Below are 56,476 nucleotides of genomic sequence, written 5' to 3'. Positions count from 1 at the left end.
GGACAGCCTGCGCCGGCAGATCGCCAGCGCGCTGGATTTCATCGTGCAGATCGGGCGCCTGTCCAACGGCAAGCGCCGGGTGTTGTCGGTGACCGAGATCACGGGCATGGGCGACAACGTGATCTCCACGCAAGAGCTCTATCGCCACGAATCCTATGCGGCGCCGGACGGCGAGGAGAAGGACCGCTGGACCTGGCTGGGCATCCACCCCCATACGCCCAAGCTGGCAAAAATGCGCAACGAAGCGCGCGCCAACGACAACCCGCCGGACGACCGCGATGGCGGGGGCGGCGGATTCTGGAGCAGGAGGCGCTGATGCTGGAAGCCCTGGTGCTTGCGATCCTGGCGGCGGTGCTGGCGATCGGCGCGGTGCTGCTGTGGCGCCATGCCGGCCGCAGCGCGCGCCGGGCGGCCAGCTCCGCCTTTTTGGAAAGCCAACTGCAGCGGGGCCGGGACGAGGCCAGCGCCGATGCGCCCTTTGCCGAGAGCTCGCGCGAATTCCGCAGCGGCTTTTCCGGCTGGGACCGCTTGCTGCGCCTGGCCGGACTGCGGCAAAGCGTCGGCCTGTATTTGCGCATCGCGCTTCCTGTCGTTGCTGGCGCAGCGCTGGCCTGGGTTTTGCTGGGTCCGCTGTCGGGAGCGGTGACCTTGCTGCTGCTGGCCGTGTTTGCCTACTTCCTGCTGTGGCTGCGGGCCGACAAACGCCAGCGGCGCATGATCTCGCAGTTGCCCGCGTTCCTGGACAACATCGTGCGCCTGCTCACCATCGGCAACAGCATGGGCGCGGCGTTCCAGACTGCCGCGGCCGCCACCGACGAACCCTTGCGCGAGGTGGTGGAAACGGCGTCCAGCCTGAGCCGCTCCAAGGAGCTGGACGCGGCGCTGGCGCAAGTATCGCGTCTGTACGGGCTGAAGGAGCTGTACATGGTCGCGGCGGTGGTGTCGCTGGCCATGCGCTTCGGCGGCCGCAGCGACCAGGTGCTGGAACGCATGGCGGCCTTCATGCGCGACGTGGCCCAGGCGCGCAACGAATTGACCGCGAGTTCGGCCGAGGTCCGGCTGTCAGCCTGGATCCTGGCCTTGCTGCCCGTGGGCATCGCGGGCTTCATCATCGTTGCGAACAACAACCTGTTCATGGGCCTGTGGCAAGACCCGCAGGGTTTCAGGATGCTGCTGACCGCCGTGTGCCTGCAGGTCGGCGGTTGCTATTGGCTGTATCGCATGGCCAAGGCCATTTGAAGGGAGCGCCGCATGGACACCCTGCAATCCTGGAACGCAACCACCGTGCTGGCGATGGCGCTGATGCTGGTGGCTGCCGGCCTGGTGGTGTTGGGCCTGGGAATGGCGCGGCGCCTGCGCAGCCAGAGCCGCAGCCGCCAGGTGGTGGATCAGGCGCTGGCCGCGCGCGAGGGTGGCGCGGCCTCGGCGCCCCTGCGCGGCGAAGGCGGGCAGGGGCGGCTGGCGGCGGCAACGCGGGCGGCCGACACCTTCGGCAAACGCCTGAGCGAAGGCCGGCTGGCCGACGCGCTGTTGGCTTCCGAGGACCGCAAGCTGGTGGACATGGCGGGCTATGCCAATCCTGGCACCGCGCGTTCGCGTTTCGTGCTGATCCGGGTCGGCCTGGCGATCCTGCTGCCGGTGGCGGCGGTCACGCTGGACTTGAGCAAGCACCTTCCCGACATGCCGATGGGCGCATTGGTCGCGGGTTTTCTCGGCTTCGCGATCGGCTACATGCTGCCCAAATGGATCGTGCAGCGGCGCCTGGCGCGCCGCCGCAGGCAGGCGGCCGACGAGCTGCCCCTGCTGATAGACCTGCTGCGCCTGTTGCAGGGCGTGGGCCTGTCGATCGACCAGAGCCTGCAGGTGCTGGTCAAGGAGTTCGGCCAGGTGCTGCCGGTGCTGGCGTTTGAATTGCGCCTGGCCTCCGAACTGTATGTGCGCGGCCGCACGCGCGAGCAATCGCTGGCCAGGCTGGCCGCGGGCTTCGACAACGACGACCTGTCCGCCATCTGCCGCCTGATCGCGCAGGTCGACCAGCACGGCGGCGCGGTGCAGGAGCCCTTGAACCGCTTCGGCGAACGCCTGCGGGACAAGCGGCGCCTGGAATTGAAGGAGAAGGTGGGCAAGACCACGGTCAAGATGACCGGGGTCATGATCGTGACGCTGCTGCCCGCGCTGTTGATCGTGACGGGCGGGGCGGGGTTTATCGCGGTATTGCGCGGCTTGTCGCGCATGGGGGGCATGTAATGAACGGCGGAACGGAAAGCAGGTCGCGCGCATGGCGTTGCGCGCTGGCGGCCACGGTGCTGGCTGCGGGCGCGGGCTTGAGTGGATGCAAGACCAACAACGCGGAATCCGCCTGGCAGCTGATCCAGCAACAGCAGCAGGAACAGGCCTTGATGCGTCAGAAGGAAGACGAGGCCCAGAGCAAGAGCCGGCCCAAGGAACCAGAGATGATGCTGTCCATGATCGTCGAGGCGCAGCGCCAGGAGCGCTATTACGCGTCGCTCGCGTACATCGATGGCTATCAGCAGAAGTACGGCAACGACGCGCGGGTGGCGGTGCTGCGCGCCGAGGCGCTGCGCCAGACCGGACAGGCGGCGCAGAGTGAGCAGGCCTACCGCGCGCTGACCGCCACCGACCAGGCCGCCGAGGGCTGGCATGGCCTGGGCTTGATCGCCGGTTCGCGCGGGCAGTTCGACCAGGCGGCCGACTACTTTTCGCGCGCGGCCAGGTTGGCGCCCATGGACGCTCGGATCCTGGGCGACCTGGGCTACGCGCGCCTGCGGGCGGGCGATCCGGCGGGCGCGCGCGTGCCCCTGGGGCAGGCGGCTGAATTGACGCCGGAAAGCGGCAAGGTGCTGGCGAACCTGGCGGTGCTGCTGCTGGTCGAGGGCGATCCGCTCAAGGCGCAGCGTCTGATGGAGCGGGCGCAACTGAGCGAGGAAGCGCGCGGCCAGGTGCTGCGACTGGCCGCCGAGATCCGCGGCCAACTGGCCCCGGTGCCGGGCGCGTCCTACGCGCCGGCGACCAGGGTGTCCAGCGGCGGGCAGACGGTCATGCCGATGATGAGCCCTTTGATGGAAGGGCTGGGCAACGGCCCCATCGTGCGCTAACCCTGTCTTGAGGAAGACTGCCATGTCTCATTCGACCCAGCACGCATTGTTCATCCTGGTCTGCGCCCTGGGGGCGCTGGCGCCTTCCGCCGGCCATGCGCAATCCAATGCGCCGCTGACGGGCAGCATGTCGGGCGCTCCGAGCGGCGCGCCCGCGCCGGCGTCTGCGTCTGCGCCTGCGCCCGCATCGACCCCCGCAGCCGCCATGCCCGACCGGCCGGTGGTGCAGCAGATGCAGACTCCGCTGCCGCAAGCGCCGGCCGCCGCGCCCGCGGCGCAGGAGGGTTTCGGCGATGTGACGCGCGGCCTGTTGGCGGCGCAGGCCGACGGCCGGCGCGCCGGTAATGCCTTGCCCGTGCTGGGGCCGGTCTCCACGGCGGCCTGGAACCGCTATCTGGAAAGCTTCAAGCGTCCGATTCCAGAGTGGTTCGACCGGAATGTGGAGATCCCCAACGTCCAGTGAATCCAGGGAACCTGTTTCTCCGCCGCCTGCGGAAACGGAGTCGCAATAGCATGTCTGCCGGCCGTCCACATCCTTCCTCGCCGCCGCGGCAACGCGGCAGCATGACCGTCGCCGTGGTCTTCGCGGTGCTGGTGGGAGTGGTGTTGCTGGGCGTGCTGCAGCTCGCCTACGGCTACTACATGAAGCGCGAGATGCAGAAGGCGGCGGATCTGGCGGCGCTGTCGGCCGTGCAGGTCCTGAACCTGGGCTCCAGCGCGGATTGCGCCCGGGCCGCCGCCGCGGGCAAGGCCTCGGCCCTGGCCAATGTGCCGAACATCCTCGACTTGTTCACGGCCGCGGATTTCACGGTGGAATGCAAGGTGTGGGATCCGACACGGTCCGACGCGTCCGGCATGCATGTCTTCGACGCGGCGGGCGGGCAGGCCTATAACGCGGTGCGGGTTGCGGTGCGCAAGCAGCTGGCCAATCTGATCCCCGGCGTGGGCGGGGTCACGGCGTCGGTCGCGGCGGTGGCCACCAACACGCAGCCGGTGGCCACCTTCACGGTGGGATCGCGGCTGCTGCGGCTGGAGCGGGGCGGCCTGCTGTCGCAATTGCTGGCCACGGCGGGGGCGTCGCCCACGCAACTGGATGTGCTGGACGCCGCCGGCCTGGCCAATGTCGGCATCACCCCGGCCGGCCTGCTGGAAGCGCTGGGCCTGCCGCTGTCGGTGGCGGCCGGCGTGGGCACGCCCGAGCAATTGACGGCGCTAAGCAACCTCACCCTGGGTCAGCTCCTGCGCGCCACGCTGAGCGTCATCGACAAGCAGAGAACCGCAAACGCCGATGTCGGGCTGCTGAGCGGGGCCATTAACACGGTGTTGGACCTGATGCCGCTGAACCTGCCCGTGAAACTGTTCGGCGACGGCGGCGTGCTGAATCTGGACGTGGTGGGCGGCGATCCCAGCGCCGCCTTGCAGGCCAAGGTCAATGCGCTCAACATTCTGGAAACCGGCCTGGCCATTGCCAACGGCAGCAACCTGATCAATCTGGGATTGAGCGTGCCGCTGCTGGGACTGGACGCGCGGGTGCGCATTGTCGAGCCGCCTGCGGTGGCGGTAGGTGGCGTAGGCGTGCAGGCCGTCAGCGCCGGCATTCGCGTGTATCTGCGCGTCAACACCAGCACCATCCCGCTGGTGGGGCCTTTGCTGGCCAACACCCTGAACACCAAAGTGGACCTGCCCATCATCATCGACGTGGCGCAATCCACGGGCACGCTGCGCAAGCTGTGCGAAGCGCCGCTGGCCGAAAACCAGGCGATGATCGACGTGACCTCGGCCGCGGCCAGCGTCTGCCTGGGACGTTTCCCGGGCATGGAGTCCAACACCGACACCAAATCCGCCAATTTCCAGTCGCTCACCAACCGCTGCGAACCCAGCGCATTCGGCTCCGTTGGCCGCTACCAGGTCTTGAACGTGCTGGGCATACTGCCGCTCACTGCCAGGGTTGCGCTGCCGGTGTTCAATTCCTCGGCGCCCGTGCCGGTGACCTTGACCGCGCCGCCGTCGCCCAATTCCACCGCGACCGTCAACGCCACCAACCTGGACCTGTCCAAGCTGGTCGCGAATCTGGCGGACGCGCTGATCGGCGGCATCCTGGGCGACCTCTACAGTACCGGCACGCCGTTGAGCGCAAAGGAACGCAGCGACCTCGCAGCCAAACTGGTGGGCGAAGACCCGAACAACGCGGGCAAGACGGTCTCGAAAGTCGTCAACGACATGCAGTGGTCCAAGACCGCGATGGACCAGTTGGGTACACGCCTGACCACGGGCGGCCTGACAGGGGTGCTGGGCGGCACGCTGCAATTGGTCGGAAATATTCTCAAATCGCTCTTGGCGGCGCCGCTCAGCGACGTAGCCTGCGCCCTGTTCTTTGCGCCGGACAAGATACGCCTGTGCCGCATCGATGCGGTCGGCACGCTGGCCTTGAGCGGCGATGACCAGGTGGGCGGTGTGCTGTCCGTCGTCATGGCTTTGCTGGCCCCTCTGCTGGATTCGCTGTCGGCGGTGCTGCAGCAGTTGCTGAACGCGCTGGGCCTGAGCCTGGGCCAGACCGACGTATCCCTGATCTCCGTGGATTGCGGCAAGCCCCGCCTGGTGTACTGATGACGAAGCTCCTGACCCCTATCCCTTTCCTTCACGCATGGTCCAAGCGATGAGCCAGAATTTCGCGCGCGAAGAATTCGATGTGTACGTCTGGGAGGGCACCTCCGACATCGCCAGCCGCGCCGAACGCTGCCTGGCGGGCATGGACGTGTCGCTGCTGCGGGCGGACGCCGGCACCGCATTTCCGCCGCCGCGCGACCTGACCCGGCCGGCCGTGGCCCTGGTGTCGGTCTCCGTGATGGGCGACAAGCGCTTCAGCGGCTATGACTGGCTGGCGGCGCAGGGCCTGCCTGTCATCTGGGTGGCCGCGGAAGCGCGCGGGCGCGACCCGCGCTATTACCCGCCGGAATACTCCTATACGCTGCCGCTGACGTTCACGACGGCCGACCTGCGCAAGCTGCTGTATGAGCTGCTGGGCACGCTGAATCAGCTCACGCGTTCTGCGCCGCGCCGCGAGCAGCCGCTGATCGCCGTGTCCGCGAGCATGCAGGACCTGCTGGCCGAGGCGGAAATGTATGCCGACTGTCGCAGCAACGTGCTGATCCATGGCGAGACCGGCGTAGGCAAGGAGCGCATTGCCCGCCTGCTGCACGACCATGCCGCCTGGTTCGGCGGCCCCTTTGTGGCGGTCAACTGCGGCGCCATCCCCGAAGGCCTGTTCGAGGCGCATTTCTTCGGCCACGCCAAGGGCGCTTTCACCGGCGCGATAGGCGCGCACAAGGGCTACTTCGAGCAGGCCAGCGGCGGCACGCTGTTCCTCGACGAGATCGGCGATCTGCCGCTGTACCAGCAGGTCAAGCTCTTGCGCGTCCTGGAACAAAGCACGGTGACGCGGCTGGGCTCGACCGTGGAGGTGCCGGTGGACTTCCGCCTGGTCGCCGCCACCAACAAGGATTTGCGGGTGCTGGTGGGGCAGGACGAATTCCGCGCAGACCTGTACTACCGGCTGGCCGTCATCGAACTGCGCATCCCCAACCTGGAGCAGCGCGGGCCGGAAGAAAAGGCGGCGATCTTCCGCGCCTTGCTGCAGGGCCAGGGCGTGGACAGCGAACCGCCCCAATGGCTGCTGGACCGCGTCTCACGCACGCGCTACGAGGGCAATGTGCGCGAGCTGTCCAACGTCGCCGAGCGCGTCGCCATCGTGCGGCGGCAATTCCAGGCCTGGGACCCGCCGCGCATCGAACGCATTTTCGACCAGTTGGCCGAACCGCTGCGCGTGGCAGGCGCGGCGGCCGGCGCGCGGGCCGAGCCCGCCGTCTTCACCGATGCCGAACGCGCGGAGCGCGAGCGTGTGCTGGCGGCGCTGGACGCCAACGGCTGGCGCCGCCAGGACACCGCCCACACGTTGGGCATCAGCCGCAAGGTGTTGTGGGAAAAAATGCGCAAGCTGCAACTGGGCGCAGGCCAGGGCGAACCCGCCGATGGCGTTGCCGAGACCGTATGAACACGCAATAGGGAATGGCCCGTAGGGGGCGACAGTTCCGGGTCCGCCGCATGTAAGCGCGTCTGTCCCGGCCGCAATAAATTGCTATAGTTCCGCAACGATTTTTTTGGGGAAGGCATGAACGTCCAATTTATCCGTGGCGCCGTCCGCATGGCGCTGTTGGGCACGGCCCTGTCCGGCCTGGCCGCTTGCGCCAGCGCGCAATCCGAAGCGCCCCGGCCCACGGTTAAACAGGTCGAGGATACCCAGGCGGCATCCACGCCCGTGACTCCCCCCGCGCCGCCGCCGGCCGCGCGCCCGGCCTCCACGCTGTCGGAGCTGCAAAGCCTGATCCAGAGCCGCCAGGTGTCGGAGTTGCGCACCGCCTACAACGGCACCTACGGCGCCAGCCTGCTGTTCAAGCCGGACGACCTGACCTATTACGTCGCCCTGTTCCAGCAAAAGGATTTCTGGCGCGTGGTGAAGACCAAGTCGGACAAGCAGGCCGAAGCGACTTACCGCGCCTTCGTCGCCCAATCGGCCGACCTGGCCGAGGTGGACATCAAGCGCATCAAGATGCAGGCCGAGTACGCGCATGCCGAGAAGCTGCTGGCCAGCCGCAGCGCCGAACTGAGCACCTTGCAGGCCGACCGCACGCTACGCATGCAGCAGGAAGAGCAGGTGGCGGCGCGCCAGGAGCAATCGCGCCAGGAAGCCACGGCGCTGGCCGATCAGCAGAAGGACGTGCGCCAGCAACTGCGTGATCTGCAACGCCAGATCGACGCCTTGCAGGCGCAGCAGGCGCAGGTGGGGAATCCCTCCGCGCAGAACCGCGCCAAATAAGCCTTCGGGCAGCCGGAAAAGCGGGCCTGCGGGCCCGCTTTGTCCTGGGCAGCCGGGAAAGGCATTGCGCACGCCAGGGACTAGCAGCCCGAGGCGCGCGCTTTCTTGTATTCTGGGAGTTGCACCCCATATAGACGCCATGGCACTTAAAGTTTTCGACCTCCAGTGCGAGCACAGCCACATTTTCGAGGGCTGGTTCAGTTCGCACGAAGACTACGACGCGCAACAGGCGCGCGGCCTCGTCACGTGCCCGGTTTGCGGTTCCGCCAGCATCACCAAGCGGCTGTCCGCGCCGCGCTTGAACGTCGCCCACCTGCACGCGCCGGCAGCCCAGCCGGCCGCGTTGCCGGCCAATGCGTCCGACGCGGAAAAAATGGCCGCATTGCAGGCGGTCGTCATGCGCCAGGTGCGCGCCTTGCTGCGCAACACCGAAAACGTCGGACCGCGCTTCGCCGAGGAGGCGCGCCGCATCCACGAAGGCGATGCCGACGACCGTCCCATCCGCGGCACGGCCACGCCCGAAGAGCGCGAATCGCTGGCTGAGGACGGCATCGACGTCATGGCGGTGCCGGATTTCCTGGACGACGAGCGTCTGCAGTGACCCGCTGCGCCGCCCCTAGCCGATTCGGACAGGGGAACGGGCGTACGGGACGTCAGGTGCTATGCCTGCGTTCGCCGATCTTGGCGGAGAAGCGCAGCAGATAACCATCAGGGTCCTGGACCAGGAACTCGCGCACGCCGATTTCAAAGTCATTGCCCCGATACCACTGCTCTACCGGATTCCGGAACAGAGGCCATTTGGCGTTGGCAAGCGCGGCAAGAAAGGGCTCCACGGAGGACACATCAATTTCGAAATTGATTCCCCTGCCGAGCGGCACGCTCAACGGACCTCCGCTTCCTCAGGATGTCGTCAATGAATGAGCGCGTTTCAGTTGTTAGGCGTGAGCCGGCGGTCGAATAAGGCTTTCTGCGGGGATGCCGAGCTCGGTGTGCAAACGCCAGATCATTGGCAATGTCAAACCGCGCTTGCGGTTCAGCACCTCGTATACACGGTTGCGCTTGCCTATCATAGGCTCCAGATCCTTAGGGGTCAGGCCGCCTTGCTCCATCCGGAATTTAATGGCCTCGACGGGGTCTGGCAGATCGACCGGATAGTGCTTCATTTCATACGCTTGCACCAGGGTGGCCAGCACGTCCAGGCGGTCACCGTCAGGTGTGCCCAGTTCCGGATCAGACACCATCAACCGGGAGATTTCCTTGAGCGCCGACTTGTAATCGGCCTCGGTATGTACGGGGCGGATTTCCATGTTCATTCCATTTCCACGGTTTCGGCGTCAATCTTGTCGTACTCCGCGTGAGTGCCGATGAACTTCACGTAGACGATGCTCAAGTTGAATGCGATTGCCACAATCAGGCGGAAATCATTGCCTTTGATGTTGAACACCACACGCCGATTCTTCAGGATGCTGGCGTGGCGATACTGAGCCTTGATATCCGCAGGCTGCTTCCATTGCGCCTTGCTGGCCTCATCCACCCACGCCTTGAGGGGTTGTTCTGCCGCTGGGTTCCTTTCCCAGAACTGGCGGAGGGTGCTTAAGGCTATGAGTCGCATAGCGCAATGTTAGTCCCAATTTGGGACTGGGGCAAGTCTCATGTGGTCCGGCTATATGCCTTCAAGCAAGGGCCGCAAGATTGGTCAGGCAGACGGCAAAAAAAGGCCAGACCCGAAGGTCTGGCTTTTTCTTGCCTGCTTGCCGGATCAGTTGTTGACGCGGCTGCGGTATTCGTTCGTGCGGGTGTCGATTTCGATCCTGTCGCCGATGGCGCAGAACAGCGGCACGTTCAGTTCGTAGCCGGTGTTGATCTTGGCGGGCTTGGTCACCTTGCCCGAGGTATCGCCACGCACGGCGGGTTCGGTGTAGGTGATTTCGCGCACGATGGTCGTGGGCAGTTCAACCGAAATGGCGCGGCCGTCGTAGAAGACCACTTCCACGGGCATCGCTTCTTCCAGGTAGTTCAGGGCGTCGCCCATGCTTTCGGCTTCGATTTCGTACTGGTTGTACTCTTCGTCCATGAAGACGTACATCGGGTCGCCGAAGTAGGAGTAGGTGCACTCCTTGCGGTCGAGCTGGACGACTTCGAACTTTTCGTCGGCCTTGTAGACCGATTCGCTGGCCGAGGCGGTCAGCAGGTTCTTGAACTTCAGCTTCACAACAGCGGCGTTGCGGCCAGACTTGTTGTATTCGGCCTTCTGGACCACGAGGGGATCCTTGCCGACCATGACCACGTTGCCGACTCGCAATTCCTGAGCGGTTTTCATCGATAAAACTCCGGGGGTGATGGGTGCACTCGCCGTGCTTGCAAAAAGCCGCCGCAGCTATAGCTTCTAGCGGCTTCGTGCACACCCCGGGAGGCGTCATAGTAGAGGCCCGACAAATACAGGGCGCTCGGAAAACTCTCTATTCTAACGTTTCTTGGCCAAGTCTGCGCAAAAATCAGCCAGATTTTCGGCAAGATCCGGCAGCGCCGCCTGGCTCGCGTCCCAGGCCCGCGCGGCGGCGGCCCAGTCCGCCCAGGCGGCTGGCGCCAGGGCGGCCGACAGCGCCGCGGAGGTTGCGCCGGTTTCCGCTTGGTTCCAGGCGCGGATCAGCGCCTGAGCGGTTTCCGGGGCCGGATAGCGGGCCAGCCAGGCCTCCAGCTTTTCCAGGTGCACGTTCTCATCCTGGGGATAGATCTGCCAGACCAGCGGGCGCGCGGCCCAGGCGGCGCGGACGAAGGAATCCTCGCCGCGCACGAAGTTCAGGTCGCAGCACCACAGCAGCCGGTCGAAATCCGGCTGCGCGACGAAGGGCAGCCGGGCGATCAGCGGAGCGCCCGGCGCCGCGCAGGCAGCTTCCAGGCCGGGGGCCACGCCCTCGGGCGCCAGCAGCACGCTGGGGCGCGGGTCGGCGGACAGCGCAGCGGCCAGCGCCGCCACCGGCGCGGCGGGATAGCAAAATAGGGACACGGTGCGTGCGCCGTCGCGGCGGCGCAACAGCAGAGCTTGCTCCACCCCCAGCGATCGCAGGAAGGCCTCCTGATCTAGCGGCGATGCCTGCAGGGCGTCCCGTTCGGCTGACAGGCCGGGCTCGCGCAGCAGCCCGCCGGTGGCGGCGGTGAAACCGGGAAAGTAGAAGTGCTTGACCAGCCCGTCCGGCCGCTGCGAGGGCAGGCCGTGGCAGCTTTCCACCCAGGCCTCGGCGCTCAGGTATTCCAGGTTGATCCAGGCCGGATGCACCCGGCGCATGCTGTCCAGGAACGCCTCGGGAGGATCGCAGGCGAAGGCCTCGATCACCACGTCGCGAGCGCTGAGCGCCGGATCCCGCGTATCTGACCAGTGCACGATGTCGATGCCGGCCAGTTGCTGGCGCGGCAGCCCGGCAACGATGCCGGGCTGGATGCGCGCAAAGCTGGCAAGGTCGTCGACCCACAGGCGAACATCCCAGCCGCGGCCGTGCGCCAGCCGGCGGGCCAGCCGCCAGCAGACGCCGATGTCGCCGTAGTTGTCGACGACCCGGCAGAAGATGTCCGCTTGCATTGCCGCCTAGTGGAACTTGGCCGGGGAGGCTTCCGCGTCCTCGGGCAGTTCGGCGTGCACCAGTTCGCCCAGGGGATTCGGGAAGTAGGGCGCGCCGCAGTCTTCACAGTACTCGGGCGGCAGCGCGCCGGGGATGCGGCGCACTTCGGTCACGCCGTATTCCTTCAGCAGCGCGGCGATCTCGTCGACCACGTCGGGCTGGCCTTCATCGGCCGGCAGGTCTTCTTCGCGGCCATACAGGGGCCAGACGCAGCCGTAGTAGACGTCGTTGCTGCTGCGGGCGGTAAAGCCGATGCGATACTCGTCGATGCGGCTTTCGCCGCAGCCGGCCACCACTGCCCGCAATTGGGAGGCTTCGAGGCTGACCGCGCCTTCGAGCCAGCTGACCGCCGCGCGCAGCGACAGCGGGCGTACCCGCCGGTCGGCTTCGCGGTTGCTGACGTAGTAGGCGTCGGGCAGCAGGGCTTCGAAACCGCAGCCGGGCAGCAGATTGGCCAGGGTGGGCTGGGCCTGCGCCGCCCATTGTTCCTGGCAGGCGTCGCGGCTGGCCTCGGCCTCGCCCAGCTGTTCCTGCCAGCGGAAGATCGGCTCGCCTTCGGGCACCGCGACGGCCGCCACGATGTAGCGCGTGTCGGCCAGCATGTTGGCCGTTTCGGTCTCGGTATTCAGGGCGGGCTTGGTGGTTTCGGCGCCCAGCGCCTGCGTGCCCAGGCGCTGCAGCCATTGCCAGGTTTCGGAGAAGGTGCGCGGCATCTGGTCCACGCTGACCAGCATGGGCATCAGCGTGCTGCGAGCCTTGCTGGACAGGACATGGCCGTGCAGCTGCGCGACCAGCGCCTGTTGCGCGCTGGCCGAAATCGGACCGGTAGGGATGGCGTAGCGGGTCCAGGCGACGATGGGCGCCACGACCAGCAAAATGTCATGGCGGACGCCATTTTTCTCGATCTTCATCGATTCGGACAGGGTTTCGGCCTGTTCGATCAGGATCTCGTAGGCGCCCACATCGCTCTGGGCGAGGTGGTCCAGGGCCGCTTCCAGGGGGGCGTCCTGCCCTGCCTTCAGCAACTTCGGAATCGCTTCGCCAAGCAGGTTCTCCCAGAACACGTCTTCGAGGCGGCTGCCCGAGCGGTTGAGCGCCTGGGCAAGCGTGACCAGTTTGGCGGCGTCACGGGTGAGGCGGGGAGCGGATTGGCTGCGGGATCGGGCCATAACTTCGGGGAGCGTCCAGTAAGTGTGCAACTGCGTAGTTTAACGCCCGGCGCGCACTGCGGCGCGACGGCCCTGCCAGAGCTCGCAGCGATGGGCCTACGAGCTTATTGATGCTTAAGTAGCAATAGTTAATGTCAATTAAGGTTATTTATTGCTGAGATGAAACGGCGGAAAATGCTCACATCGACTCAATATCAGGAGGCATTGCCATGCGCTGGCCTACGCTTTTCGTTTCCCATGGATCCCCCATGCTCGCCGTCGAGCCCGGCCAGACCGGCCCGGCGCTAGCCGCCTGGAGCGCGGCGCAAGGCCGCAAGCCCAAAGGCATCCTGGTGGTGTCGCCGCACTGGATGGGCGAGGGCCTGGCATTGTCCACCCGCGACCGCCAGGTGGCCTGGCACGATTTCGGCGGTTTTCCGCAGGAACTCTATACGCTGCAGTACCCGGCTCCCGGCTCGCCTGAGCTGGCGGCGCGGGTGCAGGGCTTGCTGGCCGAGTCGGGCATCGTCGCCGACCTGGATCCGCGCCGTCCGCTGGACCATGGCGCCTGGGTGCCGCTGCGCTACCTCTATCCGGAAGCGGACGTGCCGGTGGTGCAATTGTCCCTGGACATGGGCCGCGACGCGGCCGGGCAATTGGAACTCGGCCGCGCGCTGGCCCGACTGCGGGACGAGGACATCCTGGTCATCGGCTCGGGCTCGCTAACGCACAACCTGCGCCACGTGCGCATGCCGCAGGACGCGCCCGCGCTGCCCTATGTGCCGGCCTTCCAGCAGTGGTACGCCGACAAGCTTGCCGGGCGCGACCTGCCGGCGCTGCTGGACTGGGAAGCGCAGGCGCCGGACGCGGCGCAGGCCCATCCGCACGACGATCACCTGATGCCGCTGTACGTGGCGTTGGGTGCGGGCGGGGCGGGCTTTCAACGCCTGACCGACGAGGTCTCCTACGGCGCGCTGGCGATGGACGCCTACGAGTTCGCGGACTGATCGGGGCGCGGCCGCCGCACCGCGCAGGCAATGAAAATGCCCCGGCAACCTCGCGGTTGCCGGGGCATTGCTTTGCTGATCAGGCAGGGATCAGGCCGCCAGCAGTTGGCGCAGCACGAAGGGCAGGATGCCGCCGTGTTGGTAGTAGTCCACCTCGATCGGGGTGTCGATGCGCAGCAGCACCGTGACGTCCTGCTTCGAACCATCCTTGCGGGTGATCGTCAGCGTCACGTCCTGCATCGGCTTGATGCCGTTTTCCAGGCCCGAGATGTCATAGGTTTCCTCGCCGGTGATGCCCAGCGACTGCACGCTGTCCGCGCCCTTGAACTGCAGGGGCAGCACGCCCATGCCGACCAGGTTGCTGCGGTGGATGCGTTCGAAGCTGCGGGTGATCACGGCCTTCACGCCCAGCAGCTGGGTACCCTTGGCGGCCCAGTCGCGCGACGAGCCGGTGCCGTACTCTTCGCCGCCGAACACCACGGTGGGCGTGCCGGCGCCGACGTACTTCATGGCCGCGTCATAGATGGACATCTGCTCGCCGCTGGGCTGGAACAGGGTGTCGCCGCCTTCGAAGCGGCTGCCGTCCGGCAGCGCCGGGATCATGAGGTTCTTGATGCGCACGTTGGCGAAGGTGCCGCGCATCATGATCTCGTGGTTGCCGCGGCGCGAACCGTAGCTGTTGAAGTCGGCCTTCATGACGCCGTTTTCCTTCAGCCACTTGCCCGCGGGCGAGGTTTCCTTGATGGAGCCGGCCGGCGAGATGTGGTCGGTGGTGACCGAGTCGCCGAACACGCCCAGCGCGCGCGCGCCCTTGACCGCCGGCATCGCGCCCGGCGTCATGCCGAAGCCGTCGAAGAAGGGCGGCTCGGCGATGTAGGTGGAATCAGGCCAGTTGTAGGTATCGCCGGTGACGCCCTTGATGTTCTCCCAGAGCTTGCCGGGATTGCTCTTGACCTGGCCGTAGTTGGCTTCGAAGGCCTTGGGATCCAGGGCGTACTTCAGCAGCGACTCGACTTCCTCGGTGGTCGGCCAGATGTCGCCCAGCCAGACGTCGCCGTTCTTGCCGCGGCCCACGGGTTCGGTCATCAGGTCGCGCGTGACCGTGCCGGCCAGGGCGTAGGCCACCACCAGCGGCGGCGAGGCCAGGAAGTTGGCCTTGATGTTCGGATGGATGCGGGCTTCGAAGTTTCGGTTGCCCGAGAGCACGGCCGAGCAGATCAGGTCGTTGCCGGTGATGGCTTCGTTCAGGTCCGGGGTCAGGTCGCCGGCGTTGCCGATGCAGGTGGTGCAGCCGTAGGCGGCGACGTCGAAGCCGAGCTTTTCCAGGTAGGGCAGAAGGCCCGTCTTGGTCAGGTATTCAGTGACCACACGGGAGCCAGGGGCCAGCGAGGTCTTGATGTGCTTGGGCACCGTCATGCCGGCTTCCACGGCCTTCTTGGCCAGCAAGCCGGCCGCCAGCAGCACGCTGGGGTTGGACGTGTTGGTGCAGGACGTGATGGCGGCAATCAGGACGTCGCCGTTCTTGACCTTGGTGCCGGCGCTGGTGGTGAACGTCTGTTCCAGTTTCTCGGCCGGCTGGTTGAAGCCGTTCTCGGCGACCGGCTTGGAGTACAGGTCGATGAAGGTGTTCTTGACGTTGCCGATCTCGATGCGGTCCTGCGGACGCTTCGGGCCCGCCAGCGACGGCGCGACGGTGGACAGGTCCAGCGTCAGCAGCTTGGTGAAATTGATGTCCTTTGCCTTGGGCACGCCGAACATCTTCTGGGCCTTGAAGTAGGCTTCGAAGGCGGCGATTTCGTCTTCCGTGCGGCCGGTACCGCGGAAGTAGTCGATGGTGCGTTCGTCGACCGGGAAGAAGCCCATGGTGGCGCCGTATTCCGGCGCCATGTTGCCGATGGTGGCGCGTTCGGCCACCGACAGGCTGGCGGTGCCTTCGCCGCAGAATTCGACGAACTTGCCCACCACCTTCTCGCGGCGCAGCATTTCAGTGATGGTCAGCACCAGGTCGGTGGCGGTGACGCCGCCGCGCAGCTTGCCCTTGAGTTCCACGCCGACCACGTCGGGGGTCAGGAAGTACACGGGCTGGCCCAGCATGCCGGCTTCGGCCTCGATGCCGCCCACGCCCCAGCCCACCACGCCGATGCCGTTGATCATGGTGGTGTGGCTGTCGGTGCCCACCAGCGAGTCGGGGTAGTAGACGTTGTTCTGCTTGTCCAGGTGCACGCCGCGCGCCAGGTATTCCAGGTTGACCTGATGGACGATGCCGAAGCCCGGAGGCACGACGCCGAAGGTGTCGAACGCCTGCATGCCCCACTTCATGAACTGGTAGCGCTCCTGGTTGCGCTTGAATTCCAGCTTCATGTTCAGGTCCAGCGCATTCTTGGTGCCGAAGTAGTCGATCATGACCGAGTGGTCCACCACCAGGTCCACCGGCACCAGCGGTTCAATGCTCTTGGGGCTCTTGCCCATCTTGTCGGCCACCGAACGCATGGCGGCGATGTCGGCCAGCAGCGGCACGCCGGTGAAGTCCTGCAGCACCACGCGGGCCACCACGAACGGAATTTCGTCTTCACGGCGGGCATTGGCCTGCCAGTTGGCCAGCTGCTTGACGTGCTCTTCGGTTACCTTCTTGCCGTCGCAATTGCGCAGCACGGACTCCAGCACGATGCGGATCGAAACCGGGAGCCGCTGCACGTCGATGCCGAGGGACTTGCCCAGCGCCGGCAGCGAATAGTACTGACAGGATTTATTGCCGATCTTGAAATTCTTGAGGGTGTCTAGGGTGTTGTGCGGCATGATGGACTCCGTGGTTTTGCCCGGTTGAAGCCGGCATTTTCTGGCGTTTTTGGGCATTTGTCATTCTATGTGAGACTGACGCCTGCGCGGCTGCATGTCTTATATCTTATATAAGACTTGGCCGGACCGTCAAAGTTCCCCTACTGCAATCAGGGGCGGCGCGGCTTTTGGCCTCACCCGATACTCTGGCCGAGGCGCGCGCGAGCCGCAAGCCTCTTTTATCAAGAAAGTCCTACGCGGATGTTGCGGCGCGCCGCGGCGAGCCGGGAACGATGGCGGCCGCCCGGCCGCTATGCCAGGAAATGGCGCAGCAGCGCGGTCAGCTCCGTGCGCAGGAAATCGACCACCGCGCGCTGCGCGGTCGAGGGGTAGGGATTGGGCGTGGTCAGGATGAACAGCTTGTCGCCCGGCCCCATGGCTTGGTAGGCGGGGAGCACGGGCGTCAGGCGGCCCGCCGCGATGTCCGCGTACACCACATAGGCGGGCAGCAGCGCCACGCCCGCGCCGGCGCGCGCGGCCTGGGCCAGGAACGGGAAATACTCCGACTGCAGCCGCGGCGCGAGCTTGGCCTCGTGCAGTTGGTCCTTGCGGCGCAGGCGCAGCGTGACCAGGGGCCTGGGATCGGGCGGACCGAGGAAGTGCAGGCGCGCAAGGTCGCGCGGATGGGCCGGCGCGCCGAATTGTTCCAGATAAGAGGGCGCCGCGCACAGCACCCATTTGACGTCGCCGAGCGCGCGCGCCACGTAATCCTGGGGCGGGGTGGTCATCACCCGCAACGCCACATCGATTTCCGAGGAAATCAGGTCGCTCACCCGGTTGGAAAACAGCACGCGCAGGGTCAGCGAGGGATGGCGCAGGGCGAAGCTGACCAGCAGTGGGCGCAATTGGTCCAGCTCGCCCAGCCCGGTGGGAATGCTGAGCCGGACATGGCCCGCCGGTTCCGAGCCCAGCTTCTGCAAGGCGTGGCGGGCGGATTCGACCTCGCGCGCCATGCGCGCGCCGTGTTCATACAGCACCGAGCCTTGCTGCGTCAGTTCCAACCTGCGGGTGCTGCGCCGGATGAGCTGGGCGCCGAAAGCCCGTTCCAGCTTCTGCAGGTTGCGGCTGACGTGCGAACGGGTCACGCCGTGGCGCACCGCCGCTTCGCTCAGCGTGCCCGCGTCGACGATGGTGACGAACAGCTGTATCAGATTGAGATCCAACGCGGGCAGGGCGGGCATGCGCGGTCTTATTGTTGACTGTGAGGAAACATAGTTTACGCAAACTGCGGGATTGTCGCGGCGTGGCGCTGGTTGATATTCTGGCCTCCACCAAACAGGAGACCAGGCCATGCCTCAAAACCAGCCCGGCGGGACCGCCCCGCAAACCATGTTCCGCGCCGACCTGTTCCGTGGCCAGCGCATCCTCGTCACCGGTGGCGGCACCGGCCTGGGCTACGCCATGGCCGAGCGGCTGGCGGCGCTGGGCGCGTCGCTGCACCTGTGGGGGCGCCGCGCCGCCGTGCTGGAAGAAGCCGCCGCCGGCCTGCGCCAACGTTACGGCGCGGAGGTCCACGTCCAGGCGGTGGATATCCGCGATGCCGAGGCGGTGGACGCCGCCGTCGAAGCCATCTGGACCGGGCATGGCGCGTTGACCGGTCTGGTCAACAACGCCGCGGGGAACTTCATCAGCCCCACCGAGAAGCTCTCGCCCCGCGGCTTCAACGCCATCGCCGACACGGTGTTCCGCGGCACCTTCTACACCACCCAGGCCGTGGGCAAGCGCTGGATTGCGCAAGGCACGGGCGGGGCGGTGCTGTCCATCGTGGTGACCTGGGTCTGGACCGGTTCGCCCTTCGTGGTTCCCTCGGCCATGTCCAAGGCCGGCATAGACGCCATGACCAAGTCGCTGGCCATCGAATGGGGCCGCCACGGCATTCGCCTCAACGCCATCGCGCCGGGCGTGATTCCGACCGAAGGCGCCAGCGCGCGCCTGCGGCCCAAGGACCAGGGCGCCGACACCCAGACGCAGCAGAACCCGATGCGGCGTCTCGGCACCGGACACGACATAGGCGAACTCGCCGCTTTCCTGCTGAGTCCGGGCTACGACTGGATCAACGGCCAGACCATCGCGCTGGATGGCGGCGACTATCTGGCCAACGGCGCCTATTTCAAGCAGTACGCCGAATGGAGCGACGCGGACTGGGCTGCCGCGCGCCAGGCGATCGAAGCGCGCACCGCGCAGGACAAGGCGCAGCGCAGCACGGAGGCCTCATGACGGACAGCACCATCCATGCGGGCGGCGAGCGTCTGTCAGGCGCCGCGCTGGCGGCGCGCGGCGAGCAGGTCGCCGCCGGCCTGGCTGCGATGGGCGTGCGGGAAGGCGACGTGATCGCCGTGCTGTTGCGCAACGGTCTGCCTTACCTGGAGATCATCCACGCCTGCAAGCGGCTGGGTTGCTACTACTGCCCGATCAACTGGCATTTCACTGCCGCCGAAGTGGCGTTCCTGATTGAAGATAGCGGCGCCCGGCTGCTGATCGCCCATGCCGACCTGTGGCAGCCGCTGCGCGATGCGCTGCCGGCCGGTCTGCCTGTGCTGCTGGCCGGCCTTGGCGCGGCGCAGCCCGGGCAGGCGGACTACGACGCGTGGCGCGACAGCCAGCCGCCCTACGATGGTCCGCGCGTGGCGCCGCGCGGCCACATGGCCTATACCTCCGGCACTACCGGCCGGCCCAAGGGCGTGGTGCGCGCGCCATTTCCGCTGGAGCACCTGGCGCGCCACCAGCAACAGGTCGAAGCGGTGGTGGAAGCGGCCTACGGCCTGCGCCCGGGCTCCCGCGCCTTGCTGCCCGCGCCGATCTATCACAGCGCGCCCAGCGTGTACGCGCAGGTCGCCTTGCGGGTCTGCGAGACCTTCGTGCTGACCGACAGGTTCGACCCCATCGAGGTGCTGCGCCTGATCGAGGCGCATCGCATCGATACGGTCTACCTGGTCCCCATCATGTACGTGCGCCTGTTGAAGCTGGATGCCGCCGCGCGCGCCGCGCACGACCTGTCGTCGCTGCGCTTCGTGGCCTCGACCGGCGCGCCCTGCGCGCCGGAAATCAAGCGCGCCATGATCGAATGGCTGGGCCCCGTCATCCATGAAACCTATGCCTCCAGCGAGGCCGGGATGGTCACGGTCATCGATTCGCACGAAGCGCTCGCCCGCCCCGGCAGCGCCGGCCGGCCCGTCGGCGGCGCGCAGATCAGGATCTATGCCGAGGACGGGTCGCCTTGCGCGGCGGGCGAAATCGGGCGGATCCACGTGCGCCAGCCGGCCTATGCGGACTTTACCTATCGCAACAATCCCCAGGCCCGCGCGGAAGTCGAGAAGGACGGGCTCATCGGCCTGGGCGACCTGGGCTATCTGGATGCGGACGGCTATCTGTACGTATGCGACCGCGAATCGGATCTGGTGATCTCGGGCGGCGTGAACATCTATCCCGCCGAGATCGAGCATCAGTTGATGCAGTATCCGGGCGTGGCGGATTGCGCCGTGTTCGGCGTGCCCGATGACGAATACGGAGAGCGGCTGATGGCGCTGGTGCAGCCCGCGGCGGGCGTCTCGCCCGAGGCCGAGGCGCTGACGCAATGGCTGGCGCAACGGCTCGCGCGCTACAAGGTGCCGCGCGAACTGCAACTGCGCGCGGAACTGCCGCGCGACGACAACGGCAAGATCGCCAAGCGCAGGCTGCGCGCCGAATTCTGGGCGGGCAGGCAGCGCAAGGTATAGCGCAGAGCGGCGCACGGCCGCGACAACAAGAGCACGATAGCTCGGGAGACAAGCATGGCATATGGACTGAACCACAGGCTGCGTCGCATCGCGGCCGCAACGATCTTCGCGCTCGCCGGCCCCGGTGCCGCGTTGGCGGCGTTTCCGGACAAGCCGGTCAAACTGGTCGTGCCGTACACGCCAGGAGGATCCGCCGACCAATTGTCGCGGGTGCTGGCCGAGGGCATGTCGCGCGATCTCGGGCAACCCGTGGTCGTGGAGAACAAGCCCGGCGCCAACACCATGATCGCCGCCACCCAGGTAGCGCGATCCGCACCCGACGGCTATACGGTTTTTCTCGCCAGCAACGCCAGCATGGTGCTCAATCCCATGCTCTACCAGCGCATCGCCTATGACGCCGCGCGCGACTTCCGCGTGCTCGGCATCGCCGCCGAATTGCCGTTGGTGGTGGTGGCCAACAACGAGGTGCCGGCCGGCTCGCTGGCTGAATTCGTCACCTATGCCAAGGCGCAGCCTGGCAAGCTGAACTACGCCTCCGTGGGCATCGGCAATCCGCTGCAGTTGGCGACCGAACTGCTGAAATCACGCACCGGCATGGACGTGGCGCATATCCCCTACAACGGCAGCGCGCCCGCGCTGACCTCACTGATGGGCAACGACACGCAACTCATGGTGGACGTGGTCAGCACGTCGCTGCCGCTGGTGCGGGAACGCAAGATCAAGGCGCTGGCCGTCACCACCGCGGAAAGGCTGGCCGTGCTGCCGGAGGTGCCGACCGTGGCGGAAAGCGGCTTTCCGGGATTCCGCGCCGCCACCTGGTTTGGCCTGGCCGTGCCGCGCGCCGTGCCGCAAGCCGAGGCGCAGCGCCTGCAGGCGGCGCTGGACAAGGTGCTGAAGGATCCGGCGTTCCGCGGCCGCTTCGAACCGCTGGGCCTGGTGATCCAGGCGCCGCGCAGCCAGGCCGACGTCGACGCCTATGTGCAGGAAGACCGCCAGCGCTGGGGCGCGGTGATCGAGTCCAATCACATCAAGCTGGACTGAGTCGGCGACGGCCGGGGGAGTGAGCCCGGCTGGTTCGCACCGCTTGAGGGTTGGCGCAAGCGGCCGCCGCCCTCAGGCCTTCTTGCTGCCGCCGCGCCGAGCCTTGCGCGTGACGTTGCGCCGCGACATCTCGGAGTCCAGGATCAACCGGCCCTCGAGCTTGCCGTGCATGCGCTTGACCGAGCGCATCGCGTCCTGCATGTGCCCGCTCATCAGGTCGCGCACCTGTTCGACGTCGCGCTCGCGCGCCGCCGCCAGGATCTTGCGGTGGAAACCCGCGTTGGCGCTGCCGAAGCGCTGCTGTTCGGACAACGGCATCTCGTTGTCGAACACGGTCAGTTGCCGGATCATTTCGTTGGTCATCTCGCAGCTGAACCGCAGGAACGGATTGGGGCAGGCCGCGGCGAAGATGTCGTGGAAATTGATCTCTTCCTGGCGCTGTGCCAGCGGATCGTCCACATGTTCTGCGGACGGATCGCAGCAGGCGATGTTTTCCTCCAGCGCGGCGAAATGCGCCTCTGTCAGGAAGGGCACGGCGCTGGCTGCCAGTTCGGGCTCCAGCAGCTTGCGCACCTGGTAGATGTCCTCGATCCGCACTTCCTTGAAGAAAAGGTAGTTCTGCATCAGCTGGAAAGTGCGGTCCAGCGGCACCTCGACCACGGTGCCGCCGCCGCCCGGTCCGGTGCTGACCTTCACCAGTCCCTGCACCTCCAGCGATTTGAGCGCTTCGCGCATGGTGCTCTTGCTGACCGAGAACATGCTTTGCAACTCGCTCTCGCGCGGCAGCTTGTCGCCTGGCAACAGGTTCTTGGCCGTGATCAGCCGCTTGATCTCCTCGGCGACCAGGTCGCTGCGCTTGGGCGGACTCGACGCGCCCGCGGCTTGTAGGTCATGACTGTTGAACGCCATTGCGTTCCTCCGTTGCTGCGTGGTGTGCGCGGGGTGGCCCCGTGGCGGTACTGCGCGGACCCCGGGTTATACCTGATGCGCCCGCTATTGACAGAGCCGGCTCGCCAAACTGATCATGATAATAATCCTATTTATCATGATAAATAGGATGGTAGTCGCAGTATAGGCACGAAGCGCCAGGACTTGCGAGTACGCCCGCGTGGCGGCGGCCCTGGCACGGGAGCTCGGAGCAGACAGAGTCGGAATGGGGACGCGCATGGTGCGCGCCCGACATCGTCAATATGCCGCGGCAGCGCCAGCGGCAGCCAGGGAGAACCATCTTGAATCGCCGCAACCTGCTGAAAATGGCCGCGCTTGGCGCGGTGCCCGGATCATTGTGGGCCGCCCGGTCCGCGTTGGCGCAAGCCGATGCCATCCAGTTCGGGTGTCCGGTGCCCATGTCGGGTGCTTTTGCCGCCAACGGCAAGTACGCCGACCTGGGTATGAAACTGGCGCTGGAACAGTACGGCCGCGCGCTGGACCGGCCGCTGGCCTACACCGTGCTGGACACCGAGGGCAAGCCGGCAACGGCGGTGCGCAAGGTGCAGGAAATCTCGCAACAGAAGGGCGTCAAGTTCTTCGCCGGAGGCATCCTGTCATCAGAGGCGCTGGCCATGGGCAAGGAAGTCGAGCGCGCCGGCGGCGTCTTCATCACCACCGCGGGCGCGGACGAAATCACCGGCAAGGATTGCAACCGCGCGACCTTCCGCTGGTCCGTACCCACCTTCGGCGCCATCGAACAGACCGTGCGCCCCTTGCTCGAAAAGCTGCCCAACGCCAAGCGCTGGTACACCATCACGCCGCAATACGTGTTCGGCGACGGCCTGCTCGGCGCGGCCAAGGCGATCTTCAAGGAAAAAGGCATCGAGCATGTGGGCAACAGCTACCACTCGCTGACCGAGAAGGAGTTCAGCGGCTACCTCACCAACGCCATGGCGGCCAAGCCGGACGTGCTGCTGATCCTGAATTTCGGCTCGCAGTCCTCGGACACGTTGCGCCAGGCCGTCAGCTTCGGCATGAAGCAGAACTGCACCATCCTGGTGGCCTGGGCGTCGGGCCTGGAACAGTTCGAAGGCCTGGGCGCCGACCTGTGCGAAGGCGTGTATTTCGGCGCGCAGTACTGGCACGGCATCGACTCGCCGCTGAACAAGGAACTGGTGCAGCTGTCCCGGGACAAGACGCGCGCCAATCCCAACTACAGCCTGGCGGGCTCCTACATCTGCACCCGCATCATGCTGGACGCCATCGCCCGGGCCGGCAGCGCCGACCCGGCCAAGGTCATCGCCGTGATGGAGGGCATGGCCTACGAAGGCCTGACGGGCAAGGAGGAAATCCGCAAGGAAGACCACCAGGTCCTGAAGAACTACTACCTGCTCAAGGGCCGCGCCAAGAAGGACATGAAGGACAAGGACGACTATGCCGAGATCGTGCATAGCGGCCGCTCTTTCCTGCCGCCCGCGGAGACCGGCTGCAAGCTGTAGCGCGCCCCTGAGGCGGGCGACCGCGGACGCGCCGCGTCCGTGGTCGCCGCAAGCCCCGCGGCCTTTCGTTTCCTCCATCGGGCATTTCAATGAACGTCTATCTCCTCCAGATCATCAATGGGATCGGGGTAGGCATGCTGTACTTCCTTTTGGCAGTCGGCCTGTCCATCGTCTTCGGTCTGTTGCGCTTCGTGAACTTCGCCCACGGGGCGTTCTATCTGCTGGGCGCCTACTTCTGCTTCCAGGCCATCCAGTGGGGCCTGAACTTCTGGCTGGCGCTGGCCATCGTGCCGCTGCTGGTGGGGGCATTCGCCTGGGTGACTGAAAAAGTGCTGCTGCGCCACGTCTACGCACAGGCGCACGAGTTCCACATCCTGATCACCGTGGGCCTGGCGCTGGTATTGCAGGAACTGGTCATCGTCATCTGGGGCCCGATAGGCGACAACGTCGCCGCGCCGTCCGCGTTGCAGGGCGTGGTCATGTGGGGCAGCTTCATCTATCCCAAGTACCGCCTGTTCGTGATCGGTTTCACCGCGGTCTTCTCGCTGCTGCTCTGGTACGTGCTGGAAGGCACGCGGCTGGGCAGCGCGGTGCGCGCCGGCAGCGAATCCACCGAAATGGTGTCCATGCTGGGCATCAACGTGTTCCGCATGTTCAGCCTGGTGTTCGCGCTGGGCGCGGCGACCGCGGCCCTGGCAGGCGTGCTGGCCGCGCCGATCCGCGGCGTGGAGCCCTTCATGGGCATCGAGGCGCTGGGCATCGCCTTCGTCATCGTGGTGGTGGGCGGCATGGGCAGCTTCTTCGGCGCGCTGGTCGGCGGCCTGCTTATCGGCGTGGTGCAGAGCGTAATGAGCACATTGTGGCCGGAAGGCGCGCGGCTGATGATTTATGTGGCGATGGCGGCAGTGCTGCTGCTGCGTCCGCACGGCCTGATGGGGAGAGGATGATGACGCGCTTGAAATCTCACGCCCAGTTGCTGCTGGCGCTGGCCGTGGTCCTGCTGCTGCCGCTGTGCATGCAGTCGGGTTCGCTGGCCACGGAAGTGCTGATCTATTCCCTGGCGGTGCTCGGCTGCAACCTGCTGCTTGGATTCACCGGCCTGCTGTCGTTCGGCCAGGGCATCTTCTTCGGCCTGGGCAGCTATGCCGTCGGTATCCTGCTGACGCGCACCGGCCTGCCCATGCCGCTGGCGCTGCTGGCCGCGATGGTAGTGGGCGCATTGGGGGCCACGCTGGTGGGCTGGTTCGCAATCCGCCAGCGCGGCACCTACTTCGTGATGCTGACGCTGGCCTTCGCGCAGATGTTCTACTTCCTGGCATATAGCCTGCCCGACCTGACCGGGGGCGACAACGGCCTGCTGGACGTGCCGCGTCCGGCATTTTCCGTCGCCGGCATGGAACTCATGCCGCTGGCTACGCCCTGGCAGTTCTATGCCTTCGTGGCGGTGTGCTTCCTGGTGGTGTTCTGGCTGTTGCTGCGGGTGACCAATTCGGTGTTCGGCCGCACCCTGCTGGCGATCCGCGACAACGAGGCGCGCGCCATGGCGGTTGGCTATAACGTGCGCCTCTTCAAGTTGTCGGCCTTCGCCATTTCCGGCGCGGTCACGGCGCTGGCCGGCGCCTTCCTGGCGATGATGACCGGCATCGCGCCGCTGTCCAGCATCGAATACCACAGCAGCGAGATGATCCTGGTCATGACGGTGATCGGCGGCACCGGCAACCTGTTCGCCTCGGTGCTGGGCGCCGCGTTCTACGTGTTGTTCGCGGACTGGCTCTCCACCTTGTGGCCGCGCTGGCTGATGCTGCTGGGCTTCCTGCTGATAGCTGTCAGCCTGTTCATGCAGAAGGGCTTGTGGGGGCTGGGAGTACGCATCTGGCTGGCGCTGCGGCGCAAGCCTGCCGGCGGGGAGCCGGCCGCCAAGGAGGGCAGCGCATGAACCAGGAAAATTCCGCGCCGCTGCTGAAAGCCAGCGGCATCGTCAAGCGCTTCGGCAAGTTCGTGGCGCTGCATGGGGTGGACTTGCAGGTGCGGCCGCGCACGGTGCATTCCGTGATCGGGCCCAACGGCGCCGGCAAGACCACGTTGTTCCACATCCTGACGGGGACGTTGCGCACCAGCGAAGGCAGCATTGTGTTCGACGGCCAGGACGTCACGCAGGAGGCCGACTTCCAGCGCGTGCAGCGCGGCATCGCGCGCTCGTTCCAGGTCACCAGCCTGTTCGCCAACCTGTCGGTGCGGGAGAACCTGCGCCTGGCGGCGCAGGGCGCGCATCGCGCCGGCGCCTTCGATTGCTGGCATCCGCCCACGGGCCCCCGGGCGCAACGCGAGGTCGTCGACGCGGCGCTGGAACGGCTGGGCCTGTCGCGGCTGGCCGGGATTGCGGCGGGCGCGTTGTCGCATGGCCAGCAGCGGCGCCTGGAGGTGGGCATGGCGTTGGCGGCCAGGCCGCGCGCCATCTTCCTGGACGAACCGACTTCCGGCATGGGGGTGGACGACCTGGAGGAAATGAAGCGGCTGATCCGCAGCCTGCGCGACGACCACACGGTGGTACTGATCGAGCACAACATGAACATCGTGATGGACATCTCCGACACGATCACGGTGATGCAGCAGGGCCGCGTGCTGGTCGAAGGCGCGCCCGACGCGATCCGCAGCGACGAGCGGGTGCGCGCCGCGTACCTGGGCAACATGATCACGGGAGGCCGGGCATGATGCTGCATGTCGACGCCATACACAGCTATTACGGCAAGAGCCACATCCTGCAAGGCGTGTCGCTCGAGCTGCCGCAGGGCGAGGTGATCACCCTGCTCGGGCGCAACGGCGCGGGCAAATCGACCACGCTCAAGACCATCGCCGGCGTGATTGCGCCCAAGGGCGGCGCGGTGCGTTATGGCGGGCGCGACATCGCCGGGCTGCCGGCGCACAAGATCGCGTCCATGGGGATCTGCCTGGTGCCCGAGCACCGCGGCATCTTCAAGCTGCTGACGGTGGAGGAGAACCTGAAGCTGGGCATGCGCCGCGATTCGCCCTGGCAGCTGGAAGACATCTACCGCATCTTTCCGCGCCTGAAGGAGCGGCGCAGGAACGGCGGCGGCCAGCTGTCCGGCGGCGAACAGCAGATGCTCGCCATCGGCCGCGCGCTGATGAACCATCCGCGCGTGCTGATGCTGGACGAGCCGGTCGAGGGTCTGGCACCGGTGATCGTCGAGGAAATCGTGGCGCAGATCAAATCCATCAAGCAGGCCGGCGTCACCATCCTGCTGGTGGAGCAGAACCTGGAGGTCTGCACCCAACTGGCCGACCGCCATTTCATCATCGAGCAGGGATCCATCGTCTACCAGGGCAGCAACGAGGCCTTCATGGCGGACGAGAACGTGAAGGACCGATATCTGGGCGTGGGCGTATAGGGACCGTCCGCGAGGCGAAACAGGAAGCAAGGATTCAAGGAAACACCATGGAAATGAACACACTGGAGGCCGTCAGCGGCATCCGCATCGACGGCAGCCGGCTCTGGAACTCGCTGATGGAGCTGGCCCGCATCGGCGCCACCGACAAGGGCGGCGTGTGCCGGCTGGCGTTGAGCGACCTGGACCGGCAGGGCCGCGACCTGGTCTGCGCCTGGGCCCGCGAGCTGGGCTGCAGCGTGCGCGTGGATGCCATCGGCAATATCTTCATGCGCCGCGCGGGCTTGCGTGACGACCTGCCCGCCGTCATGACGGGTAGCCATATCGACACCCAACCCACTGGCGGCAAATTCGACGGCAACTACGGCGTGCTCGCCGGCATCGAGGTCCTGCGCACCCTGCACGAACGCGGCATCGCCACCGAGGCGCCGCTGGAAGTGGTGGTGTGGACCAACGAGGAGGGCTCGCGCTTCGTGCCTGTGATGATGGGCTCGGGCGTGTATGCCGGCGCCTTCACGCTGGAGCACGCCCTGGCGGCGCAGGACCGCGACGGCGTCAGCGTGGATCAAGCGCTGCGCGCCATCGGCTACGCCGGCCCGGAAGCGGCGCGGCCGGGGGCGGTCGGCGCCTACTTCGAGGCACACATAGAGCAAGGCCCCATCCTGGAGGATCGGGGCATCACCATCGGTGCGGTGCAAGGCGCCCTGGGCCAGCGTTGGTACGACGTCACCATTACCGGCCAGGAGGCGCACGCCGGACCCACCCCGATGGAACTGCGCCGCGACGCCTTGCTGACGGCGTCCAGGTTGGTGCTGGAGGTCAACCGCATTGCGCTGGAGCACGCGCCGCACGGGCGCGGCACGGTAGGCTGCATCGACGGTTACCCGAATTCGCGCAATGTGATCCCGGGCCGCGTGGCGCTCACCGTGGACCTGCGCGCGGCCGACGACGCCACGCTGGACAGCATGGCCGCGGCGTTCGCGCGCGCCTGCCAAGAACTGGCCGAGCCCGGCCGCTTCCAGGTCGAAAGCAAGGAGGTCGTGTACTTCCCGCCGCAGCCCTTCGAGCCCCGGCTGGTGCAGGCGATCCGCGACGGCGCCGGCACGCTGGGCCTGGATTCGCTGGACGTGATCAGCGGCGCGGGCCATGACGCCGTCTACATGGCGCGGGTGGCGCCGACCGCCATGATCTTCGTGCCCTGCAAGGACGGCATCAGCCACAACGAAATCGAGGACGCACAGCCCGAGCACCTGGAGGCGGGCTGCAATGTGCTGCTGCACGCCATGCTGCGCTGCTGCGGCCGTATCCAGTTCGCGCAAGGGGGCGTGCAATGAAGGTGCTGATCGCGCGTCTGAATCACGAGACCAATACCTTCTCGCCCGTGCCCACGCCCTTGTCCGCCTTCGGCAACGGCGGCCCGGCCTATGATGCGACGGCCTATGAAGAGAACAAGGGCAAGCGCACGGCGATGTCGGCGTTCATAGACTTGGCCGAAGCGCGCGGCGCCGAGCTGGTCACGCCGGTTTCGGCCACCGCCTATCCCAGCGGCCGCGTCGACGGCCAGGCCTACGCCACATTGTGCGACCGCATCGTGGCCGCTGCGCCGGGCTGCGACGTCATCCTGCTGGACCTGCATGGCGCCATGGCGGTGGAGACCACCGACGACGGCGAGGGCGATCTGCTCGAACGGCTGCGCGCCGCCGCGCCCGGCGTGCCGGTCGCGGTGGCGCTGGACCTGCATGGCAACGTCACGCAGAAGATGATGGACAACGCCGACGTCATCGTCAGCTTCAAGACCTATCCCCACATCGACATGTACGAAACCGGCGAGCACGCCGGCAGGTTGCTGTTCGCGGGCATGGACGGCAAGTGCAAGCCGGTCATGGCGTGGCGCCGGCTGCCCTTGGTGTCGCATTCCCTGCGCAGCAACACGGCCGAAGGGGCCATGCGCGCCGCCGTCGAAGCGGCGCGGCAGGCCGAGGCCGCGGGCGCGCTGGGCGTATCGGTGCTGGCGGGCTTCGGCCTGGCCGACATCCCGTATCCCTGCGTCAGCGTGGTGGCCGTCGCCGACGGCGACCGCGCCGAGGCGGAGCGCGTGGCGGGAGAGGTCGCCGCGCTGATCTGGGAACAGCGCGACGGCTTCTACTACGACAGCGAGCCACTGGCCGCGTCGCTGGCGCGGGCCAAGGCGCTGGCCGAGGGCGCCAGCAAACCCGTGCTGCTGCTGGACCATGGCGACAACTGTATGAGCGGCGGCACCTGCGACACCCTGGACGTGTTGATGGCCGCGCTGGAGGCCGGACTGGAAGGCATCCAGGCCGGGCTGTACTGCGACCCGGAGGCCGTCGCGGAACTGACCCGCGCGGGCGTCGGCGCCACGGTGGAGCTGCCGGTGGGCAACAAGCGCGCCATCGACGAGATCGGCCGCGGCGCCCAGCCCGTCACGCTGCGCGGCACCGTGCGCGCGCTGAGCAACGGCGAATATGTGATCACCGGCCCGACCTACACCGGGCAACTGGCCTGCATGGGCCGCAGCGCGGTGCTGGACATAGGCGCCGCGCAGCTGGTGCTGACCGAGCAGACCCACGAGCCCTGGGATCTGGGCGTGTTCCAAAGCCTGGGGTTGGACCCATCCCGCGCCCGTTTCGTGCTGGTGAAGTCGCGCATGTATTGCCGGCCGGTGTTCGTGCCGATCTCCCAGGCGCTGGTCGAATGCGACAGCCCTGGCGTCACCAGTTCCGACTGGTCGCTGTTCGAGTTCCGCCGGCGCGCGCGCCCGCTGTACCCGTTGGAAACCATGGCGGCGTCCGGCTATGACCCCCGCGCAGGCGTAGCGGACGGTCGATAGCCTGGCGGGAAGCGGGGCGCCGCGCTCGACAGCTGTGGCGCCCCGGCAACGGACATTCTCAAACAAAAAGTAACATAAATGAGAATGATTCCGTTTGCCGTAGAATGAGCGCTCAGCAATCCCAGTCCCCTTTGGCGCAGCCGGCCCGGCAAGGCCCCGGCCTTCCGGCACATTCCAGACGCATCCGTAGTTCTCCAGTGCGCGCGTGACCCCATCGGGATTTTGATATCTGCCTGCGAACTCCCCGACATGAAAATCCGAACTCTTGCCTGCATGGCCGCCGCGCTGCCGTGCTATCTCCCCGTTGCCCACGCCCAATCCGCGTCTGACCAGACCGGCTCCGTGGTTTCCATGGACGCCATCAAGGTCGAGGCCAGCGCCGACGCCTCGGCCGGCGGCCTGGCCGAACCCTTTGCCGGCGGGCAGGTCGCCCGCGGCGGCCGCATCGGCCTGTTCGGCACCCAAGACGTGATGGACACGCCGTTCAGCATCACCAGCTACACCAATGAACTGATCCAGGACCGCCAGGCCCGCAGCGTGGGCGACGTGCTGCAGAACGATTCGGGCGTGCGCGTGGCGCGCGGCTTCGGCAACTTCCAGGAGTCGTACTTCATCCGCGGCTTCATCCTGGGGTCGGACGACGTGGCCTACAACGGCCTCTACAGCCTGCTGCCGCGCCAGTACATCGCCACCGAGCTGTTCGAGCGCGTGGAAGTCCTGCGCGGCGCTTCGACCTTCCTGACGGGCGCCTCGCCCGGCGGCGGCGGCATCGGCGGGGTGATCAACCTGGTGCCCAAGCGCGCGCCGAACGAACCTCTGACCCGCGTTACCACCGGCGTGTCCAGCGGCGGGCAGTTCCAGTTGTCCACCGACATCGCCCGCCGCTTCGGTCCCGGCGACAGCACCGGCATCCGCTTGAACGCCGCGCAGCGCAGCGGCGACACCGGCATCGACGATGAACACTCGCGCACCAGCCTGGTCTCGCTAGGCCTGGACTGGCGTTCGGCCGACACCCGCCTGTCTGCGGACATCGGCTGGCAGGAAAACAAGCTCAAGCGCGCGCGTCCCAACGTGACGCTGGGCGCCGGCGTCACCAAAGTGCCGGACGCGCCCGACGCCAGCTCCAATTATGCTCAGCCGTGGTCGTATTCGAACGAGCGCGATGTCTTCGGCACCGTGCGCGGCGAACATGATTTCAGCGACAAGCTGACCGCCTATGCGGCCTTTGGCATGCGCCGCAGCGACGAAGCGAATTCGCTGGGCAACGTCACGCTGACCAACGGCAGCACGGGCGCGGGCACCTTCTACCGCTTCGACAACACCCGCGAGGACAGCGTGAATACGGGCGAACTGGGCCTGCGAGGCAAAGTGCGCACCGGCCCGGTGGGCCACGAGTTCGTCGTGTCGGCATCCTTCTTCGACCTGAAGAAGAAGAACGCCTATGTGATGGACTGGCAGAACACCTATCCCACCAACATCTACAACCCGATTTCGTATGACAAGCCGCCGTTCAGCGCCACCGCGCTGCGCGGCAACGACCTGGACGATCCGGCGCTGCAGGGCCGCACCCGCCTGAGCAGCTACGCCATCGGCGACACGCTGTCGTTCCTGGACGACAAGGTGCTGCTCACGGCCGGCATCCGCCATCAGCGCTTGTCGCAACGCGACTACGCATACAACACCGGCAAGGAAAACGGCGCCTACGACGCCAGCCACAATTCGCCCGCCGCGGGCCTCGTGGTCAAGGTCGCGCCCAGCGTTTCGCTGTACGCGAACTACATCGAGGCGCTGGTCGCGGGGCCGACCGCCCCGGCCAATGCCGGCGGCAAGCCGGTGCCCAATGCCGGCCAGAGCCTGCCGCCGTTTGTCTCCAAGCAGAAGGAAATCGGTGCGAAGTACGAGGGAGATGGCCTGGGGGCGGGACTGGCCTTGTTCTCCACCGACAAGCCGCGCGCCATGTACAACGCCAGCAACGAGCTGACGACCTCGGGCAAGGACCGTCATCAGGGCGTGGAACTCACGATGTACGGCGAACCCATCAAGAGCGTGCGCCTCTTGGGCGGCCTGACCTGGCTGGACGCCAAGCAGATCTCCACCGGCAACCCGTCCATCGACGGCAACCGCGTGATTGGCGTGCCGCGCTTCCAGGCCAATATGGGCGTGGAGTGGGATATTCCCGGCGTGCCGGGCCTGGCCGTGGATGGTCGGGTGGTCTACACCGGCTCGTCCTATGCGGATGACGCCAACACGCTCAAGGTGCCGGGCTGGACCCGCTTCGATGCGGGCCTGCGCTACATGATGGATGTGGACGGCCACGTCGTGACCCTGCGCGCCCGCGTGGACAATATCGCCAACCGCAACTACTGGTCCTCGGTGGGCGGCTATCCGGGCAACGGCTACCTGGTGCTGGGCGGACCGCGCACCTTCTTGCTCAGCGCGAGCATGGACTTCTAAGGCCGGGCGGCGTTCACCAGAACCAGCCGCCGCGCGTCAGGTCCGCTTCGCAGCCCTTGTACTGCGAGGCGAACTTGTCGGCGCGGGCCTGGACTTTCTTGGACACGGTCTTGAGCCAGGCCTTGCGATCGAAGCTGCGGTTGCGGTAGCCGGTCCAGCCCTCGTGGTAGTTCAGGTACTGGCCGTAGGCGTCCGACTTGGACACGCCATTGATGCGCTGGGTCTTGTTCATGTACCAGCCCATGAAATCCAGCGCGTCGGCGAAGTCGTCGCGGCTGGAGCCCCAGCCTCCTGCATCCTTCTTGTAATCGTCCCAGGTCTCGTCCTTGGCCTGGGCGTAGCCGTAGGCGGAACTGACGCGGCCCCAGGGGATGAAGCCCAGGAAGTAATAGCGCGGCGGCACCGCGTCCTGCTTGAAGGACGACTCCTGGTACATCATGGCCATGGGCACCGGCACCGGCGCGCCCCACTTTTTTTGCACCTTCAGGGCGGCATCGTGCCAGTCCGGCTTTTCACGAAAGATGGCGCAGATGTTCTCGGGATTCGAGGGCGGCGCGGTGGCGCAGCCGGCGAGCGCCAGCAATAGCAGGGGCGGCAGCAAAAGCCGGGTCATTGGCGGTCTTCCTCCGGAGATCGGGGCAGGGTTGGGGGAGCGGATGTCACAAGTTACCGCGATTGTATGAAAACGTATCGCGCAAAAAGTTCCGTCCCTGAAATTCTCCGACCTATGCCGCATGCACCAGGAAAAGAAAAACGGCCCCGGATTTCTCCGGGGCCGTCTTGCAGGCGATGCAGCCAGGCTGCGCTGCCCGACGCTTAGACTTCGATGACGTCAGCCACGTCCTTGTAGTCCGCGATCTTGTCGAAGTTCAGGTACTGGTAGATCTGGTCGCCGCTCTTGTTGATGACGCCCATGTCGGCCATGTACTCGTCCTTGGTCGGGATGCGGCCCAGCTTCGAGCAGATCGCGGCCAGTTCGGCCGAACCCAGGTACACGTTGGTGTTCTTGCCCAGGCGGTTCGGGAAGTTGCGGGTGCTGGTCGACATGACGGTCGCGCCTTCGCGCACCTGCGCCTGGTTGCCCATGCACAGCGAGCAGCCCGGCATTTCCGTGCGTGCGCCGGCGGTGCCGAACACGCCGTAGTGGCCTTCCTCGGTCAGTTGCGTGGCGTCCATCTTGGTCGGCGGGGCGACCCACAGCTTGACCGGGATGTCGCGCTTGCCTTCCAGCAGCTTGGAGGCTGCGCGGAAGTGGCCGATGTTGGTCATGCAGCTGCCGATGAACACTTCGTCGATCTTGGCGCCGGCGACTTCCGACAGCGTCTTCACGTCGTCCGGGTCGTTCGGGCAGGCCACGATGGGCTCGTGCACGTCGGCCAGGTCGATTTCGATCACGGCGGCGTATTCGGCGTCGGCGTCCGGCTCCAGCAGCTTGGGATCAGCCAGCCAGGCTTCCATGGCCTTGATGCGGCGGCCCAGCGTGCGCTCGTCTTCGTAGCCGTTGGCGATCATCCACTTCAGCATCACGATGTTGCTGTTGATGTATTCGATGATCGGTTCCTTGTTCAGGAACACCGAGCAGCCGGCGGCCGAACGCTCAGCGGATGCGTCCGACAGTTCAAAGGCTTGTTCGACCTTCAGGTCGGGCAGGCCTTCGATTTCCAGGATGCGGCCGGAGAAGATGTTCTTCTTGCCTTGCTTGGCAACCGTCAGCAGGCCTTGCTTGATGGCGTACAGCGGGATCGCGTTGACCAGGTCGCGCAGGGTCACGCCGGGTTGCAGCTTGCCCTTGAAGCGGACCAGCACCGATTCCGGCATGTCCAGCGGCATCACGCCGGTGGCGGCGGCAAAGGCGACCAGGCCCGAGCCGGCCGGGAACGAGATGCCGATGGGGAAGCGGGTGTGCGAGTCGCCGCCGGTGCCGACAGTGTCGGGCAGCAGCATGCGGTTGAGCCACGAGTGGATCACGCCGTCGCCCGGACGCAGCGAGACGCCGCCGCGGGTGCTGATGAATTCCGGCAGGGTGTGGTGCGTCTTGACGTCCACGGGCTTGGGGTAGGCGGCGGTGTGGCAGAACGACTGCATCACCAGGTCGGCCGAGAAGCCCAGGCAGGCCAAGTCCTTCAGCTCGTCGCGGGTCATGGGGCCGGTGGTGTCCTGGCTACCGACCGAGGTCATCTTCGGTTCGCAGTAGGTGCCCGGGCGGATGCCCTTGCCTTCCGGCATGCCGCAGGCGCGGCCGACCATCTTCTGGGCCAGGGTGTAACCCTTGCCGGTATCGGCCGGGTCCTTCGGCAGGCGGAACAGCGTCGAGGCCGGCAGGCCCAGCGCTTCGCGCGCCTTGGCGGTCAGGCCGCGGCCGATGATCAGCGGAATGCGGCCGCCGGCGCGCACTTCGTCGAACAGCACGTCGGACTTCACTTCGAATTCGGCGATGACTTCGCCGTTCTTCAAGGCCTTGCCTTCATAGGGGCGCAGTTCGACCACGTCGCCCATTTCCATCTTGGAAACGTCGAGTTCGATCGGCAGGGCGCCGGCGTCTTCCATGGTGTTGTAGAAGATCGGGGCAATCTTGTTGCCCAGGCACACGCCGCCGAAGCGCTTGTTCGGCACGAAGGGGATGTCTTCGCCGGTGAACCACAGCACCGAGTTGGTGGCCGACTTGCGCGACGAGCCCGTGCCGACCACGTCGCCGACGTAGGCGACCAGGTGGCCCTTTTCCTTCAGGGCTTCGATGAACTTGACCGGGCCGCGCTTGCCGTCTTCTTCCGGTTCGAACGCGGCGCCGTCGCGCTTGTTCTTCAGCATCGCCAGGGCGTGCATCGGGATGTCGGGGCGCGTGGTGGCGTCGGGAGCCGGCGACAGGTCGTCGGTGTTGGTTTCGCCAGGCACCTTGAAGACGGTGATGGTCAGGCTTTGCGGCAGTTCCGGACGGCTGGTGAACCATTCGGCGTCGGCCCAGCTCTGCATCACGGATTTGGCATTGGCGTTGCCCTTGTCCGCCTTTTCCTTCACGTCATGGAAGGCGTCGAACATCAACAGGGTCTTTTTCAGCGCGTCGGCGGCGATGGTGCCGATTTCAGCGTCGTCCAGCAGGTCGACCAGCGGGCCAATGTTGTAGCCGCCCAGCATCGTGCCGAGCAGTTCAGTCGCCTTGGCACGGCTGATCAGCGCACAAGCTTCCTTGCCCAGCGCCACGGCGGCCAGGTACGAAGCCTTGACCTTGGCGGCGTCGTCCACGCCGGCCGGCACGCGGTGCGTCAGCAGCTCGACCAGGTTCTGCTCTTCGCCTGCGGGCGGGTTCTTGAGCAGTTCGATCAGTTCAGCGGTTTGTTTGGCCGTAAGGGGCAGCGGGGGAATCCCCAGAGCCGCGCGTTCGGCAACGTGTTGGCGGTAATTATCCAGCATGTGAGGCCTGCTCAAAGTCGGGTTGGAAGAAGGGTTGTTCGCCGAATTGTAGAGGGAACAGGGGGACGCAAGCAAATGTCTTATATCTTATATAAGACTTGAGCCCATAGCTGTTGCTTAAGGGCGACGCGGGGCGGCGCGCCCTGGGGGGCGAGGCAGGAAGGGAAAGCCCGGCAGGGGCGCCGGGCGGGTATGTCCGGGGCAGCGGCTTAGCGCGGCCCGGCTTCGTACACCACGCCCACCCGCGCGAAATTGCCGCCGTATTGCTTTACGTCCACCTGGAACGGCGCGCTTTCCTCCGGCTTGAGCTTGGGCAGCCGCAGTTCCTGGTAGACCGCGCCGGTGAGCTTGTCCTGGGCGTCGTACAGGCTGACCCAGACTCTGACGTTTTCCACTTCGGCCTGGCTGTCGTTACGCACGCGCCCATGCACGGTCACGTACTTGTAGCGGAAGCGGTGGGTGAAGTTCAGGGTGCCAGTGCCGACCTGGGCCTCGGTGTTCTCGACCGTGACGGCCAGCTTGGGGCGGGGGCCGGGCAGGGCGGCGCGCTTGGCGGGCAGCCAGTCGGTCTTGACCTCGGTGTAGCGGTCGATGCGGCCGGTCAGCGCCACGGGCACCCGTTCTCCAGGGTACAGGCGCGCCGGCAGGCTCCAGCTCTGGCGCACCTCCAGCCGGCGGGAACCGTCGAACAGCGAGATGTCCGCCTTGGGCGACAGGACCACGTACTGGTCGCTGGTGTTGACCAGCTCGGCATACATGACCGGGCGCTCGATCTCGTCAAGCAGGCGGCGCGGAGCCGACAGCTTGAGCGCGCTGGCGTCGAACAGGGCGAAGCCCGGATCCAGCAGTTCCTCGGTGCTCAGGCGCACGTGTTCGATGACCCGCGGGTCGGCCGGGCTGACGCGCACGATGCGGCTGGGCGGCGTTTCTTCCTTGGGAGCGGCCGGAGAGACGGCCGGGTTTTCGCTCTGCACCATGTAGTCATAGGATGCGACCGGGCCTTCGGCCAGCATCTCGCAGCGCACGTCGAAGGAGGTCAGCGCGTTCGGCGCCAACGGGCTGGCGGCGCCGTAGCCGTTGCCGGTGCCGATCAGCTTGCCGTCCTCGCCGTACAGCATCACCGTGATCTGGCTGCTGTTGGCCTCGTTGGCGCCGTTGTTCTTCAGGAGGCCGACCAGGCGGTAGGCGCCATCGTTGCGCACCAGCTGCACCTTGCTGGCGGCCACCTCGTTGTTCCGGTCCCGCGCCAGCCTCGGCTGCGAGACCTGCAGCGTGTAGCGGCTGTAGGCCTGGCTGGGCGTGGAGATCGTGACAGGCGTGTATTCGCCCGGCTGCAGCGAGCGCGCCGGCGCCGAACCGGAGTTCGACGGTAGCGACAGTTCGCCCTGGAAGAACGAAGCCGTGACGCGCGGCACGTCGATCTTCTTGCCGGTCTCGTTGCGCATGATCATGACTAGCTGGGTGCGGTCGCGGACGCGGATTTCCTGCACGTCGGTCAGCTTGACCAGCGCGGCGTCGATGGGAGGGGGCGCCGGCGGCTGCCGCGTGACGGTCGGCTTGGACCCGAGCATGGAGGCGACCAGCGGGATCACGAACACGGCGGCCACGGCGACCGCGATCGCCGCGATGGCGCGCGGACCGAGCTGCGGCTTGGCAGCCGGCTGCTGCATCCCGCGCAGGATCTTCTCCAGCCGTTGGGCGACGTTGTCTTCGACCAGCGTGACCGCGTGGCAATGGCTGCAGCGGTATTCGTTGGTGTCCAGCTTGGTGAATTGGGCGCTGCCGCAGGTCGAGCAGGTCAGCGTTACCGTGTTGATCGTGGTCTGTTTGGGCGTCATTCTTGCGGGCACGCGCGCCGCACTCAGGCGGCGCGGCGGGGGCCGCGGCGGGAGCAAAGGCGCAAGGGATACACAGGGCGGCAAGGATAGCGGCACGTCACCTGGGGCATGGTGCACGAGCGCATCCATTTGTGACAAAGTATGTGGGCGGGCCTCCCGGTGCTATGATCGCCGGCGAAAAAACAGATCCCAAGCAGACCCCTTACGCTGTACCCCGTCGATCCGCTCCCGCGCCGCGCAACGCGCCGCTCCGGGCAGAGCCGAGGCAGGTCAGGCTCTACCCATTAGCATGAGCATTTCCCAATATTTGCTGTTCCTCGCTTGCGTGGCGCTCGCCACCTATGCGCAGACCATGACGGGCTTCGCCTTCGGGCTGGTGCTGCTGGGCCTGTCGGGCGTGTTCCAGCTGGCGTCCGTATCCGAAGTGGCCAACGTGGTCAGCGTGCTGTCGCTGGTGAACGCGGCGGTGACACTGGCGCGGGCCAAGCCCCAGGTGAACTGGTCGCTGATGCGGCCCGCCATGGCCAGCAGTCTGGTCGGCGTCGGGGCGGGCGTTGCCGCGCTGGCCTGGATCAGCGGATCCATGAGCGTATTGCTGCAGTTGCTGCTGGGCTGCACGATCCTCGGCTGCGCGGTGCTGCTGGTGGCGCGCGCGCAGCCGCTGGCGAGCGTGTCCTCGCGCGGATCGTTCGTCTTCTTCGGGGCCGTGTCGGGCGTGCTGGGGGGATTGTTTTCCAGCGCCGGGCCGCCCATGGTTTATCACCTGTACCGCCAGCCTTTGCCGCTGGCGGCCATCCGCAACAGCCTGCTGATCCTGTTTTCGCTGAACGCCGTCGTGCGCCTGGCGCTGGTGACCGGGCAGGGGGCCTTCATGGCCTCGTCGTTCTGGTTGAGCCTGCTGGCGTTGCCGGTCGTGATCGGCGTGACCTGGGTGGCGCGCCGCTACAGCACGGCCGGCTCGATGCAGACCGTCAAGCGCATGGTGTTCGTGCTGCTGCTGGCGGCCGGCATGGGACTGATCGTGCCGGCGTTCAAGGCGCTCGCGGCTGGCTAGCCGCGAGTCCTGTGGCGCGCGGGACGCGGCGTCAGCCGCGTTCGCCGGTGATGTAGCGTTCGAGTTCGTGGATGATGAACTTTTGCTCGCTCATGACGTCCTTGACCAGGTCGCCGATGGAAAGCAGGCCGATCAGCTTGCCGTCCTCGATGACAGGGAGATGACGGAAGTGGCGTTCCGTCATCATTGCCATACAGTGCTCGCGGGTGTCCGCGCGGCCGACGTAGTACACCGAATCGGTCATGATGTCGCGCACCTTCGTGGTGCGCGAGGAGCGATCCTGCAGCACGATCTTGCGGGCGTAGTCGCGCTCGGTCAGCATGCCCAGCACGGCATCGCCCTGGACCACCACCACGGCCCCGATGCTGCGTTCCGCCATGATTTTGACGGCTTCGAACACCGACGCGTCGGGCGAAACCGTCACGACGGAATGATTGGCTTTTTCCCTGAGTATCTCAGCAACTGTCTTCACGATGCGCTCCCGGATCGCTGGTGAGGATAAAACCCATGCTCCATCCTAAGCCTGGCGGCCGTGTTGCCGCAAGCGGCCCGCCTATTTCGCGGTCTTGTCCCGGAACGTCTGGCTGGCCATTTCGCGCAGGTTGCGCGTGGCGCTACGCTCGGTGGCGGGGTTCCATGCCAGGGAAATGCCGATCGACGCATCGGCTGGAAAATCGGCCAGCGTCTTGTAGACCACGTTGGTGCCGGGCAGGCGCCGGCCGCCGGCCGGCACCAGCGCCACGCCCAGGCCGCTTTCCACCAGGCTGAGCAGCGTCTGCACCTGCACCGCTTCCTGCGTGATGCGGGGCGTGAAGCCGCGCAGCTGGCAGGCGTTGATGGCAGCCATGCGCAGGCCGGCAGCTTCGCTGGCGGTGTACATGATGAAGGGTTCGTCTGCCAGGTCTGCCAGGCGGATGCGGCCGCGCCGCGCCAGCGGATGCGTCTTGGGCACGGCCAGCGCGAAGTTCTCGGTCGTGAGCGGAGCCAGGCGCACGTTCGATCCCATCGCCACCGGCACGCGCACGATGCCGACCTCCAGCGTGTCTTCCTCGAGTTCCTGCATGATGCGTATCGAGGTGGCTTCGCGCAGCACCACGGTGACGCCAGGATAGCGTTGCCGGAACGGCGGCAGGATGCGCGGCAGCACGCCGTGCGTGGCGGAGCCGACGAAGCCGATGCGCACGGTGCCGCCTTCGCCCGCGGCGCCCGCGCGCGCCGCCTGCCGGAATTGCTCGGCGTGGAACAGGGCGCGGCGGGCTTCGTCCAGCGCCGCCAGGCCGGCTTCGGTGAGCTTCACGCCCTGGCGGCCGCGCTGGAACAGCGGCACGCCCACCATTTCCTCGAGCTTGCGTATCGACACCGAAAGCGGCGGCTGCGACATGTGCAGCTTTTCGGCTGCGCGGTGGAAGTTCAGCGTTTCGGCCAGGACCAGGAACTGCTGCAGATGACGGAAATCCATGAGGGCGCTCCGAAAGGCGGTTGGTGTGGATGATATGACTTCCGTATCGATCCGGGCATTGGTGCTATCCCTTCGCTATCGGGTGATGGCGCCTTGCGCGTCGCGCGCAAGCCTTGGGGATGAGGCGGCGGCCGGGCGGCGGCGGTATGATGGAACGCATTACAAGGAGGAAACACCATGAATGAAGTCATCGTCGCTTCTGCCGTCCGCACCGCCATTGGCGATTTCGGGGGCGCGCTGAAAGACGTGCCGCCGTGCGACCTGGGCGCAACCGTCATCAAGGCCGCGTTGGAACGCGCCGCCGTCAAGGGCGATGAGGTCGGCCACGTCGCGGTGGGCCACGTCATCAACACCGAGCCCCGCGACATGTACTTGTCGCGCGTGGCGGCCATGAACGCCGGCATCGCCAAGGAAACCCCCGCCTTCAACGTCAACCGCCTGTGCGGTTCGGGCCTGCAGGCCATCGTGTCCGCCGCGCAGACCATCATGCTGGGCGATGCTGAAATCGCCATCGGCGCGGGCGCCGAAAGCATGAGCCGCGCGCCGTACATCGCGCCGGCGCAGCGCTGGGGCGCGCGCATGGGCGACAGCGTCATGCTGGACATGATGACCGGCGCCTTGTCGGATCCGTTCGGCCGCATGCACATGGGCGTGACCGCCGAGAACGTGGCGGCCAAGTTCGGCATCAGCCGCCAGGACCAGGACGCCGTGGCCGCGGAATCGCATCGCCGCGCAGCGGCCGCCATCGACGCGGGTTACTTCCGCGACCAGATCGTGCCGGTGGTGATGAAGTCGCGCAAGGGCGAAGTGGTGTTCGACACCGACGAGCATGTGCGCCGCGATGTCACGGCGGAAAACCTGTCGACGCTGAAACCGGTGTTCCAGAAGGAAAATGGTACGGTCACCGCGGGCAACGCTTCGGGCCTGAACGACGGCGCGGGCGCCGTGGTGCTGATGAACGCCTCGGTCGCGGCCAAGCGCGGCATCAAGCCGCTGGCTCGCCTGGTGGCCTACGCCCACGCCGGCGTGGACCCCAACATCATGGGCATCGGTCCGGTGCCGGCCACGCAGGCCGCGCTCAAGCGCGCCGGCCTGACGGTGGACCAGATGGACGTGATCGAAGCCAACGAAGCGTTCGCGGCGCAGGCCTGCGCGGTGTCGCGCGAATTGAAGCTGGATCCGGCCAAGGTGAACCCCAACGGCAGCGGCATCGGCCTGGGCCACCCCATCGGCGCCACCGGCGCGATCATCACCGTCAAGGCGCTGCATGAACTGCAGCGCGTGGGCGGACGCTACGCGCTGGTGACCATGTGCATCGGCGGCGGCCAGGGCATTGCCGCCATTTTCGAGCGGATCTGACGCACCAGGGGGGCGGCGGCTCGCTAGCGCGGCGGCCGCTCCACCGCTGGGCTGCCCCCTTTTGGGGCAGCAAGCTCGCGCAGCGTGGAACCTCTATTTTTCCAGGTAATCCTGGGCCCACGCCTCGCATTCGGCGCGCAGCAGCGCGCCCATCTGCGCCCGCCTGGGCGCGTCCAGCCGGCTGCTGATCGCGCCGAAGCTGAAAGCCACCCAGGTCAGTTCCGACACCCGGAACGCCACGCCCACGCCCGAAACGCCGGGCGTGATGGTGTCCACGATTTCCGAATAGCCCGCGGTGCGCGCCTGCCTGACCGATTTCATCAAGGCGGCGCTGGACGCGCCGATTTGCGCATAGGCGGCGGAATGCCGCGCATACAGCGCGGCGATTTCCTCGTCGGGCAAGGTGGCCAGCAACGCCAGTCCGCCCGCGCCCACGCCCAGCAGGCGCCGCTCGCCCTGGTCGATGGTGAATACCTTCACGGGGAATGAGCCGGCCTCGCGCAGCAGGCAGAGGGCGTAGTCGCCCTGGCGTATCACCAGGAATACCGTGTCGCCCGACAGGCGCGCCAGCTTCTGTGCGAACGGACGCAGCGCGTCCAGCAAGGGCGTGCGCCGCAGCGCCGCGAATCCCAATTGCATGGAATCGACCCCCAGGCGGTAGCGGCGGGTCTGGGCGTCGCGTTCGGCGAACTGTTCCTCCAGCAGGCAGCTGAGCAGCCGGTGCGCGGTGGAGCGCTCCAGCCCGGCCTCGGCCATCACGCCTTGCAGGTCTATGCCTTCTTCCTGATGCTGTGCCAGCACGCGCAGCAGGCCCAGGGCGCGTCGCATGCTCTGGGTACCGCCTGTGGAACCACTGTTGTTCATAATGTGGGAAATATTTATTGAATATTTTGTATTTTAGGATTCCGAGTGCGTTAATTCAATCCAGTCGACCGCGCCGCCTTTCAAGGCGCGGCAGAACAAGGACGAGGAGACCATGGAATACGCCACCCTGGCCGTCGAGCGGCACGACTCGGTATGCCGCATCAGCCTGGCGCGCGAATCCGCGCGCAACGCCCAAAGCCAGCAGATGCTGGATGAACTGGACGACGCGCTGACGCGCGCCGAACAGGACGACTCGGTGCGGGTCGTGGTGCTGGCCGGCCGCGGCGCGCACTTTTCGGCCGGCCACGACCTGAAGGAAGCGCAGGCCAAGCGCGCCGATTTCACGGTGGAAGAGCGCTGGGAGTACGAGTCGCGCCGCTACTACGGCTACTGCATGCGCATCTGGGACTTTCCCAAGCCGACGGTGGCCCAGGTGCAGGGCGCCTGCGTGGCGGGCGGCTTCATGATTGCCAATATGTGCGACCTGGTGGTGTGTTCCGACACCGCATACTTTTCCGATCCGGTGGGCCACACGCTGGCGGCGGCCGCGACCGAGGTGTTGATCCATCCCTGGGTCATGGGTCTGCGCAAGGCCAAGGAAATGCTCTACACCGGCGAAAAGGTCGACGCCCAGGAAGCGCTGCGCATCGGCATGGTGAACCGCGTGGTGCCCGAAGCCGAGCTGGACGCCGCGACCCTGGCGCTGGCGCAGCGCATCGCACAGGCACCGCCCTTTGGCCTGCGCCTGATCAAGCGTTCGCTGAACCGCACGGCCGACGCGCAGGGCTTCCGCACCGCCTTGTCGGCGCATTTCGACACGCACCAGCTGTCGCATCTGAGCGAGGAATTCCAGGCCGTGCGCGAACGCGGCTTGGCGCAGGCCATCCAGCGCAATAAGAAGGGCGAGGCAGCATGACCCCGTCTCTGGACCCTTTGCTCAATCCGCGCTCCATCGCGATGATCGGCGCCAGCGCCAACGCCGGGCGCATCGGCGGCATGCCGCTGGAGCTGTTGACGCGCTTCGGCTACGCGGGCGGCATCTATCCCGTCAATCCCAAGTACCAGGAAGTGTTCGGCCGCCGCTGCTGGCCCGACATCGAGGCCGTGCCCGAGCCGGTGGACCTGGCGGTGCTGGCCATCGCGGCCGCGGACGTCACGCCCATGCTGCGCCGTTGCCACGCCAAGGGCGTGCGCGCCGCCATCGTCTACGCCGCGGGCTTTGCCGAAGCGGGCGGCGACGGCGCGCGCCTGCAGGATGAGCTGGAGGCCTTCGTGGCCGAAAGTGGCATGGCCGTGGCGGGTCCGAATTGCATGGGCTTCGCCAACCTGAACACGCAGGCCCACACGGCGTTCGCCTCGGTCTTCAAGACCGCGCCGGCGCAGACAGGACCGGGCAAGGTCAGCCTGCTGACGCAGAGCGGCAACGTATGCGCGGCGGTCTACGCGATCGCGCGCCGGCTGGACCTGCCGTTCTCGCACTTCATCAATACCGGCAATGAAGCCTGCCTGGATTTCTCGCAATACCTGGAGTACCTGGCGGCGGATCCGCAGACGGAAATCGTGCTGGGCTACATCGAGCAGCTGCGCGACGGCGAACGCTTCATACGCGCCTGCCGCGAACTGGAGCGCCAGGGCAAGCTGCTGATCGCACTGAAGGCCGGCACCACGGACAAGGGCGCGCAGGCGGTGCAGTCGCACACCTCGGCGCTGGCCGGCGACCGGCGCGTGTACGGCGCGGCGTTTCGCCAGTTGAATGTGATCGAGGCCAATGATTTCGCGCAGATGGCGCACCTGGCCAGCCTGGCCACGCTGCGGCACCGCACGGCGGGCAAGCGCGTCGCGGTGCTGACCATGTCGGGCGCGCTGGGCGCGATCCTGGCGGACAAGTTCATCGGCGCGGGGCTGGACCTGCCTGACCTGCCGCCTGACCTGCAGGCGGTGCTGCGCGGCGGTATTCCCGATTACGGCATGGTCGGCAATCCGGTGGACGTTACCGGCAACGTGGTCAACGATCCGGCTTTCGTGCACACCGTGCTGGAGGCGCTGGCCACGACCGACGCGATCGACGCGGTGGTCGTGTACGCGCCCGGCTATATGCTGGACCGCATGGCCGACGCGCTGACGGATGTGTCGCGCCGGCATCAACGGCTGTTCGTCGCCATCGATACCGGCCTGGCCCAGAGCCGCGCCGCTCTGCGCGATGCGGAGGTGGCCGTGTTCGAGGACCTGGGCCTGGCGGTCGCGGCGCTGGCACCCTACCTGCTGTGGTGCGAGGCGCGCGGCGCCAAACGCATCGCGGCGGCGCCGGACCTGGCCGCGGCCGCCGTTCCGGCCTTGCCCTGCAACGAAGCCGACGCGCGCGAATACGTGGCCGCTTTTGGCTTGCCGCAAGCGCGGGTGGGCGCGGCCGTCAATGCGGACGAAGCCGTCGCGCAAGCGCGTGCAGCCGGTTATCCGGTGGCACTGAAGATCCTGAGCGCCGACATCGCGCACAAGACCGAGGCGGGCGGCGTGGCGCTGAACCTGGCCGACGACGAGGCCGTGCGCCGCGCCTTTGCCGAAGTAACGCGTGCCGCGGCCGCGGCGCAGCCCGACGCACGCATCGACGGCGCGATGGTGCAGAAGATGGAACGCGGCGTGGCCGAGATCATCGTCGGCGCCACGCGCGATCCCGTCTTCGGCCCGGTGCTGACCGTGGGCTTGGGCGGCGTGCTGACCGAGCTGTACCAGGACACTAGTCATCGCCTGCTGCCGGTGGACGAGGACATCGCGCTGCAAATGCTGCAGGAACTCAAGGCCTACGCGCTGCTGGACGGCTACCGCGGCAAGCCCCAAGCCGACGTGGCGGCTGCGTGCAGAAGCATCGTGGCGGTGGGCAATGCCCTGCTTGCCGCGCCCGCGCATGTGGCGGAAATCGAAGTCAATCCATTGCTGATCAAAGAGGCGGGACAAGGCGTCGCGGTACTGGACGCGCTGATCCTGCCCGCAACCCCGTAGCGCCAAGCGCGCAATGCACCCCAGGAGGAGACAAGCATGATGAAGAAGCTATTGGCCGGCGTCGCGCTGGCTTGCATCGGCGTCACGGGCCAGACCATGGCCCAGGACAGCTATCCCAACCGCCCGATACGCATCGTGGTGCCGTTCTCGCCAGGCGGCGCGACCGACATCATGAGCCGCCTGCTGGCGGAAAAGCTCAGCGGCAAGCTGGGTCAGCCGGTGATCGTCGAGAACAAGCCGGGCGGCGGCACCATGATCGCGTCCGACTACGTGTCGCGCGCCGAACCCGACGGCTATACCTTGCTGATGGCGGCCTCGTCGCTGGGCATCGCGCCCAGCATCTACGCCAAGGTGAACTACGACCCGATCAAGGACTTCGCGCCCATCAGCCAGGTGGCCTCGGTGGTGCACGTGCTGGAGGTGCATCCCTCGGTGCCGGCCAAGAACGTGGGCGAGCTGATCGCCTACCTGAAGGCGAATCCGGGCAAGGTCAGCTACGGCTCGGTCGGCACGGGCAGTTCGACCCATCTGGAGGCCGAACTCTTCAACAGCATGGCCGGCGTGCAGATGACGCACATCCCGTACAAGGGCAGCGCGCCGGCGCTCAACGATCTGGTGGCGGGCCGCCTGCAAGTCATGTTCGACGCCTGGGCCTCGTCCGGCCCCTTCGTCAAGGACGGCAAGCTGCGCGTGCTGGCGGTGACCACCGCCCAGCCTTCGGCCTCGGTGCCGGACCTGCCGACGGTGGCGGCCTCGGGCCTGCCGGGCTATTCGGCCATGCCCTGGCTGGGCCTGGTGGCGCCGGCGCGCACGCCGCAGCCGGTGGTGGACAAGATCTACAGCAACCTGGCGCAGATCCTGCAGCAGCCCGACGTCAAGGCGCAGTTCACCGGCCTGGGGTTGGACATCATCGGCAGCGACCCCAAGACTTTCGCCGCCTTCATTCGCCAGGACGTGACCACCTGGGCCAAGGTCGCGCGCGACTCGAACATCCGCCTGGAGTGATGGCATGACGCAGTTGGAAAGCGCCGCGCGGGAAGACCAGGCATTCCGCCTGGACCTGCGCGGCTGGCTGGCATCGGCCTACGCCCGTTTCGTCAAGGATTGGCCGGGCGGGGCCGAGCCGCGCAGCCTGGATTTCAGGCGCGCGTGGGAAGACACCCTGTGCGCCAACGGCTGGTCCGGGCTGGGCTGGCCCAAGGAGCACGGGGGCCGCGCCCTGCCGCTATCGCGGCAGGCGGTGTTCCACGAAGAGCACGCGCGCTGCGGCGCGCCGCTAGGCGTGAACCTGATCGGACACGGCATCCTGGCGCCGACCCTGCTGCATTTCGGCAGCGAGGCGCAGAAGCGCCGTTTCCTGCCCGGCATTCTGTCGAACCGCGAAGTCTGGTGCCAGGGCTATTCGGAGCCGGGCGCCGGCTCCGACCTGGCGTCGGTGCGCACACGGGCGGAGGCCGCGCCCGGCGGCTATCGGCTGAACGGCCACAAGATCTGGACCTCGTTCGCCGACCGCGCGCAGTGGTGCTTCGTGCTGGCGCGTACCGATCCGCAGGCGGCCAAGCACAGGGGCCTGAGCTTCCTGCTGGTCGACATGCGCAGCCCTGGCGTACGGGTCGAGCCCATCCGGCAGATCACTGGCGAGGCCGAATTCTGCGAGGTGTTCTTCGAAGACGTGTTCGTGCCCGGGGACTGCCTGCTGGGCGAGCCGAACCAGGGCTGGAAGATAGCCATGGCCGCCGCCAGTTTCGAGCGCGGCACTTACTTCATCCCGCGGTTGGTGCGCTTCGCGCAGGAACTGAGCGAGGTGCGCGAACTGGCCTTGCGCGCCGATGCCCATGGCCATGTGCCGGCGTCTTCGGCGGCGGTGCGCCAGCAGTGGGCGTGGCTGGCGGCCGACAGTCATGTGCTGGCGCTGAAATCGCAGCGCGCGCTGGCCGGCGCGATGCGCGGGGATCCGCCGGGGCCGGAGGGCTCGTCCACCAAGATCCATTGGAGCGAAGCACATCAGCGCTTGCTGGAACTGTCGCTGCAATTGCTGGGCGAGGACGCATGCCTGGCGGACGGCGCGCCCGACGCGCATGCCGCCGAACTGACGCACGCCTACCTGTGGTCGCGCGCCGAAACCATACTGGCGGGCACCTCCGAAATCCAGCGCAATATCATCGCCGAGCAGATGCTCGGCCTGCCCAAGGCTTGAACCTCATGGATCTGCATCCGACCGAAGACCAGCGCATGCTGGACGACGCGGCCCGGCGATTTCTGGCCGACCGCCATCCGCCATCCGTGGCCCGCGCCGCGGCCTGCAAGCCCTATGAAGCGCGCCTGGCGCAGTGGCGCGAGATCGCCGCCCAGGGCTGGCCGGCCTTGCTGGCGCCGGCCGAACAGGACGGGCTGGGACTGGGCATGCGTGAAGCCTGGATCGTGGCCGAAGCCGCCGGGCGGCACCTGCTGAGCCTGCCGCTGGCGGCCAATATGGTGGTGCTGCCAACCTTGTGCGCGGCGGGAGCGGCAGGGTTGGCCGCGCAATGGGCGGGTGCCGTGATGGCGGGCGATACGTATTTCGCCGACGCCGCCATGCGTCCCGACGGCTCCGCCTTTATCGAAGGCGCGGGCGAGGGCGTGCGCGTCCTGGCGGCGCGGCGCCTGGACGCCACCCACCTGCGCTTGGAGGTGTTGGCGCCAGTGTCCGGTTCCGCCGGACTCGATCCGACCATGCCCGTGGCGCGCGTGGTCCGTCCGCGGGTGCTGGAGAGCGTCGAACTGGAGGTCGAGGCTGGAACCTGGGAGCGGTTGCGCACGCGGCTGCGCCTGCTGCGTTCGGCCGAGCTGCTGGGGGCGGCCTCGGCCGCGCTGGAAATGGCCGCAGCCCATGCGCGCGAGCGCCGCCAGTTCGACCGCGCCATTGGCGCCAACCAGGCGATCAAGCATCGCTTGGCCGAGGATTGGATGGCCTTGGACGACGCCAGACTGGCGGGCATCGCGGCCGTCGCGGCGCATGATGCGGGCGCCGCCACGACGGAACGCGACAGCCTCTTCGCGCCGCTGCTGGCGGTCGAAGCCGGCCGGCGCGCCGCGCAGAACGCCATCCAGGTCCATGGCGCCCTGGGCGTCACCTGGGAGTGCGATGCGCATCTGTATCTGAAGCGGGTGCTGCGCCTGGCAGCCAGCCTGCAGGCGGAAGCGTCGCGCGCGAAACTGCTGGAACGCATCTGGGAGGGCGGGGGCGTCAGGCAGGCGGCCTAGCGCCATGGTCGGGCGCCTGACGCAAGGGCGGCGTCCGACCTACAATCGCCGCCATGCACAAATCGAACTTTCCTTCCGAGCTGGACCAGCCGACCCTGTCCGAGGTGGACGGCGTCCGTTATCTGCACTTCAACACCGTCTGGGTCCAGGGCGCCATGCGCATCAAGAATCCGTCGGAGCTGGTGCTCGAATACACCGCCCAGATGATGGCCTGGCTGCTGTTCCTGGAGCCGCCCAAGGAAGAAGCCATCGGCATGTTGGGCCTGGGCGCCGGCTCGCTGGCGCGCTACTGCGTCAAGCACACGCGCAGCCCGCTGCTGGCGGTGGAGTGGAATCCGCGCGTGACGGCGGCCTGCCATATGTTCTTCCGTCTGCCTGGCGCGAACCGCCTCGAAGTCGAGCACGCCGATGCTGGCGCCTGGGTGGCCGATCCCATGAACGCGGGGCGCTGCCCGGTGCTGATGGTGGACCTGTACGACGCTTCCGCCGAGGGACCGGTGCGCGACAGCGTGAAGTTCTACCGCGACTGCCGCCGCGTGCTGGGCGAGGTCGGCGTGCTGGCCGTGAACCTGTTCGGCCGCCACGAGAGCTTCGGCAAGAACATCGACAACCTCTCCAAGGCCTTCGACGACCGCATCGTGCTGCTGCCCGAAGTCGAAGCGGGCAACCAGATCGTGCTGGCATTCTCCGGTCCGCGACTGGAAGTCACGCCCGCCGAATTGCTGGCCCGGGCCGAGGTGGTGGAGGCCAAGTACGGCCTGCCGGCGCGCCGTTGGGCCCGCTCGCTGACCCGCCACGCGGTGGACGGGGTATTGCACTTCTGACGTCCAGTCCAATTTTCCAAGGACGGGCCACCGGGCCTCCGCAAGGCGGGGGGCCCTTTTTTTCTTAGGGTAGCTACCGAGACGTAAGGGGTTTTCTTTTTCCCGCATCCGGCTCTATCATGGTCTTATTCATAATTATGAATTACGGCATAGTCCAGGCCGCTGACCCATGACCCTACCCATCGTCCGGCAAGCCCTCTACCTGGAAGTCGCGGACCGCCTGCGCGGCATGATCCATGCGCGCTCCCTGCGTAACGGCGAATGGATCGACGAATTGCGCCTGGCGGGCGAGCTGGGCATTTCGCGCACTCCCTTGCGCGAGGCGCTCAAGGTGCTGGCCACCGAAGGGCTGGTGCGGCTGGAGCCGCGCCGGGGCTGCTTCGTCAACGAGCTGTCGGCGCAAGACCTGGAAGACATCTTCCCACTGATGGCCATGCTGGAAGGGCGCTGCGCCTTCGAGGCCGCGCGCAAGGCCAGCGATGCGCAACTGGCCGAACTTGAGCCGCTGCACGCGGCGCTGGCGGGCCACGCCCAGGCCGGCCGCATCGATGCCTACTACAAGACCAATTACCTGATCCACGAGGCGGTGCAGGCGCTGGCCGGCAACCAATGGCTGTCGGACATGGTGGGCAATCTGCGCAAGGTGCTGAGCCTGTCGCGCCACCGCAGTCTGTCGCAGCCGGGCCGCATCCAGCAGTCCTGCGCCGAACACCTGGCCATATTCGAGGCGCTCAAGGCGCACGACTGCGAGGCCGCGCAAGCGCTCGCGCACAACCATCTGATGCGGCAGCTGGAAGCGCTGCGCGCATTGAGCCATGCGGATGCTGCCGACGCGGCGCCGTCCGATCCCATCGTCATCGAGGAGCCCGCCCATGTCCGCACCCGCCAATCTCGCACCCGCGCGCGGCGCACGCACGCCTGAGCCCGAGGCCGATGCCGTCGAGGCGGCGGCCGGTGCCGCGCCGGCCGTTGCCGCTGCTGCCGCCGCTGAAAGCGCCGGCCTGATGTCCCGCCTGGGCAAACTGTGGGAACGCGGCCGGCTGCCCAGCGAATCCGAAGTCCGGCGCCTGTTCGAAGCGCGCCTGACCGATGTGGCCGCCAACAAGCTGGCGCGCCGCTGGTGCGAGCAGTACAGCGCCGCGGACGGCAAGGACCGCCGGCTGATGCTGACGGCGCTGGCGCAGGCGCGCGGCGGCTATGCGGGCGACGGCGGCGAGGGCGTGCGCCTGTTCAAGCGCTTCAACGCCCAGCCCCAGGGCCTGCGCTTCCTGGTCGAACTGCGCGCGGACATGCTGCGCTGGCGCAAGCAGGTGGCGGGCATCCAGACGCTGGACAAGGATCTCGAAGGCCTGCTGTCCGCCTGGTTCGACGTGGGCCTGCTGGAATTGCGGCCGCTGACCTGGGATTCGCCGGCGTCGCTGCTGGAAAAGCTGATCCTCTACGAGGCCGTGCACGAGATCACCTCCTGGGACGACCTGCGCCGCCGCGTTTCGCCGGACCGCCGCTGCTACGCCTACTTCCATCCGCAAATGCCGGGCGTGCCGCTCATCTTCGTGGAAGTGGCCTTCGCCAGCCAGATGGCCGACAACGTGCAGGTGCTGCTGGACAGCACCTTGCCGCCGCAGGACCTGGACAAGGCGCGCTGGGCCATCTTCTATTCCATCTCCAACACGCAGCCCGGCCTGAAGGGCATCAGCTTCGGCAATTTCCTGCTCAAGCGGGTGGTCGAGCAGCTGCTGCACGAACTGCCCAAGCTGAAGTCCTTCGCCACGCTGTCGCCCATCCCGGGCTTCGCCGATTGGCTGGCCAAGCTGGACGCCGAGGCGGTGGAGGCCATCGTGCGCGAGGACAAGGTGCGCGCCAAGTCGCGCAAGCGCGAGGGCGTGCCCGATGGGCAGCGCTGGGTCGCGCGCCTGGCCAAGGCGGCCCAAGGCAAGGCCGTGGACGTGGTCAAGCGTGCCGCTTTCCGCCTGACGGCCAATTATCTGCAGTCCATGAAGAACGGCATGCCGGTGGACGCGGTGGCGCGTTTTCACCTGGGCAACGGTGCGCGTATCGAACGGCTCAACTGGGCCGCGGATACCTCGCCCAAGGGACTCAAGCAGTCCTGCGGCATGATGGTGAACTACCTCTACGACCTCGATGAACTGGACGACAACCTGGCCCTGCTCGGAGAGGGCAAGCCGCAGGTCAGCCGCGGCGTGGGACGCGTGGCGTAAGCGCCGCGCTCGCTACCCAACAACATAAGAAAGAGGGCAGGAGACATGACGGACAACGTGGCCGGCCGCGTGCTGCTGGAGCGCGAGGGCGATCTGGCCCGGGTGACGCTATCGCACCCGGGGCGCCTGAACGCGATCACGGTGGGCATGTGGCATGAACTGCGGGACGTGTTCACCCGCATCGCACAGGATGACGCCCTGCGCTGCGTGATCGTGCGCGGCGAGGGCGGCAATTTCGCCGCCGGCGCCGACATCCGCGAATTCCCCGCGCAGCGCGGCGACATGGCCGGCGTACAGCGCTACCACCGCGAGGTGCTGGCGCCTGCCCTGCAGGCGGTCGCCCTGTGTCCGCATCCGGTGGTGGCGCAGATCGAGGGCGTGTGCGTGGGCGGCGGCCTGGAGATCGCCAGCCAGTGCGATCTGCGGATCGCCGGCGAGTCGGCTCGCTTCGGCGTGCCGATCAACCGCCTGGGCTTTCCCATGGCGCCCGACGAAATGAGCGGCCTCCTGGCCTTGGTCGGGCGCGCCGCCACCCTGGCCATCCTGCTCGAAGGCCGCGTCTTCGGCGCCGAAGAGGCCCGCGAACTGGGCCTGCTGACCCGCATCGTCGCCGACGACCAGGTGGCCGACGCGGCCACGCGCAGCGCCCGGCGCATCGCCGCCGGCGCGCCGCTGGCGGCCCGCATCAACAAGCGTTTGTCGCGCAGGCTCGCCGCGGGTGGCGCTTTGACCGAAGCCGAATACCAGGATTATTTCTCGTACGCCGACAGCCGGGACCACAAGGAGGGCGTGCGCGCTTTCCTGGCCGGCGAGGACCCTTCCTTTTCCGGAGACTAGACAAGGTGAGCAACGCAAATCTATACGCTGTCCTGCAAGGCGGCTTTCCCAAAGACCGCAGCAAAGTCGCGCTGGAAACGCCCGACCTGCAATACACCTGGGACGATATCGATCGCGCCACCGCGTGCCTGGCCAATCTGCTGACCTCGCTGGATCTGCCGGCGGGTTCGCGCGTGGCGGTGCAGGTCGAGAAATCACCCGAAGCGCTGCTGCTGTACCTGGCCACGCTGCGCGCCGGCCTGGTGTACCTGCCGCTGAACACCGCCTACCGCGAATCGGAAATCGAATACTTCCTGGGCAACGCCGAGCCGGCCGTGGTGGTCTGCGCCAGCAAGAACCTGGACTGGGTGCAACGCGCCGCCGATCGCGCTGGCACCGCGCACGTGTACACGCTGGACGAGGACCGCAGCGGCTCGCTGCTGGATGCCGCCGGCGGTCTGCCGCAGACCTTCAAGACCGTGGCGCGCCAGCCCGATGACCTGGCCGCCATTCTGTACACCTCCGGCACCACCGGCCGCAGCAAGGGCGCGATGCTGTCGCATGGCAACTTGGCGGCCAATGCCCGAGTGCTGCACGAGTACTGGGGCTGGCGCTCGGACGACGTGCTGCTGCACATGCTGCCCATCTTCCATGTGCACGGGCTGTTCGTGGCCTCGCATGGCGCCTTGCTGGCCGGCGCCAGGATGATCTGGCTGCCCAAGCTGGACGTCGACCAGGCCCTGCGCTACCTGCCGCAGAGCACGGTAATGATGGGCGTGCCGACCTACTACGTGCGCCTGTTGGCCGACCCGCGCTTCGACCGCGACGTTTGCGCCAACATGCGCCTCTTCATTTCGGGTTCGGCGCCCTTGCTGGCCGAGACCTTCTCGGACTTCCAGCAGCGCAGCGGCCACGCCATCCTGGAACGCTACGGCATGAGCGAGACGGTCATGCTCACCTCCAATCCCTATGACCCCAAGCTGGGCGAGCGCCTGGCGGGCACCGTGGGCCGCGCCTTGCCTGGCGTGCAGGTGCGGGTGGTCGACGATGCCGGCATTGCGCTCGCGCCGGGCGAGATCGGCAATGTGCAGGTGCGCGGGCCGAACGTGTTCTCGGGCTACTGGCGCATGCCGGAAAAGACCCGCGAGGAATTCACCGCGGACGGCTGGTTCAAGACCGGGGACGTGGGCCGCTGGGGCGGCGAGTCCGCCGGACGCGATGTGCCGGCGGACTACCTGTCCATCGTGGGCCGCAGCAAGGACCTGATCATTTCCGGCGGATTCAACGTCTACCCCAAGGAAATCGAGACGCTGATCGACGACATGCCCGGCGTGGCTGAATCGGCGGTCATCGGCGTGCCGCATGCCGATTTCGGCGAGGCCGTGGTGGCAGTGGTGGTGCCCAAGGATGGCGTGGCGCTGGATGCGGACGCCATGCAGGCCGAGCTGAAATCGCGCATCGCCAATTTCAAGGTGCCCAAGCGCCTGCACATCGTCGGTGAACTGCCGCGCAACACGATGGGCAAGGTGCAGAAGAACGTGCTGCGCGAAACCTATAAGACGCTCTGACGTTCGCCCGGACCGCTGCCCGGCTCCGGGTAGCGGATTTTCCCGGCCGGGCGCGGCGTTCGCGCTGTGCAGGCCATCTTTCAGGAGTCCACGTCCACACCCAACCGCAGGTCCAGGCAGCCCATTCCCTACAAGAACTTCAAGAGACGAGACGCACAAAACCGCGCCGTCCCCATGCTGCAGCAAGAGGAGACAATATGAAATATCGGACCACCGCCGCGGCCGTGTTCGCCGTGGCCGCCCTGGGTTTTGGCGGTGTCGCCGCCGCGCAATGGCCCGAACGCCCGATCACGCTGATCGTCCCGTTCCCCGCCGGCGGCGGCACGGACACCTTCGCTCGTCCGCTGGCCCAGCAACTGACCACGCAGCTAGGCCAGCCCGTGGTCATCGACAACAAGGGCGGGGCAGGCGGGACCGTGGGCGCGGGCGTCGCGGCCAAGGCCAGGCCCGACGGCTATACCTTCTTCATGGGCGGCGCGCATCACGCGTTGGCCCCCTCGCTGTACAAGAACCTGAACTACGACATCCAGAAGGACTTCGTGCCGGTCGCGCTGGTGGCGCAGCCGCCGCAGGTCATCGTCATCAACCCGGCCAAGCTGCCGGTGAAGACGGTCCAGGAACTGATCGATTACGCCAAGAAGCGTCCCGGGGAAATCAACTTCGGCACCGCGGGCAAGGGCAGCACACACCACCTGGCCGGCGAGCTGTTCGCGATGCAGACCGGCATCAAGCTGGTGGATGTGCCCTACCAGGGCGCGGGTCCCATGCTGTCGGCCCTGATCGGCGGACAGGTGGACCTGGCGTTCGACGGCCTGGGTTCGTCCGCGGGCCATATCCGTTCCGGCACGATCAAGCCGCTGGCCGTGGCCGCCACCGAGCGTTCGCAATCGCTGCCCGACGTGCCGACCGCCGCCGAGGCCGGCGTGCCGAACTACGTGGTGTCGACCTGGTACGCGATCTGGGCGCCCGCAGGCACGCCCAAGGAAGCCGTGGACAGGATGAGCGCCGAGATCACCAAGGCCTTGAACGCGCCGAAGATCAAGGAAACCTGGGCCGGCAACGGTTCGGCCGTGCCCACGCTGACAGGCGCCGAGTTCGGCAAGTTCGTCGACAGCGAAGTCCAGCGCTGGGCCAAGGTGGTGAAGGACTCGGGGGTGAAGCTGGATTGATCGAGGGTGGGTCGGAGAGGGGTTTGCGATCGGCTCGGTTCGCCGCTCGCAAACCGCCTTCCTTTTCGTCTGGGCGGCTTGGCTGCTTCGTCATTCCGGCAGAATCAGGAAGCGCCGCCTGCATCCCAGATGGACTTTCGCTGCGAGAGCCCTGTTTTCTCGTCCAGATTGATCCACTAGTCTGGCCAGCTTGCGTAAGGAGCTGATTCTGCGGGTCTGGAGCCGATGCTGAAAGCGGCGTATCTCGCCTGCGGTGCAGGCCCTGCGCGCGTCGCGTAGCAGGCCGTTTATCTGCAGCAACCGCAGATTCTCCGGGTGGATCAAGGCCAGCAAACTTTCCGCCTTGTCGATCTTTTCCTGCAGGTGTTGCAACGCGTCGGCCTCGGTCTGAACGCCGTAGCGTTTCCACGCGGGTTCGTGATGGAAAAGCCGGTTGCGGAATTCCCTCAGCGTTGCGACCAGCTCTCTGCCATGTGCCAGCACGACGCTCGCCTGGCGGGCCGGCCAGGCCCCGCGAAACACGGTTGAAAGATGCTTGGGCCAAATCAGGCCCCGGCCCATGAAATCGGCATCGAGCAGGAACTCCCAGGACGAGAAATCCGTCTTGGAAATAACGCCAGCATGATTGGGAGTGATGTGACCGCGTAGGCGGTGGCGGCTGCGTACCTCGCCGATGTACTTGCGTGTCGCCTTGACGAAATTGTCATGCACCGCCTGCACGGCATAGGGCGGTGCTGCGCCGGGCGCATAGGATTGATACCGCAGTCGGGCGCCCGACCACCAGAACGACCCCAGATCAGCGGTCAGCGCCTGGTCGATGGCATTGCGCAAGCTGATTTCCACGGCATTGATCAGTGGATACAACGCGCCGCTGGCGCAGGTGTTCCACAGATAAACGCCCATCAGCTCTACATCGTTCGAGGGGCGGAAGACAGTCTGGTAGCTGTTCATGCGCTCGTTGCTGATGAGCGTGTCAATCAGAACAGGCCGATATTGCAGTGTTGTTGGCATTTCACTCACCCTGGGAAAATCCACGGCCGTCCAAGATTGACCGGAGGCAGCCGTGCGGAATAGAATTTCTCCAAGGTTGGTGGTGGCTTCCAATGGGCGCAAGCCTACGACCCATCATATAAGACCTGATGTCACCCCGGCCTTGAGCCGGGGATTTCT

At 66.7% G+C, this 56,476-nt stretch carries 50 protein-coding genes (1 of these 50 running past the window's edge); 34 read left to right on the top strand and 16 right to left on the bottom strand.

Going from position 1 to position 56,476, the window contains the following annotated elements; all coding sequences use genetic code 11:
• From AC3WOB_RS22955 to AC3WOB_RS22915, 9 genes are all read left to right on the top strand, one after another.
• Window positions 1–316, top strand: partial view of a TadA family conjugal transfer-associated ATPase gene (locus AC3WOB_RS22955; RefSeq protein ID WP_013395075.1) — the 3' end only. It extends 1,046 nt beyond the left edge of the window; only the last 316 of its 1,362 coding nucleotides appear in the window; its start codon lies beyond the left edge, outside the window; it ends in the stop codon at window positions 314–316.
• Entirely contained in the window at window positions 316–1,239 is a 924-nt protein-coding gene (locus AC3WOB_RS22950) for a type II secretion system F family protein (protein WP_013395074.1), read from the top strand. Before AC3WOB_RS22955 ends, AC3WOB_RS22950 begins: the two co-directional genes overlap by 1 nt.
• A gap of 12 nt (window positions 1,240–1,251) precedes the next feature.
• Window positions 1,252–2,247: a type II secretion system F family protein gene (locus AC3WOB_RS22945; protein ID WP_013395073.1), complete on the top strand. Its 996-nt coding sequence runs from the start codon at window positions 1,252–1,254 to the stop codon at window positions 2,245–2,247.
• On the top strand, window positions 2,247–3,116 hold the full coding sequence (locus AC3WOB_RS22940; protein WP_013395072.1) for a tetratricopeptide repeat protein: 870 nt from the start codon (window positions 2,247–2,249) through the stop codon (window positions 3,114–3,116). The genes AC3WOB_RS22945 and AC3WOB_RS22940 overlap by 1 nt, the downstream gene beginning before the upstream one ends.
• 22 nt (window positions 3,117–3,138) lie before the next feature.
• The gene (locus tag AC3WOB_RS22935) at window positions 3,139–3,579 is read left to right on the top strand and encodes a DUF3613 domain-containing protein (protein ID WP_013395071.1); all 441 of its coding nucleotides are present in this window, start codon (window positions 3,139–3,141) and stop codon (window positions 3,577–3,579) included.
• Between the two features lie 50 nt (window positions 3,580–3,629).
• Entirely contained in the window at window positions 3,630–5,723 is a 2,094-nt protein-coding gene (locus AC3WOB_RS22930) for a pilus assembly protein TadG-related protein (protein ID WP_237709925.1), read from the top strand.
• 49 nt (window positions 5,724–5,772) lie between these two features.
• Complete coding sequence (locus AC3WOB_RS22925; RefSeq protein ID WP_013395069.1) at window positions 5,773–7,167, top strand: sigma 54-interacting transcriptional regulator; 1,395 nt, start codon at window positions 5,773–5,775, stop codon at window positions 7,165–7,167.
• A 117-nt stretch (window positions 7,168–7,284) separates the two neighbouring features.
• Window positions 7,285–7,989, top strand: a complete 705-nt coding sequence (locus AC3WOB_RS22920) for a DUF2968 domain-containing protein (RefSeq protein WP_013395068.1) — start codon at window positions 7,285–7,287, stop codon at window positions 7,987–7,989.
• A gap of 139 nt (window positions 7,990–8,128) precedes the next feature.
• Complete coding sequence (locus AC3WOB_RS22915; protein ID WP_492276278.1) at window positions 8,129–8,590, top strand: DUF1178 family protein; 462 nt, start codon at window positions 8,129–8,131, stop codon at window positions 8,588–8,590.
• A 52-nt stretch (window positions 8,591–8,642) separates the two neighbouring features.
• Here the strand turns inward: AC3WOB_RS22915 and AC3WOB_RS22910 are convergent, their stop codons facing one another.
• The 6 genes from AC3WOB_RS22910 to AC3WOB_RS22885 form a co-directional block, all read right to left on the bottom strand.
• Complete coding sequence (locus tag AC3WOB_RS22910; RefSeq protein WP_492276325.1) at window positions 8,643–8,867, bottom strand: VOC family protein; 225 nt, start codon at window positions 8,865–8,867, stop codon at window positions 8,643–8,645.
• Window positions 8,868–8,924: 57 nt separating this feature from the next.
• Complete coding sequence (locus AC3WOB_RS22905; protein WP_492276277.1) at window positions 8,925–9,302, bottom strand: helix-turn-helix domain-containing protein; 378 nt, start codon at window positions 9,300–9,302, stop codon at window positions 8,925–8,927.
• Window positions 9,299–9,601, bottom strand: a complete 303-nt coding sequence (locus AC3WOB_RS22900; RefSeq protein ID WP_492276276.1) for a type II toxin-antitoxin system HigB family toxin — start codon at window positions 9,599–9,601, stop codon at window positions 9,299–9,301. Before AC3WOB_RS22900 ends, AC3WOB_RS22905 begins: the two co-directional genes overlap by 4 nt.
• Window positions 9,602–9,748: 147 nt before the next feature.
• Window positions 9,749–10,309 carry an elongation factor P gene (gene efp / locus AC3WOB_RS22895; protein ID WP_013395066.1) on the bottom strand — a complete coding sequence of 187 codons (561 nt, stop codon included), beginning with the start codon at window positions 10,307–10,309 and terminating at the stop codon, window positions 9,749–9,751.
• A gap of 144 nt (window positions 10,310–10,453) precedes the next feature.
• A complete protein-coding gene (gene earP / locus AC3WOB_RS22890; protein ID WP_492276275.1) occupies window positions 10,454–11,566 on the bottom strand; it encodes an elongation factor P maturation arginine rhamnosyltransferase EarP in 1,113 nt (370 codons plus the stop codon).
• Window positions 11,567–11,572: 6 nt separating this feature from the next.
• Window positions 11,573–12,775 carry a DUF2863 family protein gene (locus AC3WOB_RS22885; protein ID WP_492276274.1) on the bottom strand — a complete coding sequence of 401 codons (1,203 nt, stop codon included), beginning with the start codon at window positions 12,773–12,775 and terminating at the stop codon, window positions 11,573–11,575.
• Between the two features lie 209 nt (window positions 12,776–12,984).
• On the opposite strand from AC3WOB_RS22885, the gene AC3WOB_RS22880 reads away from it, so the two are divergent.
• Window positions 12,985–13,761 carry a DODA-type extradiol aromatic ring-opening family dioxygenase gene (locus tag AC3WOB_RS22880; protein WP_492276273.1) on the top strand — a complete coding sequence of 259 codons (777 nt, stop codon included), beginning with the start codon at window positions 12,985–12,987 and terminating at the stop codon, window positions 13,759–13,761.
• A 90-nt stretch (window positions 13,762–13,851) separates the two neighbouring features.
• Here AC3WOB_RS22880 and acnA read toward each other — a convergent pair whose 3' ends face one another.
• Complete coding sequence (gene acnA, locus AC3WOB_RS22875; RefSeq protein WP_013395062.1) at window positions 13,852–16,557, bottom strand: aconitate hydratase AcnA; 2,706 nt, start codon at window positions 16,555–16,557, stop codon at window positions 13,852–13,854.
• A gap of 290 nt (window positions 16,558–16,847) precedes the next feature.
• Window positions 16,848–17,777 carry a LysR family transcriptional regulator gene (locus AC3WOB_RS22870; RefSeq protein ID WP_013395061.1) on the bottom strand — a complete coding sequence of 310 codons (930 nt, stop codon included), beginning with the start codon at window positions 17,775–17,777 and terminating at the stop codon, window positions 16,848–16,850.
• Window positions 17,778–17,925: 148 nt separating this feature from the next.
• On the opposite strand from AC3WOB_RS22870, the gene AC3WOB_RS22865 reads away from it, so the two are divergent.
• Genes AC3WOB_RS22865 through AC3WOB_RS22855 form a run of 3 tightly spaced genes read left to right on the top strand, consistent with a single transcriptional unit; the run spans window position 17,926 to window position 21,353 of the window.
• Window positions 17,926–18,813, top strand: coding sequence for an SDR family oxidoreductase (locus AC3WOB_RS22865; protein ID WP_492276324.1), 888 nt, complete (start codon window positions 17,926–17,928; stop codon window positions 18,811–18,813).
• Window positions 18,810–20,312, top strand: a complete 1,503-nt coding sequence (locus tag AC3WOB_RS22860) for an AMP-binding protein (RefSeq protein ID WP_492276272.1) — start codon at window positions 18,810–18,812, stop codon at window positions 20,310–20,312. Before AC3WOB_RS22865 ends, AC3WOB_RS22860 begins: the two co-directional genes overlap by 4 nt.
• A gap of 54 nt (window positions 20,313–20,366) precedes the next feature.
• On the top strand, window positions 20,367–21,353 hold the full coding sequence (locus AC3WOB_RS22855; RefSeq protein WP_492276271.1) for a Bug family tripartite tricarboxylate transporter substrate binding protein: 987 nt from the start codon (window positions 20,367–20,369) through the stop codon (window positions 21,351–21,353).
• 72 nt (window positions 21,354–21,425) lie between these two features.
• On the opposite strand, the gene AC3WOB_RS22850 is transcribed toward AC3WOB_RS22855, so the two are convergent.
• A complete protein-coding gene (locus AC3WOB_RS22850) occupies window positions 21,426–22,262 on the bottom strand; it encodes a FadR/GntR family transcriptional regulator (protein ID WP_013395057.1) in 837 nt (278 codons plus the stop codon).
• 320 nt (window positions 22,263–22,582) lie between these two features.
• On the opposite strand from AC3WOB_RS22850, the gene AC3WOB_RS22845 reads away from it, so the two are divergent.
• From AC3WOB_RS22845 to AC3WOB_RS22810, 8 genes are all read left to right on the top strand, one after another.
• A complete protein-coding gene (locus AC3WOB_RS22845) occupies window positions 22,583–23,782 on the top strand; it encodes an ABC transporter substrate-binding protein (RefSeq protein ID WP_013395056.1) in 1,200 nt (399 codons plus the stop codon).
• Window positions 23,783–23,871: 89 nt separating this feature from the next.
• Entirely contained in the window at window positions 23,872–24,729 is an 858-nt protein-coding gene (locus tag AC3WOB_RS22840; protein ID WP_013395055.1) for a branched-chain amino acid ABC transporter permease, read from the top strand.
• Window positions 24,729–25,718, top strand: a complete 990-nt coding sequence (locus tag AC3WOB_RS22835; RefSeq protein ID WP_013395054.1) for a branched-chain amino acid ABC transporter permease — start codon at window positions 24,729–24,731, stop codon at window positions 25,716–25,718. The genes AC3WOB_RS22840 and AC3WOB_RS22835 overlap by 1 nt, the downstream gene beginning before the upstream one ends.
• Window positions 25,715–26,494, top strand: coding sequence for an ABC transporter ATP-binding protein (locus AC3WOB_RS22830; protein WP_013395053.1), 780 nt, complete (start codon window positions 25,715–25,717; stop codon window positions 26,492–26,494). Before AC3WOB_RS22835 ends, AC3WOB_RS22830 begins: the two co-directional genes overlap by 4 nt.
• Entirely contained in the window at window positions 26,491–27,189 is a 699-nt protein-coding gene (locus tag AC3WOB_RS22825) for an ABC transporter ATP-binding protein (RefSeq protein ID WP_013395052.1), read from the top strand. Before AC3WOB_RS22830 ends, AC3WOB_RS22825 begins: the two co-directional genes overlap by 4 nt.
• 47 nt (window positions 27,190–27,236) lie before the next feature.
• Window positions 27,237–28,520 carry a Zn-dependent hydrolase gene (locus tag AC3WOB_RS22820; protein ID WP_013395051.1) on the top strand — a complete coding sequence of 428 codons (1,284 nt, stop codon included), beginning with the start codon at window positions 27,237–27,239 and terminating at the stop codon, window positions 28,518–28,520.
• Window positions 28,517–30,034, top strand: coding sequence for a M81 family metallopeptidase (locus AC3WOB_RS22815; protein WP_013395050.1), 1,518 nt, complete (start codon window positions 28,517–28,519; stop codon window positions 30,032–30,034). The genes AC3WOB_RS22820 and AC3WOB_RS22815 overlap by 4 nt, the downstream gene beginning before the upstream one ends.
• A gap of 249 nt (window positions 30,035–30,283) precedes the next feature.
• A complete protein-coding gene (locus AC3WOB_RS22810) occupies window positions 30,284–32,488 on the top strand; it encodes a TonB-dependent receptor (RefSeq protein ID WP_013395049.1) in 2,205 nt (734 codons plus the stop codon).
• 13 nt (window positions 32,489–32,501) lie between these two features.
• Here AC3WOB_RS22810 and AC3WOB_RS22805 read toward each other — a convergent pair whose 3' ends face one another.
• The 3 genes from AC3WOB_RS22805 to AC3WOB_RS22795 form a co-directional block, all read right to left on the bottom strand.
• Window positions 32,502–33,101 carry a transglycosylase SLT domain-containing protein gene (locus AC3WOB_RS22805; RefSeq protein WP_492276270.1) on the bottom strand — a complete coding sequence of 200 codons (600 nt, stop codon included), beginning with the start codon at window positions 33,099–33,101 and terminating at the stop codon, window positions 32,502–32,504.
• Window positions 33,102–33,304: 203 nt separating this feature from the next.
• Window positions 33,305–35,896 carry a bifunctional aconitate hydratase 2/2-methylisocitrate dehydratase gene (gene acnB / locus AC3WOB_RS22800; protein WP_013395047.1) on the bottom strand — a complete coding sequence of 864 codons (2,592 nt, stop codon included), beginning with the start codon at window positions 35,894–35,896 and terminating at the stop codon, window positions 33,305–33,307.
• A gap of 209 nt (window positions 35,897–36,105) precedes the next feature.
• The gene (locus AC3WOB_RS22795; protein ID WP_492276269.1) at window positions 36,106–37,734 is read right to left on the bottom strand and encodes an FxLYD domain-containing protein; all 1,629 of its coding nucleotides are present in this window, start codon (window positions 37,732–37,734) and stop codon (window positions 36,106–36,108) included.
• Window positions 37,735–38,023: 289 nt separating this feature from the next.
• On the opposite strand from AC3WOB_RS22795, the gene AC3WOB_RS22790 reads away from it, so the two are divergent.
• Complete coding sequence (locus AC3WOB_RS22790; protein WP_492276268.1) at window positions 38,024–38,788, top strand: TSUP family transporter; 765 nt, start codon at window positions 38,024–38,026, stop codon at window positions 38,786–38,788.
• A 31-nt stretch (window positions 38,789–38,819) separates the two neighbouring features.
• Here the strand turns inward: AC3WOB_RS22790 and AC3WOB_RS22785 are convergent, their stop codons facing one another.
• Both AC3WOB_RS22785 and AC3WOB_RS22780 read right to left on the bottom strand, forming a co-directional pair.
• A complete protein-coding gene (locus tag AC3WOB_RS22785) occupies window positions 38,820–39,260 on the bottom strand; it encodes a CBS domain-containing protein (protein ID WP_013395044.1) in 441 nt (146 codons plus the stop codon).
• A gap of 81 nt (window positions 39,261–39,341) precedes the next feature.
• The gene (locus tag AC3WOB_RS22780; RefSeq protein WP_492276267.1) at window positions 39,342–40,247 is read right to left on the bottom strand and encodes a LysR family transcriptional regulator; all 906 of its coding nucleotides are present in this window, start codon (window positions 40,245–40,247) and stop codon (window positions 39,342–39,344) included.
• A gap of 177 nt (window positions 40,248–40,424) precedes the next feature.
• Here AC3WOB_RS22780 and bktB point away from each other — a divergent pair, with 177 nt between their 5' ends.
• Window positions 40,425–41,606, top strand: coding sequence for a beta-ketothiolase BktB (gene bktB, locus AC3WOB_RS22775; protein ID WP_013395042.1), 1,182 nt, complete (start codon window positions 40,425–40,427; stop codon window positions 41,604–41,606).
• A gap of 93 nt (window positions 41,607–41,699) precedes the next feature.
• Here bktB and AC3WOB_RS22770 read toward each other — a convergent pair whose 3' ends face one another.
• Complete coding sequence (locus AC3WOB_RS22770; RefSeq protein WP_013395041.1) at window positions 41,700–42,434, bottom strand: IclR family transcriptional regulator; 735 nt, start codon at window positions 42,432–42,434, stop codon at window positions 41,700–41,702.
• A gap of 148 nt (window positions 42,435–42,582) precedes the next feature.
• On the opposite strand from AC3WOB_RS22770, the gene AC3WOB_RS22765 reads away from it, so the two are divergent.
• The 11 genes from AC3WOB_RS22765 (at window position 42,583) to AC3WOB_RS22715 (ending at window position 55,306) form a co-directional block, all read left to right on the top strand.
• On the top strand, window positions 42,583–43,386 hold the full coding sequence (locus tag AC3WOB_RS22765) for an enoyl-CoA hydratase (protein WP_013395040.1): 804 nt from the start codon (window positions 42,583–42,585) through the stop codon (window positions 43,384–43,386).
• Window positions 43,383–45,467: an acetate--CoA ligase family protein gene (locus AC3WOB_RS22760; RefSeq protein ID WP_492276266.1), complete on the top strand. Its 2,085-nt coding sequence runs from the start codon at window positions 43,383–43,385 to the stop codon at window positions 45,465–45,467. The genes AC3WOB_RS22765 and AC3WOB_RS22760 overlap by 4 nt, the downstream gene beginning before the upstream one ends.
• 36 nt (window positions 45,468–45,503) lie before the next feature.
• Window positions 45,504–46,472 (top strand): Bug family tripartite tricarboxylate transporter substrate binding protein, encoded by a 969-nt coding sequence (locus AC3WOB_RS22755; RefSeq protein ID WP_013395038.1) that lies wholly within the window; start codon window positions 45,504–45,506, stop codon window positions 46,470–46,472.
• Between the two features lie 4 nt (window positions 46,473–46,476).
• Complete coding sequence (locus tag AC3WOB_RS22750) at window positions 46,477–47,664, top strand: acyl-CoA dehydrogenase family protein (RefSeq protein WP_492276265.1); 1,188 nt, start codon at window positions 46,477–46,479, stop codon at window positions 47,662–47,664.
• Between the two features lie 5 nt (window positions 47,665–47,669).
• Window positions 47,670–48,710 (top strand): acyl-CoA dehydrogenase family protein, encoded by a 1,041-nt coding sequence (locus AC3WOB_RS22745; RefSeq protein ID WP_492276264.1) that lies wholly within the window; start codon window positions 47,670–47,672, stop codon window positions 48,708–48,710.
• A gap of 53 nt (window positions 48,711–48,763) precedes the next feature.
• Entirely contained in the window at window positions 48,764–49,534 is a 771-nt protein-coding gene (locus tag AC3WOB_RS22740) for a class I SAM-dependent methyltransferase (protein ID WP_492276263.1), read from the top strand.
• A gap of 169 nt (window positions 49,535–49,703) precedes the next feature.
• Entirely contained in the window at window positions 49,704–50,456 is a 753-nt protein-coding gene (locus AC3WOB_RS22735) for a GntR family transcriptional regulator (RefSeq protein WP_013395034.1), read from the top strand.
• Window positions 50,407–51,753, top strand: coding sequence for a malonyl-CoA decarboxylase domain-containing protein (locus AC3WOB_RS22730; RefSeq protein ID WP_492276262.1), 1,347 nt, complete (start codon window positions 50,407–50,409; stop codon window positions 51,751–51,753). The genes AC3WOB_RS22735 and AC3WOB_RS22730 overlap by 50 nt, the downstream gene beginning before the upstream one ends.
• Window positions 51,754–51,798: 45 nt before the next feature.
• Window positions 51,799–52,590, top strand: a complete 792-nt coding sequence (locus tag AC3WOB_RS22725) for an enoyl-CoA hydratase/isomerase family protein (RefSeq protein ID WP_492276261.1) — start codon at window positions 51,799–51,801, stop codon at window positions 52,588–52,590.
• A 5-nt stretch (window positions 52,591–52,595) separates the two neighbouring features.
• Window positions 52,596–54,137, top strand: a complete 1,542-nt coding sequence (locus tag AC3WOB_RS22720) for a malonate--CoA ligase (RefSeq protein ID WP_492276260.1) — start codon at window positions 52,596–52,598, stop codon at window positions 54,135–54,137.
• 197 nt (window positions 54,138–54,334) lie between these two features.
• Window positions 54,335–55,306 carry a Bug family tripartite tricarboxylate transporter substrate binding protein gene (locus AC3WOB_RS22715; protein WP_492276259.1) on the top strand — a complete coding sequence of 324 codons (972 nt, stop codon included), beginning with the start codon at window positions 54,335–54,337 and terminating at the stop codon, window positions 55,304–55,306.
• A 90-nt stretch (window positions 55,307–55,396) separates the two neighbouring features.
• Here the strand turns inward: AC3WOB_RS22715 and AC3WOB_RS22710 are convergent, their stop codons facing one another.
• Entirely contained in the window at window positions 55,397–56,410 is a 1,014-nt protein-coding gene (locus tag AC3WOB_RS22710; protein ID WP_492276258.1) for a MerR family transcriptional regulator, read from the bottom strand.
• Window positions 56,411–56,476 lie beyond the last annotated feature (66 nt).

It is taken from the genome of Achromobacter sp. FW305-C-30-7, assembly GCF_058783105.1.
This window is presented reverse-complemented; position numbering and strand designations above follow the sequence as displayed.

Coding starts and splice junctions, on each gene's coding strand:
- AC3WOB_RS22760 (WP_492276266.1), top strand. CDS start 43,383: ATGACCCCGTCTCTGGACCCTTTGCTCAATCCGCGCTCCATCGCGATG.
- AC3WOB_RS22885 (WP_492276274.1), bottom strand. CDS start 12,775: ATGGCCCGATCCCGCAGCCAATCCGCTCCCCGCCTCACCCGTGACGCC.
- AC3WOB_RS22825 (WP_013395052.1), top strand. CDS start 26,491: ATGATGCTGCATGTCGACGCCATACACAGCTATTACGGCAAGAGCCAC.
- AC3WOB_RS22855 (WP_492276271.1), top strand. CDS start 20,367: ATGGCATATGGACTGAACCACAGGCTGCGTCGCATCGCGGCCGCAACG.
- AC3WOB_RS22900 (WP_492276276.1), bottom strand. CDS start 9,601: ATGCGACTCATAGCCTTAAGCACCCTCCGCCAGTTCTGGGAAAGGAAC.
- AC3WOB_RS22940 (WP_013395072.1), top strand. CDS start 2,247: ATGAACGGCGGAACGGAAAGCAGGTCGCGCGCATGGCGTTGCGCGCTG.
- AC3WOB_RS22765 (WP_013395040.1), top strand. CDS start 42,583: ATGGAATACGCCACCCTGGCCGTCGAGCGGCACGACTCGGTATGCCGC.
- acnB (WP_013395047.1), bottom strand. CDS start 35,896: ATGCTGGATAATTACCGCCAACACGTTGCCGAACGCGCGGCTCTGGGG.
- AC3WOB_RS22715 (WP_492276259.1), top strand. CDS start 54,335: ATGAAATATCGGACCACCGCCGCGGCCGTGTTCGCCGTGGCCGCCCTG.
- bktB (WP_013395042.1), top strand. CDS start 40,425: ATGAATGAAGTCATCGTCGCTTCTGCCGTCCGCACCGCCATTGGCGAT.
- AC3WOB_RS22880 (WP_492276273.1), top strand. CDS start 12,985: ATGCGCTGGCCTACGCTTTTCGTTTCCCATGGATCCCCCATGCTCGCC.
- AC3WOB_RS22805 (WP_492276270.1), bottom strand. CDS start 33,101: ATGACCCGGCTTTTGCTGCCGCCCCTGCTATTGCTGGCGCTCGCCGGC.
- AC3WOB_RS22725 (WP_492276261.1), top strand. CDS start 51,799: ATGACGGACAACGTGGCCGGCCGCGTGCTGCTGGAGCGCGAGGGCGAT.
- AC3WOB_RS22920 (WP_013395068.1), top strand. CDS start 7,285: ATGAACGTCCAATTTATCCGTGGCGCCGTCCGCATGGCGCTGTTGGGC.
- AC3WOB_RS22750 (WP_492276265.1), top strand. CDS start 46,477: ATGACGCAGTTGGAAAGCGCCGCGCGGGAAGACCAGGCATTCCGCCTG.
- AC3WOB_RS22860 (WP_492276272.1), top strand. CDS start 18,810: ATGACGGACAGCACCATCCATGCGGGCGGCGAGCGTCTGTCAGGCGCC.
- AC3WOB_RS22830 (WP_013395053.1), top strand. CDS start 25,715: ATGAACCAGGAAAATTCCGCGCCGCTGCTGAAAGCCAGCGGCATCGTC.
- AC3WOB_RS22905 (WP_492276277.1), bottom strand. CDS start 9,302: ATGAACATGGAAATCCGCCCCGTACATACCGAGGCCGATTACAAGTCG.
- AC3WOB_RS22850 (WP_013395057.1), bottom strand. CDS start 22,262: ATGGCGTTCAACAGTCATGACCTACAAGCCGCGGGCGCGTCGAGTCCG.
- AC3WOB_RS22915 (WP_492276278.1), top strand. CDS start 8,129: ATGGCACTTAAAGTTTTCGACCTCCAGTGCGAGCACAGCCACATTTTC.
- AC3WOB_RS22945 (WP_013395073.1), top strand. CDS start 1,252: ATGGACACCCTGCAATCCTGGAACGCAACCACCGTGCTGGCGATGGCG.
- AC3WOB_RS22740 (WP_492276263.1), top strand. CDS start 48,764: ATGCACAAATCGAACTTTCCTTCCGAGCTGGACCAGCCGACCCTGTCC.
- AC3WOB_RS22815 (WP_013395050.1), top strand. CDS start 28,517: ATGAAGGTGCTGATCGCGCGTCTGAATCACGAGACCAATACCTTCTCG.
- acnA (WP_013395062.1), bottom strand. CDS start 16,557: ATGCCGCACAACACCCTAGACACCCTCAAGAATTTCAAGATCGGCAAT.
- AC3WOB_RS22730 (WP_492276262.1), top strand. CDS start 50,407: ATGTCCGCACCCGCCAATCTCGCACCCGCGCGCGGCGCACGCACGCCT.
- AC3WOB_RS22835 (WP_013395054.1), top strand. CDS start 24,729: ATGACGCGCTTGAAATCTCACGCCCAGTTGCTGCTGGCGCTGGCCGTG.
- AC3WOB_RS22930 (WP_237709925.1), top strand. CDS start 3,630: ATGTCTGCCGGCCGTCCACATCCTTCCTCGCCGCCGCGGCAACGCGGC.
- AC3WOB_RS22795 (WP_492276269.1), bottom strand. CDS start 37,734: ATGACGCCCAAACAGACCACGATCAACACGGTAACGCTGACCTGCTCG.
- AC3WOB_RS22950 (WP_013395074.1), top strand. CDS start 316: ATGCTGGAAGCCCTGGTGCTTGCGATCCTGGCGGCGGTGCTGGCGATC.
- AC3WOB_RS22735 (WP_013395034.1), top strand. CDS start 49,704: ATGACCCTACCCATCGTCCGGCAAGCCCTCTACCTGGAAGTCGCGGAC.
- AC3WOB_RS22935 (WP_013395071.1), top strand. CDS start 3,139: ATGTCTCATTCGACCCAGCACGCATTGTTCATCCTGGTCTGCGCCCTG.
- AC3WOB_RS22865 (WP_492276324.1), top strand. CDS start 17,926: ATGTTCCGCGCCGACCTGTTCCGTGGCCAGCGCATCCTCGTCACCGGT.
- AC3WOB_RS22925 (WP_013395069.1), top strand. CDS start 5,773: ATGAGCCAGAATTTCGCGCGCGAAGAATTCGATGTGTACGTCTGGGAG.
- AC3WOB_RS22745 (WP_492276264.1), top strand. CDS start 47,670: ATGGATCTGCATCCGACCGAAGACCAGCGCATGCTGGACGACGCGGCC.
- AC3WOB_RS22755 (WP_013395038.1), top strand. CDS start 45,504: ATGATGAAGAAGCTATTGGCCGGCGTCGCGCTGGCTTGCATCGGCGTC.
- AC3WOB_RS22870 (WP_013395061.1), bottom strand. CDS start 17,777: ATGCCCGCCCTGCCCGCGTTGGATCTCAATCTGATACAGCTGTTCGTC.
- AC3WOB_RS22790 (WP_492276268.1), top strand. CDS start 38,024: ATGAGCATTTCCCAATATTTGCTGTTCCTCGCTTGCGTGGCGCTCGCC.
- AC3WOB_RS22770 (WP_013395041.1), bottom strand. CDS start 42,434: ATGCGACGCGCCCTGGGCCTGCTGCGCGTGCTGGCACAGCATCAGGAA.
- AC3WOB_RS22840 (WP_013395055.1), top strand. CDS start 23,872: ATGAACGTCTATCTCCTCCAGATCATCAATGGGATCGGGGTAGGCATG.
- AC3WOB_RS22810 (WP_013395049.1), top strand. CDS start 30,284: ATGAAAATCCGAACTCTTGCCTGCATGGCCGCCGCGCTGCCGTGCTAT.
- efp (WP_013395066.1), bottom strand. CDS start 10,309: ATGAAAACCGCTCAGGAATTGCGAGTCGGCAACGTGGTCATGGTCGGC.
- earP (WP_492276275.1), bottom strand. CDS start 11,566: ATGCAAGCGGACATCTTCTGCCGGGTCGTCGACAACTACGGCGACATC.
- AC3WOB_RS22820 (WP_013395051.1), top strand. CDS start 27,237: ATGGAAATGAACACACTGGAGGCCGTCAGCGGCATCCGCATCGACGGC.
- AC3WOB_RS22780 (WP_492276267.1), bottom strand. CDS start 40,247: ATGGATTTCCGTCATCTGCAGCAGTTCCTGGTCCTGGCCGAAACGCTG.